This window comes from Mesorhizobium sp. 128a, assembly GCF_053848025.1.
In genome coordinates, this window is record NZ_JBSPKY010000025.1 from 1 (window position 1) to 57,168 (window position 57,168).

A 57,168-nucleotide genomic window follows, 5' to 3' on the forward strand; every position below is an offset into this window, starting at 1 on the left:
CCGTAATTACTGAAATCGCTGTCCGCGAATTAGCGGAATGGGTGTCCGCGAATTTCTGAAACACGCAGCGACGACGTGATGGCGATGCTCATCGCGACGGGACGCGACGGAAGTGGTCTCCGGCAGCGAGCGATCTCGAGTGGACCTTTGCCAATGGAAAGTGCAGAACGTGAGGGATGTTTCGGCGTCCACAAGCGTGGCCTCTAAGGGGTCGGAACCTACCTGAGGAGCCAAGAGTTCGGGCCTTGATCGACTTTCATTGCCACCTTGACCTGTTTCCGAATCCGGCACTTGCCGCGGATAGCGCTGAGCGCGCCGGAATGTACATGCTTCCCGTGACGAACACGCCGAAGGCATTCCCTAAAACGGCCCAGCTCGCCAAAGGCAGGAAGCGGATCAGGACAGCCCTTGGACTTCACCCCCCAGCTTGTTCATGAGCGGCACGGCGAGGTGCCGCTGTTTGTCAGGCTGCTGGGTGAGAGCGAATACGTTGGTGAGATAGGCCTGGACGGCGGCGATGAATTCGCGCGCCACCTTGACCTGCAGAAGGATGTCTTCGACAGGCTCTTGCGAGCGTGCTCGCAGGCGGGCGGTCGCGTGATGTCCATCCATAGCCGACATGCTCCGGATCTGTTCCGCATGCCGAGAAGGCTGCCGATATCGGTGCATGGTTTTCCGTAGGCCTTCCCATGGTCCGAAGCAGACGCGCTGCAAGCTTGCTTTCCAAAATGCCGAGGAACCGAATTCTCACCGAAACGGACGCGCCGTTCGCTTCTACATCGGGACAGCATATCCGGTGACCGCGGTTGAGGAGACGGTGTCTGCGCTTGCGGGATTCTGGAAATGCGATGTCGCTTCCGCTCAGGGGCAGTTGAATGACAATCTCCGAACGCTGGTCGGTAGAACCACCCAGTTCCGGCCTGGGTCTTTAGTGACGCAAGCCCGCGGATAGGCCCCTCTTCACTCCATGGTCAGGAGCGTGTAGCTCTTGATTGGTTCGCCCTTGACGAACGCCCTGCGGGGATTGCCGTCTGGTCCGAGCAGCGGCTTGGCCCCGATCGCGTTCTTGATATACCACCCTAGGTACATGTTGACGGGGGTCTTCCCCGGCGCGCCGTCGGCTCCGGCCTCGGCGCCGATCACGTCCTCGTAGAGCCTTCGCGTATCATTGTCCTCGACCAGGAGCCGGAACACGGTTCTGGTGAAGTGCTCATCGAACGCTCCCTCGGCGAATGCGTCCCGCGCCTTCCGCTGGGCCACCTCGTAGAGTGCCCTCTCCCTCTCGATTCTGAGGCGCAGGTCCTCTGGCAGATCCTCGATCACCGCCTTCTCGAGAATGTCCTGCATGTACGCCGAAGGGTCGAGGCCCGCATCCTCCGCCCGACGCAGGATCGCCCCATGTACGTCGTTCTTCAGCCTCAGCGAAACCCTGGTTGTGTTCTGTGAAGTCAAGGCCGTTTCCTTCTCTCAGCGCGCCACAACATGGTGCGGACAGCTGTATAGTGGAGGCGTCCAAGTCTGTCAACACAGGGTGCGGACACTCGTGAGTTGCAGCCAGCTGAGATGTCAGCCTGCAGCATGGCGCGATGTGCTCTCAGGGACTCGAAGGCTTGCGTGCGACAAGTTCACGGCCCGACCTCCGACACTGGCTATGGACAGAATCGTTCACCGCAGGTGGTACTTTGAAGGCTGCCCGAAGCGTGGTGCAAACTCATGTGGCGATGGCTGCCCAGAGCGGAACTTTATGTGGCGACCGTTTGAAAGCCGTTGGCGACCGCTTGAAATTCATCAACGATTTCAATGATGATGGTGGAACATAGCCAGGCAAAGAACAATCAGGTGATTTGATACTTGAGTCGACGTTGTACGAAGGCGGGCCGCGAACCTTCCAGCACCCTTACGATATGGCCGTTGGTATTCGGGTTCTCGATCGCGCCGCAATCATAGCTGAACCTGTAACCGCTCACCTTGTCCAACCGGACATAGACGATTTGTTCGGCGTCGGCTCCGATCGCGAGGTTTGGGTTATGCGTCACCAATATGACCTGCCGGGTTTTCTTTGCGTCGCGAATACACCTTGCGAGTACCGCGAATATGCTGTCGTTGTCGAGATTGTCCTCGGGTTGGTCGATGATGAGGGGTGAGCTGTCGGTGTCCAGGTGTAGGTAGAAGACCAGCAGCAGAAGCCCCTTCTCTCCGGGGGAAAGCTGGTTCAGATCTTTGCCTCCCAGTCTCAACTCGTACCGGGGCTCGAAGTATTCGAGGGAATAAAGAAAGTCGTAGAATTTCTTGACGTCTTTGGTCTGCCGTCTGATGCCACCCGATTTCATCGATCTGACCACATCGTCCACAAAGGCAAAGATGCTTTCGAAGGAGTTCCAGTCGACTATTGATAGCTTCTGTTGAAGCGCGCGCGCGCCTTCTGCGACTCCGCGGAAGGGACCGCTCACGTTTTGGTTCAGATGGTTGAAGAATTCTTCACCGAACTTGGGAGACGGTACAAAAGACGCGTCGATCGACACCTTGAAATCCCCGGTACTCACCACGGTGAGCCGCGACTCGACCTTGGTTTTCAAACCCTCGTAGAACGTTCTTATCTTGTGCTTGCTTTCGAAGAGGGCCAAGCACAGCGCCTTACGGTCTTCATACGCCTTGGACAACTCCCCCGGCAGATCGTTGTCGATCCGGGCAATGCGGGCCTCCAGTTCCGCGATCGTGCCTAGTTTCGGCGAGTCCTTTAGACCGACGATATTGCTGATCTGCTCGGATATCTCGCGGACGGCCTGCACATACCTTTGATAGCGCTGTTGGGGCGCCGAGAGAGCGGCGCGCGTCTCGGCGATGCAATCAGCAATATATTTCTGCGCAGCACGCAATTCGGGTACACTGGCGACTGTGGAAAGATCGGTCTTTGGATCGAAAAACATGGCGCTCTCGCGCTCAATCGCCACGATTTCTTCGTTCATAGCCTCAATCTTCTTCGTGACCTCTTCGAGATTAACGGTAAGACTAATGACTTGGTCAACATCTAAACCGAGACCGCTATACTTGGTTTTGAAAACCTCCTTGTCGCCTTGCACACGGCTTTTCAGGGCATTTACGCCGTCCTTGAATTCGCTGGCCTCTTGCAAGGTAGTCTTGTGGCGACCGAGCCGCGTGACGGCGCTCTTTTCACGCGCAGCAAGGTCGTCCAGCAACCGGGTTTGTGACGCGATTTCTTCTGTCGCCGCTTCCTGTTCCGCACTCTGCGCAGCCGGGGTAGCTTCCTCCGGAGGCTTTGACGCTTCGAGTGTGGATACCTGCTTCTGAAGGACCCCTAGTTCCGCCTGCAGTTTGGTCTTGAATTCAGGTTCGCTCTGGTCCTCGAGTTCGAGAATCCTGACGTTGAGTTCCCGCAGCTTCGTTTTGATCTGGCTAGCTTCCTGTCGACTGTTCAACGTCTTCCGTTCTTCGAGATCGTGGAAGCTCTTGGCGTCCATCTTGTCGCTGATGTCGACGTGCGAAAATACGACGTCTTCGATTTCCCTACGCAGCGCCTGGACTTCGATTTCGTTCGTCAGGCTCTCGAAGTAGTTCTGTGGCAGGTATTTGACTGCCTCCGGCGAAAGTTCATCGACATCATCGTTCAGAGTCCGTTCGACAACGCTCCCGCTCTTCCATACGAGACGACCCGAAAAATTCTCGGCGAACCCGGGCCGCTTGAATTTCCTGTTCGTTTGACTGTCCGTTAGAAACGAGAAATATTTCGCTTGGCGAGTATTTCCGAGCAGTGCGACGATATCCGCGACAGCGCTTTTGCCGCTTCCCTTGTTCCCGATTATGGCAGTCAGCTCAGGGTTGAACGGGATATCGACATTCCGAAACCAGGTGCCGTTATGACCGGCATAGGGGGCGAGGGGATTAATCTCCAGCCTGTCGATGAACTGCGTCGCCTCGCGCTCGAGCCGGACGAGAACGGTTGGACGGTCTCCGACAAAGACGCGATGTTCCGGTTCGAAGATCGTCTGACGGAGACCTCGGAAAGTCAGATTGGCCTTGATCCAGGTCGATTGATAGCTCGGTTCGTCCCCTGTCAAACGTCCGAGGTCCTCGAAGGAATGAGCGTCACTGGCGTCATAGAGGGGCTTAGGTTCCGACTTCGACGCGTCCTCGTAGCGCGAGTCGCTCAGGAAGAATGCCGTGCTATTCGACTTCCCAAAGAAGGCGCTACTGATCCTATCGAGTTCATCGGAAATGGATTTGCTACGCTGGGAATTTTTGGCGGTACCGCGCAGGCCATCGTTTCCGGCGGCGGTGACGATAATGTATTGCTCCGGCGCGAAACATCCTTTTAGCGAGTCCTTGACATCATGTATGCTGACGGTGGCCGCAGCGTAATTAGCAGACGTCAGTTCACTGCAGCGTAACCGTCTGCCACCAACGGATATGTGCGTTTCCAGGTCGTTGAGGAACTTGCTCAAGGCTTCGGGCGTCGCGACAGCCGGGTCTATCAGCACATGCGTGTTGACGTTTTTGCCGTCGATGCTGACCGTCTCGGTCAAACGCAGCTCCAGGTTCGGGATCACCAGCTTGGCCGAGTCCGGATACGATTGGCGATACCACTTGACGGTGTTCAGGTAGCCGTCGAACGAAAAATAGTCCGTTATGCCAAAGGCCTGGACCTCGGATTGTTCGAGAATAGCCACGAAGCGTTTCCACGTCGCGTCGTCCGGTTTGCCATATCCGCAAGAGAGCTTCGTACCGGGCGCGTGTAAATGCAGGTCCCACTTAAGCCATTGCGATCCTCGATGAGCCTCTCGTTTGGTAGCACGCGGCGTCGGGGACTCGCTCATCCGAAGCACTCCAGGTGACGGTTTTCCGATCCGAAGAAGCCACGCCTGTCGTCCGGCAGGATCACGAATCTGCGCCTAGATGAAAGCGCGGGTACAATCTAGCCGGGGGAAAAAAGCAATCAAGGCGTGTTCTCACCACCTTAGAGCACAAACACCGCCTGTCGCCGAAAGATGAAAAACTGCGGTCGAGCAGGCCTCGCCAATTTGGACAAGGCTCCATAAGTAGTGAAGCTTCGAAGGATCGGTGTCACAAACGGCGAGTAGACGCTCCTCCTCCACCCGACGAGCGTCTGCCCTCATCTTGTCCCATTTGGTCCACTTCCGGCCTGGTCGGCACTGGAAGGAACACGTCTGGTAACAGGCTCCGGATGGCGAAGGCCAACATCCCTTCGCCTTAGCTACCTGGCATCGGGTTCGCTGTGGCAGCTTTCAGAGCTGCCGGGCCGAAAAAATCTCCATCTCAGCCGTGACCAGATCATTTCTGTAATGACCGCATAGTGCCGACTGCAGACCTTGACGCTTACTCCATGGTGTCCTCTGTGGATGGCTCCCGTATTGCAAGAGGTAATTCGTTGTTCTGGCGCATTGGTCGGGTGCAGTCTTCTGTCCGGCCTGTTCATGCAGCCGTTTGAAGCTGCTGGCCCTGATGGGGTCGGCGAACAAGGTCCCAATCTGCTTTGCAGGCTATGATGCCTCCGACATCGCATGGGTTGTCCCTGTTCCCGGCCTGACCGGTCTCGCCATCACATCGCGTCGCTCTTACAACCTCATGGAGCCGATTGATCGGCTCGATCTGATTTCTGCTTCAGTGTCTCGTCTTCTGCGCAACTTACGCAAGGTTCGGAGCATGACGCGCTTGATAGGTTTCGCCGCGCGCCATGATAGCCCACACCACGCGGGCCATCTTGTTTGCCATCGCTACGCTCGCCACGCGCGCTGGCTTCCTGGCGAGCAACGCGAGGAGGCGCGGATCCGCAGCCTCGGGCTTATGCCTTGCCCGTCGGATCAGAGAGGTCGCGCCGATCACAAGGAGCTTTCTCAGGTACCGGTCGCCCATCTTGGTGATGTGCCCGAGACGGTCCTTTCCGCCGCTCGAGTTTTGCGAAGGTGTCAGCCCGAGCCAGGCGGCAAACTCTCGACCCGAGCGGAACTGACCCGGATCAGCAACCGAGGCCGCCAACGCTGTGGCACCGATCGGGCCAATGCCAGGTATGGTCGATAGACGCCGTGCCACTTCATTCGTTCTTTGTTGGGCAAGGATCGACCGGTCAATGGTCTGGAGCCGGGCATGGGTGTTGAGCACCTGCTCGCACAGGATACACAGAATCTGCAGTGCCATTGCCGGTACGTCCAATGTGGATTTCTTCGCGGCTATCTGGCGCGCCAGCTTAAGCGCCCGCTCCAAACCTTCGGGAATATCGATGCCGAACTCGGCCAACAGGCCGCGGATCATATTCACCAGTTGCGTACGCTGCTTGACCAGAAGATTGCGGGTGCGATGAAGCGATAGGGCCGCTTGCTGCTCGGCTGACTTCATCACGACGAAACGCATGGTCGGGCGTGTTACCGCTTCGCAAATCGCTTCCGCGTCCACCGCATCATTCTTTCCGCGCTTCACATAGGGCTTCACGTAGGACGGTGGCATCAGGCGGACTTCATGGCCGAGCTCCGTCAATTCTCGAGCCCAATGATGCGATGTGCCGCACGCCTCCATGCCGATCAGGCAGGGCGGCAACTTGGTGAAGAACGGCAGAACTTGCGATCGGCGCAGTGCCTTGCGCACAACAGCGTCTCCAGACGCGTCGACGGCGTGAACTTGAAAAATGCGCTTGGCCAGATCAAGGCCCACGGTGGTAATCTGCATGGCGGATGGCTCCTTAGCTCGGGTTGCCTGACAGCAAACCCACTGTGGCACTGTGATGCCGGGAGCGGGAGCCATCCACCTCATCTGCTTTCGGCACGCAGACCCGGTCAACTGCTGATGGGTCCTCTATAGCAGCCTTCGACATATGCGAACGGCTGCCAGCGCCGAGAGCACCGATCCCGGCGGTTATGCGACTTCGTGCGTCGTATGGATTCCCAGTGCGTTGACGGCGATCAGTGGCAAGTCGTCGGCGCTGATTCTCTCCATCATCGTGACCAATGTCATCAAGTGATCGCTCAAGAACGTGTCGAACTTTGCCAATGCGGGCTGTGCTAGTCGTGCAGCAAGTTCTTCACCGTCTGGCGCCGGCGAACCAGCTATGTCCTGCAGAGTTTCGATGACTTTCTCGGCCTCGCATTCCTGAAGTTCAATCCCATGCCCGAAATGCGATGCTTTGAACTCACGGGCCAGCAACGCCAGGGTTAGCGTCTGCAGCTTCCTGGTGCCGACCCAGGGGAATATCAGAACGCCCTCCCCGTGCGTGATGATGGAACGGCTATCCAGCTGTAGGTCCAGGAAAGAACCGCGCGCCTCGTCCAGCAGGCGGTTGGCGGCAGGATCGAGATAGGGGTAAGCGTCATTGGATGCGAGAACCGTGCGCATCGTTGCCACCACGTGATCGTGGATGGCCGCCCCCTTGCCATTGAAATGCGGCGGCTTTCCAGCCCGTGTCGGCTTGACCATGATGACACGGGCGCGATCGTCGATTTCGATGACTTGCCAGCGGCGCCCGGCAAAGATGATTGTTTCGCCACGTGCAAGCGGAGAGCTCAGCGGATAGGTCCCGAGCGTGCGTGCATCGTGAATGATCCGATATTCTCGTTCCGTGGCGAAAACAGCATAGAATTCGTACGATTCCGTGATCTTTTCCCCGGCCTCTCCGATCATGAGCAAGCCTTCCGGAGATTGCTCAAGCAACCGGTTTTCAGGCGTAGCCATGCACCGAAGCAATTCGGCAAACAGCGTCCTGTCCACGGCTCGAAAAGGGCCGCGCTCGCATAGCAGTTTCCAGGCGACCGCCGGGTTTACGCCCCCTGTCTGCACTATCAGTGCCATCACTTGATGGAGGAGGGTTGAAAGATGCAGCCCAGCTGGCAATGGCGGCTCACACCATCCAGCCCGCAGGCACTCGACCATCGCAATCGACTGAACCAGATCCAAGTGAAGCCGGTCGATTGGATGTCGTCCCTTACCGATGGAAGGCTCGATGACGAACATGCGCAGCGTTGCGGGCTTTCCGGCCCTGCGGCCGGATCGGCCGAGGCGTTGGCGAAGTGACGCGACCGAAAAACCCGGCCCGATCTGCGCGATTGTCTCCACCTCGCCAATGTCGATTCCGAGTTCCAGGGTGGTGGTCGCGACCGCCGTGGTCGGGCGCGGATCGTCTCGAAGCCTCGCTTCGACCTCCTCGCGCATGGCCCTTGCGAGATTGCCATGATGCGGGAAGAACTCATTTGGCAAGCTCGCTTCGTCGCACATCGAACGCAGCATGTCGGCATAGACCTCGACATTGGCACGAGATCCGGCAAACAGCAGATTGCTCTGGCCGCGCAGCAGGCGAAACAAGTCGGCCGCAAGCGCTGCAGGGACTGTCGATTGTTCAAAAGGTGCGACCGGCTTTCCCGGCGGATCGCTATCGTCTGTGGTAGCCGTGAGATCGCCTGGGGCGGTGCCGTCCAGCAGATAACCGCGGATCTGCAAACGGACCCCGTTCCCCTCGTCCTTGCCTTCGACGACCGTGACGCTGGCACCCTTGCCAGGCCGTAGTGCCTCAGCAGCGAGGCTCATGTCGCCAAGTGTTGCTGACAGCCCAATTCGATCGATGCGGTCTCGCGCGGTCGCCACCTCGACTCTATTGAGGATCGACTGCAGTTGCATGCCACGCTCGGTGCCGATGAAGGCATGCAACTCATCGATGACCACCGCATCGAGGCGCGAAAACATCTGCGCTACCTCACCGCCTCTGCGCACGAGCAACGCCTCAAGCGATTCTGGAGTGATCAACACGATACCCGAAGGTCGCTTTCGTGCACGGGTTTTGGCATCCGACGAGACGTCGCCATGCCATTTGTGCAGGAGGACGCCGCTGCCTTCGCACAGGCTTTCCAGCCGCCGGTGCTGATCGTTGATCAATGCCTTCAGCGGGCTGACATAGAGGATCGCGAATCCATCGGCGCTGCCTGCGTGCTCGGCATGCCGGGTCAGCAACGGCAGGAAGGCGGCTTCGGTCTTGCCGGCGGCAGTGCGTGCGGAGATCACGACATCGCCACCGGCAAGGATGGCCGGGATGGCTTTTTCCTGGACATCCCGTAGCGACGGCCATTTCCGCTGCCATATCCAGCGCCTGACCGGCTCGGAAAGCGTGTCAAATGCGGAGGGTTGCAAGCTCGTCGTCCGCTCCCCCTTCGGCATCGTTGATGGGATGGTCGTCTGCACCGTCTCGATCTTCCGCCACGTCCACTGCGCCAAGCATGTCTTTCCAATCCGTGCCGGGGTTTTGTTGGAGGATAGCGAGCAGATCGACGAAGGCTTTCACCGTGTTGCGCGGAGTCCGAAAATAAGCCTCGCCGATCCGGTTGGCGCAATGGTCCATAAAGGCATGGAGTGCCTCGTCCGGCACCAGCCATTTTTCCTGATCGCCGGCCGCGAAGACGTCGCGTAGCCGCTCCAGGAGATGGTAGAGTTCCTCCGGCGTCAGGTTCGGCAGATTGACCACCGGACCGGAATAGTCGGCCAAGCCATTGCCGGCAAAACTGTTCCCGGCAAGGCGGGATTGCAAGGCCTCGTAGGAGTAAAGGCCGCGCCGCGTGTCGAGCAGAAATTCCGGCGTCCCGCCGAGAATGAAGCCGATGCCTTGCGTCGTGCCCTGCAGGACATCGTTGAAGATGCGCAGGATCTGCTCGTAATTCTGTTTGCGGGCCTGGGCGCTCTGCAGCTTGTAGAGATTGACGAGTTCGTCGAGGCAGACCAAAAGGCCGCCAAAACCAGCGAGCGTTGTGAAACGAGCGAGCAATCTCAGACCATCATAGAAGGACGCGTCGTCGATGATGGTACGCACGCCCAGGTCGGCCCGCGCCTCTGTCTTGGTCGTGTATTCGCCGCGCAACCAACGCAGCGCGGCGTCCTGCAAATTGCTGTTTCCTTCCTCGTAGCCCCGCGCATAGGCAACGATGACGGTTGCGAAATCATAGCCACCGACCATCTCGCGAAGATCGCCAAGGCCTTCCCTGATGGCGGTTTCAATAGTCGTCTCGCTTGAGGAAGCGCGTTCGGACGCTTTCTGGATGTAGCTTTCCAGAATGTTCCTGAGTGCCCCGCCGTCTGGAGCGGTGCGGGTGGCAAGACTGGTGGCAAGCTCGGCATAAAGCGTCCGCGCCTGCCCGCCGGTGGCGTGGATACGGCGGTCTGGCGAGAGGTCAGCCTGACAGACGGCAAGCTTGCGCTGAAGTGCGATCTGTCTGATGAGAAACAGGAAGAAGGTCTTGCCGGCACCATAGGCGCCGATGACGAGACGGATACTCGACCCACCGTTGCCGATCCGCTCTATGTCCTGGATCAGCGCTTCGATCTCGCGCTGGCGCCCCACCTGAATATGTTGGAGACCGATGCGCGGTACGACGCCGGCACGCAAGGCGCTGATGATGGTGTCTCGATCTCTCGGTTTGATAGGTGGGGTTTTTGTCGTCATGCTGACATTCCTTCGACAGAGACGGTGAGCGACGGAGACTGGGCAGTAGCCGCGGAAAACAGGCTGGCGTTGACGATGACAGGGTCCTCGCCGTCCAGGACCAGTTCGTCGAATCCGTCGAGGGACCAATCGTTGAGTGCTTGCTTTGCCGCGCCGGGCATCAGATCGGCGCCGCGCACCAAACGCTCAAAATCCGAAGCCGTCCAGGTTTCCTGCTCGATCAGTTGCGACAGAAGCCATGCATAGCGTCGCTCCAGCCCGTCGAAGCGCGCATCCCCATTGGACGTCTCGATTTCCTCGATCGCGGGCTGAAGCTCGATCGGCGGCTCTACCTCGTCCATGAAGATATCGGCAAGGACGCTGGACGTGCTCCGGGTTTCACGTCGGATCGCTTCGAGACGCGAGATGTCGACGCGCGTCGCAGACGCTCTAGGAGACGCCGGCGACACCGGTATGCCCGGCGGCTGGATCCCGGCGGGGATAACCAGGGGAAGATCGTTATTTCCGTCGCGCGGCCTGTTCTGCGGCGCGACACTCCCCTGCAATCGCAAATACAGGGAGTTTTGGTCCAGCTCCATCTGTCTGAACAGCTTCTCGAGCTGCGACACTTCCCGTGCGTGAAGGGTTCCGTCTGCCGCGGCGACTGCCACCAATTCATCGGCAAGATCTTCGCGGCGGTCTCTTGGCACGTCGCTTATGCGTTTGGTCCAGTCCACAACGCGGCTGGCATCGGCGGCGCAGACCTTGATCTCGGCTTTGAGGCGTACACGTTCGTCCCTCGACAGGCCGGGCGCCTCGTCGACCTTGTCGAAGAGCCTGCGTTCTTCCAAGGGGTGGAGGAGACCGTCAGCGAAAGCAATCACCATGCCTAGCATGATTGACAGTTGCATGGGTCGGTAATGCTGGCTCGGTTCGGGATCAGCTTCGGCTTCACGTTCCAGAGCAAAGACAATCGCCGGCTCGTCTGGTTTTGCCGACTTCAGGGAAAAGGAAGGATCGGCGGTATGGCCATAGCCAAGGGCGGCCAGAATTCCGGAAAGTTCCTTCTGCTTCGCCCGTGCGGAAATCTTGTTGGGCTCCATCCCAGCCAACTCAGCCAGCTTCTGGATGGATATTGGGGCGTCACTACTCGCCAGTTCTTGGAGCCGCCTCAATGGGCTGCCAGCGAGCTTTTCACAATTTTTCGCGCGCAAACCCAAGGGCAGCTGAGCCACAGCCGCAAGGCTAGGGCTTAGTCCTTCCGAACGGCCGAGCATGCGGCTGTAGTCATCGAGCAGATCCGTGCAGTCGTCGAAGATGCGGCGTGCACCGCCTATCGGTTCGCCGCGGTTTGTGATGTCCGGCAGGTCACCGCCAAAGGGGCGGATTGCAAGATCGAACGTCCCGCTGCAGGCACGGTAGTTGACCTCCAGTTTTCGCACTCCGGCGGCCGGAACGCGCACGCCATTTGGATATTGCTTCTCCACCGCTTCCGCGAACAGCTCTCGCAAGAGAGTCTGTGCCCGTCGGGCCGGCGTTCGCACCCTCGTTTCGGGGTCGGCAAGAACGTAAGCCAACAAAAGGTCCGGCTCGATCGCCTCTCCGCTGCGCACCCGCATCCCAAGCGCGACCTTCAGCTTTATCGGGATCTCGTAGCTATTTTCCTCGACATCCAGATCAAACTTTTCCGGCAACTGAGCCGATTTTAGCTGGTGAGCCGAAAGCAACTCACCAGCATAACGCTTGAACGAACCATTCCCTCCATACACCTGCCATAGCCGGCGAACCTCGGCAACGACACCATCGGCGTCGGGTGGGCTATCCTCCAACATGAGGCGGCGTTCGAGACCGTAGAAATAGAGGAACACGTATCCGATATAGGTGTCGGGATCGGATCGCGATCCGGCAAGCCAGTCCAGATAGGATTTTCGCGCCGTGGGCGAAATGCTTGAGTAAGACGGCCAGTAGCCCATCGTTTGCCCCAGCGGATCGCCGTGAATGGCCACGGTCAATCTTGGGTCGATCAGGCAGTTTTCCGCGTCGATTGAACTGCCCTGCCTCGGCAGGTGCTCACCTACATAGATCATGCCGCCGGAAATGCTATGGCTTCCAACCATTGTTGCTGTGTTCGCAGGAATCCAATGTGCCGACTGGCGCGTGGCGGGGCTCGTTCGCACTACGGGTATCCGGTCGAACCATCGCGGCTGGTCTGACCCGGCGCTGTTGGGAACAATAATAGGGCCGCGCTGCCGAATGAGATCTGAAATCTGAGCACTATGCGATGCGAGCGATCCTTCGGTTGTCGGCGCCGCGGGGGCGACCTTGGTGTCCTCAATGCTTTGCCAACCCGCTTCTGCGGCTGAGGGATTGGGCACTGGTGTGGGCGGTGTAATGGCTCCGCGTTGTCTGATGAAGTCGTGGACAGCTCTATTATGCGCCGCGACGGAAGTCGCAATATCTGATGTTAAGGCTTGTTTCTGCTCGACCGGTTGTCTTCCAACTACCGTATTGGCTGGGACGATCGGATCGTTCCGAACCAAGAGGTGCCTGTTGCTTCTGGCCGACTGGTCGAGACCGCTATCAAGTTGGCTGCCCTTGCTTTCAGAACCCGACGGCTGCGTCTGATCCGTTGCGGCCGTAGGGGGAATGAGAACATCACCGCGTTGTCGAATGGATTCCGCTATCTGAGCATTATGAGATGCGAGCGATCCCTCGTTTGTTGTCGTTACCGGGGTGACCTTGGTGGCCTCTATGCTTTGCCAACTCGTTTTTGCGGGAGCGGCCGGCTGCCTGGCTGAAGGATTGGCCCCTGATTTGGGCCGTCGGATCGCTCCTCTTTGTCTAATGAAATCGTGGACGGCGGCGTTGTGTACCGCGAGAGAAACCGCAATATCCACCGGCAGGACCGGGTTTTGGACGACGGGCTGCCTTCCAGCAGCACTGTTGGCTGGAACCATGCGATCGGTTGGGACCTGGAGGCGATGCCTATCGGTTCTGGCCGACCGGTTGAGAGTGCGCTCAGGTTCGCTGCGCTTGCTTTCGGATGTCGTTGGAACCAACTCCGTGGCTGGATTTCGTCGGCGCCTCCGCAGGAAGAAAAACGCGGCGGCGACCCCTAGCAAGCCCAAATAGATCAAACGCGGCGTTGCGGGGGTTGGCACCTCTCTGACCTTGTTGGGCTCCGGCGCCAAACGATCAGATTTGGTTGAGGCCGCCTCGGTGTGCGCCGGCAAAGGCGGCGCCTGGTGAACATCGCCACCAGCTTGCCCAGCTTCACCGTGACTAGTTTGTGGAGTTGTCTTCGTTGGAACACCAGGCTTCTCCAAGAGCGACGGGTGCGAGTCCGTGGCTATGGGCGTCAACGGGCCACGCGTCACCTGGGGTTGCGGAAAAAGTGCGGCTGACGTCGCTTCGTCCAAAGTACCAGTCTGAGGAAGATTGTTCGCTTTCTGGAAAGCCTTGAGCGCACTGATGGACCGACGTCCCCAAATTCCGTCCGCGGTCCCGAGATCATAGCCATGGTCGGCGAGCGCTTGTTGAATCTGCCGAGCGGAATGTTGAGATTCCTGGGCAGTAGCGGGGTCTGTGACGCTCAGTCCTGTCGCCAAGGCGACCACCACAGTCCAAGGAAATTGCAACCTCATCCCTTTTGCCCCGCCGCCCCGTTTAAGCATAGCTGGGATAAGTTCTTTTGAGAACTCGCGCTGTTACATTTCCTCCGAAATGAGAGCGGACGTTCAACAGCAGAAACTGCCGATCTCTTTTGATTGCACTCTTCCCCCTCGAACTCGTCCTCGTTCAGCCCGAACAGGAGCTCCATTCACGATAGCCGATCTGCGATGACAACGGATGGCCCTAAGGCTGGGCCAAACGAGGCCGGGCTGAATTTCGACCCATGTCCGAAATATGCCCGCAAATTTCGGACAATGCGCCACCTGTCGGCCTGCTGCATATAGCCGATCGATCTATTGATCATGTACAAGCAAACGCAGGGATCGTTCCGTCGTCAGCGTCTAGCTATTCGTCGGCCTCGACTTCAACGGCCTCTTGGAGGCCGGCAAAGGGGCATGATGTCACCAGCCAGCAGCTTCTCCTTGCTCAGCAGTCCGGCATCCTCGAGCGCCTCGAAATCCGGCAGGTCGCGCAGCGTGTCGAGCCCGAACTCAAGCAGGAATTCTTTTGTCGTCACATAGGTGTAGGGCGCGCCCGGCGTTGGGCTGCGCGGACCGGAAGCGATCAGGCCGGCACCGCGCAGATGCCCAATAAAATCGCGACTGATCTCCTTGCCGAAGAAAGACGACAGTTCGGCGCGGGTGTGTAAACCGAAGTGAGATTGTTACCTGTCGACATCAAACGGCTCCGTTGGCTTTAATGTCACAGCTGGAAGAGCAAGAGCCATGCCAGAGGCGGAGCAGTCGCTTCTTATTGAATTCCCTCACGTCTCGCGGTGAGCGGGCAATCGTTAGTTTTGTCGAATTCCCTACAAAATGGACGGATCGAATACCTCCGGGGCACTGGCCTTGACGAAATGGTGTCGGATCGGGCTTGGCGGCCACGATAGTGTTGTCGCGACCCACGATGCGCTCCTCCTCGACGCATTGGATCTCAGCCAACTGGTCCGCGTCGACGGCGACGAAGGCGCTGTCGGCGATCTCGGGCGGCCTGGCGAAGCGGACATTATGGGCGGGCAGGTAGACGTCCGCGATGAAGCGATTGCCGTCCGCGATGTCGCGAATGCCGGCCAGCGCCAGCTCCCTTGGCAGTCGCTGCTGGAGTGGCGAGAACATCCGTTCCGACCGGCCCCGCGCTTCGGGCGAATAGGCGGGGATATGCTCGATGCCGAGCCTTTGCAGCGCGCGTCCAACTTGGGTTGGCCGCGTCTTGTCGATCGCCTCGCCAGCCCTCAGCGTCACGAAATAGTGGCTGCCGCGATCGGTGTAGAGGCTCGACGGCAAGCCATGGCCGCAAAACGTCTCCATCAGGTCCTTGGAACGGGAGTTGCGGATGCGGCTGCCGTTCCAGTGTCGCGCTCCAGCCATAGACATTGTCCTCGAGCTGCCTTATTTCCGCCAGCACTTCGGCGATGGGGTCCAGGTCCTCGGCGGTCAGGGCGAGGCAGGACACGGCGACGTTCGAGGCCAGATGCGAACGGTTGCGCCCGCCGATGATGACGGCCGCCACGCCCGGCCGTTCGAGCATCGCAGCGCTGGCGACCGTGGCGAAGTCGGTCCCCTGTCGATCAGGGATATGGCGCAGCGTCCTGCGCCAGATTTGGGCGAGCATTCGGTGGACGTTCTAGCCGGGATGCGAATCGTGCCACTGGCGATCAGCGCATCGATGAGGTCTTGATCGATGCCGCTCTCGAGCGCTCTTGAGCTGCCCCGCCTTCCTTCGCCTCGAGGAGACGACGGTTAGTCTGGATCGGATGTCGTAGGGCGTCACAGCTTCGGTGAGCGGGGCAAGGAAAGGTGGCGGCGGGCTGGGGCTGGGCCGCCAGCGTCGATCGCCTCGACCTGCTGCGCGAGCGGCTTCACCCTGCGGTTGCTGAAGGCCGGCGCCACGATCGTGCGTAACCGGGCATGCCCGCCCCCCTCATCCGAGACCAGCCACCCCGGCGAACCGAGAATCACCGAATGCGTGGTGAATGCCGCACTCTCTTAGCGATGGAAGGGCGGAAGGTGACCGGCAGGCGCTGCGGGCAGCGAATGACGTAAGACGGCATGTAGACGACGTCCGCCGCGGCGATGGTCAGCGCCAGATCCTCCAGCCTCCCGAACAGCGCGGGGAAGGCGCAGCGCAATTCCAGGCGCGCCAGCGCAGCGCCCATGCAGAAATGCGGCCCCTCGCCGAACGACAGGTGCGGGTTGTGCTGCCGGGTGACATCGAACCTGTCGGCGCCGGGACCGAAGGCCTTTTCGTCCCGGTTCGCCGCATGGAACGCCATCAGGACGGCGTCGCCGCGGCGGACCATGCATCCGTCGATCTCCACGTCCTGGGTGGCATAGCGGAACGGCAGATTGGCCACTGCGCTGCCCCAGCGCAGGATCTCCTCGATCGCCTGTGACCACGGAACTTTGCCGCTGCGCACCAGCTGCAGTTGCTGCGGATGCGTCAGCAATGCCAGCACGCCATTGCCGATGACGCCGGTGGTGGTCACGAAGCCCGCAGAGAGCACCATGAACAGCATGTCGATGAGCTCGGTGTCGGAAACGATCTCGCCGTTATCGCGCGCGACGATCAGGGCCGAAGCCAGATCGTCGCCGAGCTGGCCCCGCTTGAGCGCGATCAGGCGACGGAAGAACTCCGGGATGCGCTGCCGCGTCTGTCGCACCTCTGCGGCTGTGGCGGAGGTGTTGGCCAGGCTGTAGGTGAGCGCGACGATCTCCTCGCGCTGTTCGTCCGGCAAACCGAACAGTTCGGCGATCACGTTGGTGGGCAGCGGAACGGCGAACTCGCACATCAGATCGGCGCTGCCGCCGCGCTGCGTCATCTCGGCCAGGAGTCGATCGACGCATTGTTCGATCCCTGGCGCCAGCAGGGCGATACGACTGGGCGTGAAGCTCTTGGACAGCAGGCCGCGCAAGCGCCGGTGATCGGCGCCATGCGCCGTGACCATGTTGTCCACTTTGCACATCCCGATCAGCGGATGATCCTCGGGAATCTCGCCGTCCTGCAGCGCCCGCCACTGTCGCCAGTCCCTGTTGAAACGCTGGTCGGACAGGATCCGCCTGAGCGTCTGGTGACCGCCTGCCGCCCAGGTCACCACATCGCCTGGCAGCGACACTCGCGCCATCCCCCCCTGCTGCAGAATCGCAGAAGACAGATTATCAAGTTGCGTGGGAGCGACCGACACACCGATCACATCGCAATGATGGTTTTCTACGCGCATGCCAACAACTCCTTAAAGAACCATTATTATGAAGTTACAAATCATTTGCAGCTTCCCGCAAACGCGTAGCGTCTCACCTCATCCACGTTAAACGCCTGCGGATCTAACGCCCTTGACGAGGGCGAGCAGCGTGAGCTGGTTGTGGATGTCGAGATGGTTGGTGGGCTCGTCCAGGAAGAGGAGTCCGGTTGCTGGGCCAGCGCCCAAGCGATGTGGAGCCGTTGCCGTTCTCCACCAGACAGGCTGTTCCAGTGACGGCCGGCGAAATTGCTCATCTCCACGTCGTCCAGAGCTGCATCGACCCGCATATCGGTCGGCGACCAGGGCGGTGAGCATAATTTTTGTGCGTCCAGATGATCTGGCACGCCGGCAGCGTTGATCGAGCAAATCGAGCGCAGCCAGGCGAGAGTGGCCCCAGATGTGGCGTGCGGCCGAGTTCGACCGCCTGGCGGGCGGCTCTCGAACCATCAGCCGGATGAGCGATGGTCCCCTCATCAGCCTGCCCGCCGTGGCACGCTGATCATCCCGGCCCCTCGGGAGAGCGCGGCGCGCCAAGCTGTCAGCTACACCACTTAGCGTAATCGCGGGTGGCGCCTCTCGCAATCCGAGCGGCAGTTCCCCACTCTGACCATGTCGATGAATCATTCGACCCACCCGTTCCAACGCAAACATGCGGCGATCCTTGCGATCGAACCCGGAAAGAGCCCCGAGCCCGGCACGCGCGTGATCAATGACGAGGAAGGATCGCATTGACAGAGGCGATTAGAGAACTTCATGGGAGATTTGCGGTCGGCCGCGGGACCATCTGGATCCGGCTCGCACCAGGGGATACAAGGTTTCAAGCACAGCACATAGCGAGGACCGCACGACGAACGGTTCATTGTGTCTCCCGGTTGACTGTTCCAGGTGCTCGATCGCGAACTAACATTTGAAGAGGCCTGGGCTGAAGCCAAAGCCGTGAGAAGGAAAGCTGCTGCTGCAAGGGCGCGTGTCATGGATACTCTCGCCTATGGGGATGGCACTGTCGTATCACCTCAACTGAGATAGGTACCTGTGGACACCAACGCCTCTATTGGCGTGTAATGTCACAGCTGTAAACGCAAGAGCCATGCCACAGGCCCAGCAGTCGGCTCTTCTTGAATTCCCTAACTTCTCGCGGTGAGCGGGTAATCGTTAGTTTTGTCGAATTTCCTACAAAATGGACGGATCGAATACCTCCGGGGCATAGGCAGCCCGTCATCAGCGGGAACCAGGCAAGGTCCCTTTGCTTTGCTTCGAAAGCCGACAATTTGCCGTGCTCCAAGCATCGGACAATGGATGATCGACCATATTCGCCATCCATGATCGTTCCGGAACGGGCGAAATGACACCCTTAGCTAGAACCCTAAATGCGCCCGCTGGGGAAGACGCTGGCGGTCGCGGGCAGCGGAATGTTCGTCCGGACCGTGACGGCCGTGCTCATGCTCGGTCCATGGTCATGATCTAACCTGTCTCCCAATATTCTGGTCCGGCACCGTCGTGCGGCGAAGGACCGATGAGGCAGTCAGAATGTGTTGCAACGTTTTTTGTCACTCCTGAGTGGCAGGGCATCCTTCAATCATTTCGGAGGATTGCGATGTTCAAAGGCCGCCATTTCCAGCAATCTGTGAGCCTGCTTTCCGGGCGGCTGGCCTAGAATCTAGTAGGCGCAGATGCGGGACAGGCGCTCTCATCGCGATCCGATAACCGGCAGGTCGCGCAACGTGTCGAGGCCGAACTCGAGCATGAATTGTTTGGTCGCGAGATAGGTGTAGGTGTCGGACTGCGCGGCCCGGAGGCGATCATGCCGAAGGCGCATAGATTGCCGATCAGGTCGCGAGAAATCTCCTTGCCGAAAAATGACGACAGTTCGGCGCGGGTGATCGGCTGAAACTAAGCGATGCACATCAGCACCAGCACTTCCGCCTGCGTCAGGTCGCCCGCCCGCAGGGCTTCCGCCGACGGCCGTGCCAAATGCACTGCCAAATGCACGGGGGATGGCGTCGGCGTAGGCCGGGCGGGTGAGATGCTTCCAGCCGCCGGCGACGGCGACCAGGTCGGAGGGGCGGCCGCGCAGTTCCTCGCGGATATCATCGATCAAAAGATCGATACTGCAGCTTTTTCCCACGATGCGGGCCAGCGTCTCGCGGGTGACAGGTTCGCCGGTCGCAAAAATGGTCGCCTCGACGCGGTGTCGGGAACTCGATCAACTGCCGCCGGAGGCGCGCTGGCGGGAATGGATGCGGCGCGCACAAGGGGGAATGGTCAATCAGACGACGGTCTGTTTGATCGCGTTCGCCATATTTTCAAAGCCCATAAATGCGAAAGGCCGGTCGACCGGGGCAGCTCGCACCGAGCTCGACCAGTCGGTCGAACAACCGCGCAGGCCGCGATCGCTCATGCCGGTGATGGCAGGGAGGCAGCGCTCGATTCCAATCTCGCGTGCCTGCCCCCCTGAGTGGGCCGGGCGGCAGAAAGCGACTGGCTGGCCCGCTGAACGAGGCGGGCTGCACCCTAGGGCCCGAACGGAGAGGAGGATGCGAGCGAAGCGAGCATTGCGGCACGCCGCAGCGGGCCTAGAAAGGAGCCTTGCCGACCCCTTGAAACGGGGTCAGGCAACAATCAAATCGCATCGCGAAGCGATGGCCGCGCCGCGATCAAATCGCCTGACCGACATACTGCTCATGAAGAACTTGGAGAGGTCACATTCATGAATACTGAAAACGCTACTGAGAATGCAGCCGGCGCGGTCCGGACGACGCTGGGCGCCATTTTTATGTCCCTGGAGCTCTGCCACGTCCTCTCGATTCAGGCAAGCAGCTTGGTGCACCGCTTCAGGACGTGGCAACGCCACCTCGACATTGTCAATTAGCCGTGTTTGGCCAAGCCATGCAGCGACCAGCAGCCGCGCTGGCCGATCGAATCTGACGATCGAGGCAAGATCACCATCCGCGCGCAGTTCGAGATACTCAACCTTCGAGAAGCCCGCTGCGAGGATCGCCTCTCGACCGTCAGTCAGCGCACGCTCTACAGATTCTCCTGAACTCAGCTGCCTGGCAGTTTGGACAAGTATTTCAGCCAGCCGAGGCGCCCTGTTGCGCTCGGCCAAAGACAGGCGCGCGTTGCGCGACGACATTGCCAGGCCATCGGCCTCGCGGACCGTCGGGCCCGCGATGATCTCGATTGGGACATCGAGGTCACGGACAAGCTGGCGCACGACGTGAAGTTGCTGAAAGTCCTTCTCGCCGAAAAACGCCAGATCGGCCCCAGTCTGCAAAAGAAGTTTTGTGACCACCGTCGCCACGCCATCGAAGTGGCCGGGCCGAAACGTGCCGCAAAGCCCCTCGCTCACACCGCTGACCGAAACTGTGGTCGCGAAGCCTGGCGGATAGATGTCGGCTGCATCGGGAGCATAAAGAATATGGGCGCCAACTGAGGCGAGCTTGGCGGTGTCATCGTGTTCCGTGCGCGGATAGGCAGCCAGGTCATCGGGATTGTTGAATTGCCTCGGATTGATGAAGAGCGTCACGATCACCCGATCAGCGTTGGCCAGCGCGGCCCGCACGAGGCTGAGATGCCCCTCATGCAGAGCGCCCATGGTTGGCACAACGGCAATCCTTAGGCCCTCGCGGCGCCAAGCGGCAACGATGCTACGCAGTTCGGAGACGATCCGGACGATCGCGGTGCTCATGCGTCTTCTCCTCCACTGACTGTGCCCTGCTCATCACCGAAGATGTGATCGGCGGCCGGGAAGCAGCGTTCGCGCACATCTTTTGCGTATGCCGCGATCGCTGCGTTGGCGACATCCGCAAGCTCCGCATAGCGCTTGACAAATTTGGGCCGGAAGGTGCCGAACAGGCCTAGCATATCATCGACAACCAGGATCTGACCGTCGCACGCCGGCGATGCACCGATACCGATTGTGGGAATCGCAATTTCCTGTGTGATCAGCCGAGCAAGAGCTTCCGGTATCTTCTCGAGCACGACGGCGAATGCGCCAGCCTCGGCCACCGCCATTGCATCGCGCAGGATCCGTTCGGCATCCTCGCCTCGTCCCTGGATGTGATAACCGCCAAAGGCATTGACAGCCTGCGGCGTCAGTCCGACATGGCCCATTACGGGTATGCCGCGGGCGGTCACAAACCGGATTGTCTCCGCGACGCTTTCGCCGCCTTCGAGCTTGACCGCCGCCGCGCCGGTTTCGGCCATAACCAGGGCCGCATTGCGGAAGGCCTGTGCGTGGCTTTCCTCGTAAGAGCCAAAGGGCATGTCCACGACCATCAGAGCGCTATGAAGTCCGCGCCGAACCGCCTTGCCGTGCAGGATCATCATTTCGAGCGTGACGCCAACAGTAGAGGACATGCCGTGCAACACCATGCCGACGCTGTCGCCGACCAGCACAACATCGCAATGGCCGTCGACGAGCTTGGCGGCGGGCGTCGTATAGGCAGTTAAGCAGACAAGTGGCGTCTTTCCCCTTCCGCGCCGCAATGTCCGGCGAGGTCAATGCCCTCGATCCACCGTTTGAGCTCACCAGGTCTCTCCTTCCCCCGCGTCAGCGGATGGAAGCATCTGCCACATTTTTGTGCAGTTGCGAAGAGAGAATTTGCAGCGCACAACAGTTTGCCAGCGACATTCGTCGTCAGGACCAATTTGGCGGTCCCAAATTCAAATGTGCGCCACCAGTCCGGCAAGCGTCTCTCTGTGAAAGCCACTACCCCTCAGCCGCTGCATCCCTGACAGCAGACAGTCAACGACGATCGGCGGCAACGCGACCGTCGGCGTACTCCTGACTGACATCGGAACAACTCTGGTCATTTGTGGCACGGGAAAGTGGATGGTGCGTGCTGTCCACCTCGCGGGTGGCGTCCAGTGTAATCCGCCAAAATGTCTATCGGCACGTGAGCCGATCCGGTCGCAGCCTACCCGGTAAATACAAGGAAGCCTGTTGAAAACTGTCGTTATCTGCTCCGGCGGATTGGATTCCGTCACGCTCGCCTACAAGGTCGCAGCCCAAAGAGCCCTCACCCGCCTCCTGTCGTTTGACTACGGTCAGCGCCATAAAAAGGAGCTGGACTTTGCGGGCAGCTGCGCCGTGCGCCTCGGCGTGCCGCACGACGTCGTCGATATCACCGCGGTCGGCCGCCTGCTAACCGGGTCGGCGCTGACCAGCGGCGGCCCGGTCCCCGAGGGGCACTATGCCGAAGACAGCATGCGCGTCACCGTCGTACCCAATCGCAACGCCATCATGCTGGCGGTCGCCTTTTGGTGTAGCCGCGGCGGAAAAGGCCGATGCAGTGGCGGCAGCGGTCCACGGCGGAGATCATTTCATCTACCCGGACTGCCGCCCGGCTTTTGTCGAAGCCTTCGAGGCCATGCAGTGCCACGCGCTGGAGGGGCTGGCGAGGATCGCCCTCTACGCGCCGTTCTTGCAAATGAGCAAAGCTGACATTGTCCGCGAAGGCGCACGACTGGCCGTGCCTTTTGCGGAAACCTGGTCGTGTTACCGGGGCGGGGTTCATCATTGCGGTCGTTGCGGCACCTGCGTCGAGCGGCGCGAGGCCTTTCACCTCGCTGCTCAAAATGATCCAACATCTTACGAAGACCCGGATTACTGGATCGAAGCTTGCCAGGAATACGAGGCAACGCAACGGCACTAGCAGGCTGTTGAAGAAGTATCTCGTTTGGCTTTGAGGATCGCCTCGTCGCCGTTGTGGTAGGCGAATGTGATCTCGATCGAGCCGTCGTCAAGCAATTCAGCAGAGCCATCGCCAGTGACCTCGTCCATCTCGTCGAAGCCGGCCCATGTGAAGAATACCATATTGGGGCCATAGCTGAGATCGAGGCCAGCTTGCAGGGCGCCAAAGGCGATCTCACCGTGGTTGTCCGCTTCGATGGTGATAGTGGCGGGATCGACAAGGTCGAGATGATCGCGATCCCAAAGATCTGCCTCGACGATCCGCCAGCGGCCGATCAATTTACAACCCACCGGGGCGGTCATGTCGACACCGCCAACAGCTTGGGCAGCCGCACCAGATTGTAGGCGGCGGCGCTGAGGGTGAAGGCCCATCCGACGCGGTCGCGGCCACGCAACTTTGTCTTTGCCTGCCCGGCGACCATCTTGATCCATCCGAACGCCTCCTCGATGCGTTTGCGGATGCGCTGGCTGACAGCATAGCCGCCGTGCCGCGTCGTGCGCCCGTCGATCGCCGAACGACGGCCGTTGGTGTTCCGCGCCACGTGTGGCGTCACCCTCATCGCGCGCAACTCGTTGATGAAGTCCTCCGCGTCATAGGCCTTGTCGGCGCCGAGCGTGATTGCCTGCGGCCTGTCGGCATAGGGTTCGATCATGTGCAGCGCCGCCACCCGTTCGGCATGCCCGTCGGCTTGCGTCAGGCAAGCATCGACCAGCAGGCCATGGCGGTTCTCCATCAGCCCATGCCCCATGAAGCAGAGCTTCGCCTCCTTACCCCGCCCTTTGCGATAGAGCCTTGCGTCCGGATCGGTGGTCGATGCATGCGTCTGGTTAGACCGCTTCTGGCCATGGAAGTCTGCCTCGGCATTGCGCCCGCCACCCTCTGACGGCGGCTCGCCAGAGCCATCCTTCGGGTCTTCGCCCGACCCGTCCTTCGGCTTCACGCTCTTCATCGATGCCCACGCCTCGATCAGCGTGCCGTCGACCGAGAAGTGATCCGTGGACAGAAGCTTCTTCACCTTGGGTTGCGTCAAGACGGCGCTCAGGAACTTCGCCGCGATGTCGCCCTCAAGCAGCCGGTCGCGGTTCTTCGAGAACACCGAATGGTCCCAAGCCAGATCGTCGACGCCGATGCCCACGAACCAGCGGAACAGGAGGTCGTATTCCAGCCGTTCCATGAGCAGTCGCTCAGAGCGGATTGAATAGAACGCCTGCAACAGCATCGCTCTGAGCAGCTTCTCCGGCGGAATCGATGGTCGCCCGATCGGCGAATACATAGCGGCAAAATCCCGTTCCAGCGCCGCCAACGCCTCGTTCACGATCCCTCGAATACGGCGCAAAGGGTGATCCCGCCGCACCCGCGCCTCCAGGTCCACATAGCTGAACAGTTCGCCCGTCTGTCCGTCCCCGCCCCGCACGATTCACTCCCACTCTTCGTCGTCAGAGTGAATCACGAACCTGGCACTGTCGCGAGCCCTTTTTCAACAGCCTGCTAGATGTGGAGCCCTTCTGTGGTTGCCGCCCGTAATGCAAGTGGCTTCTGGCCCTTTTCGAGGTGATCGAGTGCGGTCTTCTGTCAGGCCTTCATGTGCGGCATTTATGCGAGTGAGGTGGTGGATGCCTTGCGCAACGACGTGGCCGTACTCGTAGAGGATGGCACGCAATGCATTCACCAGATCGGTGCGCTGATGGACGAGGCGCTGGCGAGCTCGGAACAACATTGCCCTGGCCTACTGTTCTTCTGATTTCGGCTCGACGAATCGCATCTCCGGCCTGGGCGGCAATCACTATCGCCTCGGCGTCGGCGGCATCGTTCTTCTGGCGTTTTACTAATCACGAGGTCTTCGTAATGCGGAGGAACGCGGCCTGATTGGCTGACTTCCGCCATTTTCGGATCAGCTTGCTGTTCATTATTTCGTGCCGAACCTCTGCCGGTCAATCGACCAACAGAGGAGTTGCCAATGTCAAATAGCCGTCACGAACTGATCGCCGCACTCAAATCCTCGCTTATCGGTCAGCGGTACAGCCCTGTCGTGGTGGGGAACTACTGCGCCTACGCGTCTGAGTTTCTCGATTATCTGGTACATCGGAGCATCCCCGTCGCGGACGTGATCGACGTGCAGGTCGAGCAATACCTGCAGCATGCGATCGTACTGTTCGAAAAGCAGCGTGGTCGACGTCCCAGCGCGCGCTGGCACCAGGTTCCGCGTTCCGGAATTCGAGCCCTGTTGCGGCTAGCTCACGGTCATTGGCCACCAGCTATCGAGCCTACCTGCGCGGCCGATGTGGCCCGATTTGCAATTTGCGACGGATACGAAATCTGGCTGCGTGAGGAACGCGGGTTGGCTTGCTCCAGCGTGGCAGCGCTAATGTGGGAAGCACGCAACTTCCTTGCTTGGCAGATCGGTGGCGGCATCGACGGGTGGACGGGCCTCAGCATTAGCGACGTTGACCGCTATATGGATTTGCGCGCGCCGAAACTGACGCGCTGCTCACTGAAGGCTGTAGCAGAGCGGCTTCGCTCGCTGCTGCGTTATCTCCACATCACAGGTCGCGTCACGACGGACCTGTCAGGGCACGTGATAGCCCCGACGCTTTATGCATACGAAGGAGTACCGTCAGTCCTGGACCGCGATCGGACAGTCGCTGTGCTGGAGAGCGCGAAGAAGGACGAGACATCGGCGGGGCTGCGGGACCATGCGATCCTGCAACTCCTTGCAACATATGGGCTACGGTCTGGAGAAATCCGCAATCTGCGGATCGCGGACATCGACTGGCGGACGGAAGCCATCCATGTTCGCCACCACAAGACGCGAGCCAGCACATCCCTGCCCCTGATGGAGCCGGTCGGCGAAGCGGTGCTCGCCTATCTGCGTTCCGGGCGGCCCATGACGGACGCCAGAGAAATCTTCCTGCGCACGCGCGCGCCCTATCGCAAGCTCGACAAGCTTTACAGCGTGGTTCGCCGGCGGCTCCGTGACGCTGGCGTCCAACCGCCTGGTAAGTGTTGACCCCATATCTTCCGTCATGCGCGCGCGGTTGAGATGCTGCGGGTCGCGGTGCCTCAAAAGGTCATCGGCGATGTGCTGGGACACCGTTCGACAGGATCGACGGCTCCCTACCTCAAGCTCGCCACCGAGGACCTCAGGGCCATTGCGCTTGACGTGCCGGGAATGGAGGTGCTGGCATGACCGCCCGCTGGCCCGATCCCGACCGCGCGACCATTGACCGCTATGTCGCGAGCCTTGATCTGCGCAGCATGAAAAGCCGAACCTGTTATCGGCAGGTCTTGCATGGCTTCCAGGATGTCGCGGTACGTTACGAGGCGCTCAATCAGGAGGTGCTGCTCGCCTGGCTACGGGAATCAGCCATTCGCCGTGCGGCATCCACGCTCTTGCACCGCACTCGCATCATTGGACCTGATCCGCGCATCACCATACCGGCCCGCGGCATGTGAATGGCCGCACCTGAGACAGGCCTGACGCAAGTCCGCACTCGATCACACGCCCAAAAGTTCAATGCTCTCCTTGCAAAAGGCTGGCATCCACACAAGTTCAAGCGGGCCAACAAGGCGCTGCGCAGGCTCAAGACCTATCTCGGCCGGACCGTTCGCGACATCTCCCGCCAGATCGCCGGCGATGCGGAACTGGACGCGCTCTTCAAATGGTCGCTCTACCAGGCCTCCACCGTTCTCGAGCAGCGTCAGCGCCAGCGCGGCCGCAAAATCCACAGCCTGCATGCGCACGAGGTGGAATGCATCGGTAAGGGCAAGGCGCATGCGCCCTACGAGTTCGGGGTGAAGGTGTCGGTGGCCACCACGCTGAAGCGCTCAAAGGGTGGCCAGTTCGCCCTGCATGCAAAAGCGCTGCCCGGCAATCCCTATGACGGCCACACGCTCGCAGCGATCATCCCCGACATGGAAAAGACCATCGGCAACGAGATCAGCCGCGTTCTCGCCGACGCCGGCTATCGCGGCCACAACGCACCGGAGAGCCACAAGTTCAGGGTCTTCACCAGCGGCCAGAAACGCCGTGTCACCCCAGCCATCAAGCGCCAGATGCGGCGGCGATCGGCCGTCGAGCCCGTGATCGGCCACGAGCACCGGATGGGCCGCAACTATCTCGCCGGCAAGCAGGGCGACGCCGTCAACGCCATCCTGGCCGCCGCCGGCTACAACTTCTCCCTCCTGCTCAGGTGGCTGAAGGCTCTTTTGTGGTCTCTCCTCGCCGCCCCTCAAAGTCAGCCGAAGGAACTCGAAGCCTGATCCCTCTCATTGTTCACGGCCGACCGTTTAACAACTCCTTCGCGTTCGAGGAACGCGTCGGATTTCAGCCGTTCAGCTCACCGTGCAAAGTGGACTCGCTAGCGCGATCGTGCACTGGAATTCGGTCTTGTCTATCTCAACCGTCGCACATCTGAAAAAATAACGCAGAAACAAAGATTTTGAAAAGCTCTTGTTCGGACCCTGGTGGATTGATCGGAACAAAGGAGTCCGTTTCAGGATTCCCTTCGCCGCTGGGGCATGCGACGTTACGGGATGCGCACTGGTATCAGCATCGACATCACGGCTTCGGACAGAGCTCGGCTTGAAGCGATCGTCTCTGCACGCACAACGGGAGGCACTTCATCGACAGCAAACCCGGGGCGGGCACTGTCATAAAGGTCCGCATTCCAATCCGTACCTGCCGATTGGCGTCTTAAGGGCGGATTCAAGCGGTCGTCGCAACACCGATTGTATTCACTCATGGCAGCAACTCGTCAAGCGCCTCTGCCGGCGTTTTCCAGTCCAGGGTCTTTCTCGGTCGGGCATTGAGAGCCGCTGCGACGGCGACGCGCAGGGACAGGAAGTTCAGGGTGATGTTTCCTTCGCACCTTGAGCTTGTCAGTGGTGTGCAGCCGGCATGAGAACGCGTTCTCCATCGACGCTACGGGCATCAACTCTTCTGACCGCACTGTCCAACCGATCTGTCTTTCCCAGTCAAAGCCCTTCCGGTCGCGACGCCACCATGCACAGCACGTGAAATCCCGAGGGGTATGCCCGTACGTCCCTCATCAAGATAGTGCCGTTATCCTTGATGCGCGCGACTTGCCCGCGGCAACGCCGCAGGCCTTTTTGAGATCGCAGGCTTGATCAGAACGAGCGCTGGAAGCGGACGATGCCGCCGACGCTGTTCTCCTTGTCGGCCTTGGTGAAGTTTCCGAACGGGGTGCCGTCATCGAAGTGACCGAAATGGTCGTAGTCAATTTCGGTCGTGATCGTGTAGCCCGGAACGATGGTGTAGGCGATGTTGGCGGCCAGGGCGTAGTTCTTGTCCTGGTCAGCCGATGCCTGGAGGTTGAACGCGGTCTTGGCGTTGAACTTGTAGGTGCCGCCGCCCCAGACCGCCCAGGTGCCGCCCCACGGCTTGTAGAAGCCACGGCCGCCGGCGGGCAGGGCATTGGACGGGTCGAGAAGGTGCTTGTCGGTCCCATAACCACCCATGACGAACAGCGACAGCTCTTTGGTGACGTTGACGTCCAAACGAACCTTGCCAGCCACTTCCTCGTAATTGCTGTCGTAGGCGACGACGCCGGTGATCGCGCCCCAGTCCTGCTTGTACTTCACGCCGCCGACGAGATGCGGAACGTAGCTGTCGATTGTACCGGTTGCGCCAGAGCCCTCTTCAAGCGAGGCAACGCCCGAGAAGCCGTTGCCGGCGTCGAAGTAGTAGCTGATCAGGTTGGTATTCTTGATGCCGTACGGGATGATCGTGTCCTGGAGGACGCTGCCGGCGTAGCCGATGAACGAGTCATACACGGAATCATCCATACCGACGCGCAGACCGCCGAGCTGAATCCAGGCAAAGTTTAACGTCACCGTCGACGGGCCGCCGTTCGGGAAGTTGAAGCGCGTCTCGGTATAGGTCTTCAATGTGCCGAGCTCGGTCTCCTGGCCAGTCCAGGTCTTCAGACTGAAGCGGGCATTCTTCTTCCAGGTGTTCTGGACGTCACCGTCCCGAACGTCGGTGGTCTTGCGGCCATCGAGCGAGCCGACGTCACCGAGGCCGGCATCGTAACGGACATAGCCGCCGATGCGCAGGCAGGTTTCGGTGCCGGGGATGTAGAAGTAGCCAGCGCCGTAGACGTCGCAGATCTTGACGTATTCGGCGGGTTCCGGCTCGGCGACAACGACCGCATCGGCGGCGCGCGCGCCGGAAACTGCAATCAGGGCCGCAGCGGAGCCGAGAAGAAGGCTCTTGATGTTCATCCTCTTGAAAGTTTCAACACAGACCCGTGCACGCCTGCCACTGGGTGCAACCCCCATCACCGTGCTCGGAAATGCGACCCGCGTTTCACTTGGATGCGGCCCCGACATCACCCCATTTTTCTGTTTGTGGGCAATATTAATTGTACCCTCCTCAGAAATTAAATCAGGCTTTAGCCCATCAAGACTTGCGATCAGAAACTTCATACTGGCTCCGTGTAAAACTGGTTGCTTTCCGCACGAGGCCGATAAGGCTGCAACGCAACAGAAATGTAACAGACATCGCAAAATACGATGTATTACGTCGACTTTAGCGATGTCGCGCGCGCTAGACTTTGGACCGGAAATCGCCGCAGGGAGCCGGGCAGTCTCTTCTTCCTGTTACCGCGTTGGCTGCTAACAACCCGGCTTTTGTCGTTAAGGGCGTGTCGCCTCGGCCCTTGCCTCGGCTATCGCGGCGGCGATGCGGTTCTTCGTTCGCTCGCAGATCAGACGCCGCTCGAAATGAGCGATGGCGCCGAAGACATGGAAACGAGTTAGCCGGCGGCCGAGGAAGTGTCGATTCTTCCCCTACAGACCGAGAAGCGATATCTGTCCCTCCGTAGCCTGTTCACCATTGCCGGCAGCGCCGCCAGGATCGGACGAGGTGGTCGAGACAGACGATAGGCAATCGTGTCCCCAGCACGCACGGGCGTGGGCGAGGAGATCAGCGAGGCCCGGCCGGTTCATGCTCTTTCCGGATTTTGACGTTGGTGAACACTTGATAGCGCCGGCCTGCTTGAGGCGTTGCGTCTGGCCTGCGACATCTGATCGTCGGGCGCAACCGAGGCTACTGCCTTGTCAATGAACCCCAAAACTCATTCACAGCTGAACGCCATCATTGCGCCGGACTTGAACTATCTCTGGCCCCAAAAGCGTTTTAGAATTCAGTCCCAAGGCTAAGCCAGAAATCTCTTCTCTTCCGCCTTCACTTGATCCATCTTCTGCAGACGGAAGATTTCTTCGACGGGGACGATGTCGTCGTTGACATTGTGAATGCCGCGATCCTTGAGGACACGCGCGAACACATCCTGCATCGCCGTCACCGCGGCGCGGATCGCATGGTTCCCGTAAATAACGATGGCGATCTTGTTGAGCGCCTTGATCCGCGCTTCGTTCATCTCGGGATAGGCAGTGGGCACGATCACGACGGGTGCCTTGCCCTCCCAGGCCCGCACGAAGCTTTCCACTTCCTCCGGTGTCTTCTGCTTGGAGTGGATAAGGATCATATCCGCCCCGGCAGCCTCGTAGGATGCAGCCCGCTTCAGCGCCTCCGCCTCACCCAGACCGGCGATCAGTGCCTCGGTGCGCGCAATCACGAGGAAATCCGGATCGGATCTGGCTGCGATCGCAGCACGAATCTTACCTTGGAATTCTTCGATCCGAAGCAGTTCCTGCCGCCCGCCGGCGACAAGGCTGGTGACTTTTGGATAGGTTTTGTCCTCGATGACGACGGCGGCCGCGCCGGCGCGCTCATACTGCTTTACGGCATGGATGACGTTGATGGCGTTACCAAAGCCAGTGTCGATATCGGCGATGATCGGAAGGGACGATCGCTCACCCATGGCGCGCACCATATCGAGATGCTGGGTCATCGAGATCAGGCTGACATCGGGCAGCCCATAGAGAGCGGAAAGTTCGAAACCAGACGCCCAAAGGCCATCGAAGCCAGCTTCTTCGGCGAGAATTGCCGAGAGCGGGCTATGCGCCGCCATGATGTGGACGAGGCTCCGCTCGGCCACTCGGTCACGCAGTTGCTTTGCTTTGCTCATAGGTCTTCTAACTTTCGCAAACGGCTTCGCAGGCGGTAAGGATGCGGCCGCAGGCACGCTGCAGCTCTTCAATCGAGGCGGCGTAGGAGATGCGGACATAGGGCGAGGCCATGAAGCCGCTGCCGGGCACGACGGCGACGCCGAACTGCTCGAGAAGAAACATGGCGAAATCCATGTCCGTTTCGATCACCTTGCCTTGGGGGGTGACTTTGCCGATTACGCCAGCGCAGTTGACAAAAACATAGAAGGCGCCGTCCGGTGTGCGGCATCTGAGGCCCTGCGCCTCGTTGATCTTCTCAACCACAAGATCGCGGCGCTTCTCGAAGTCGGCCACGAAATCGCCGATATAGTCCTGATTGCCGCCGATCGCTTCGATCGCCGCATATTGCGAGATCGAACTGGTATGGGACGAGGTCTGCCCCTGGATCGTGTTCATCGCCTTGATCAGATCCTTGGGTCCCGCCCCATAGCCGAGCCGCCATCCGGTCATGGCGCTGGATTTGGAAACACCGTTGATGGTCAGGGTCCGGTCGATGAGATCGGGCGCGGCCTCTGCCATCGTCGCGAACCGTACGCCGTAAACGAGCTTCTCGTAGATGTCGTCGGCAAGCACATGCACATGATCATGGCGGCGAAGCACCGCGGCGAGTGCGGCGAGCTCGACCTTGGAATAGACCGCGCCGGTCGGGTTGTTGGGCGAGTTCAGCATCAGCCACTTGGTACGTGAGGTGATTGCCGCCTCTAGATCTTCCGGCTTCAGCTTGAGCCCGAAATGCTCATGGCACTCGACAAGAACCGGTTCACCGCCGGCAAGTCGCACCATGTCGGGATAAGACACCCAGCATGGGGTCGGAACGACCACCTCGTCACCTGGATCGAGACTGGCGAACAAAGCATTGAACACCACCTGCTTGGCGCCGCAGCCGACGGTGATCTGGTCGATGTCATAGTCGAGACTGTTGTCGCGGATTAGCTTCTGGCGAATCGCTTCGCGCAGCGGCTTGACGCCGGCGACCGGGGTGTAGCGCGTCTTGCCTTCACGAATTGCGGCGATGCCGGCGGTTTGGACCGCCTCTGGCGTATCGAAATCCGGCTCGCCCTGACTGAGCGCGATGACATCGATGCCCGTCTCTTTCAGGGCGGCAGCCGCTGCGGTCATGGCCTTGGTCTGAGAGGGACGAACGGCGTGTAGCCTCTTGGCGATGAGTGGCAATGCACCTCTCCTTAAAGAACTGGATCTGACCCAGACCTAATCAGGGAGTGTTGCGCTGGCCAGTTCAGCCATCGCGTAAACAGAGCCGAATGATCGTATTTTGCGATTGGACTCAGGGCTGCTACTCGGCGGGCACGTCTTCCTCGGTCATCTTCCGGCAAAGTCGAATGAGCCACCGGCAGAAGGCGTGGGCAACATCCGGGTTGCCGCTGCGGTCGATCGCGTAGGCGCGATATTGCATGCCGCTCGGTGCGCGCGATCCGGCAAGCACGTCCAGAAGACCTTGCCGGATCAGGTCCGCGACCACGATATGCGGCGTCACCAGGAGGGTGTTGCCGGTCGTCACGGCCGGCAGGGCGAGATAGTGGTGATCGTAGCGTGCGCCGGACGTGATATCGGATGTCTTCAGATCCAACCCGCGCAGCCAGGTCGGCAGGATGTCCGGCCGCGAGGTAACGGCAATCACCGGCGTGTTCCGCAGTGCTGTGAGCCCCCTTCCCGCGATACAGTCCGGCGCGCCGACGCAGACGAGTTGCTCATCGTAGACGTCCCAGCGATCCGCTGGTTCGATCAACATCAGATCGCGGGTGAGCAGCACGTCGAAGCTGTCGGTCGAGGCGGGAGCCGACAAGGAACTGATTACATCGACCGTAACGCCGCCCATCTCCTTCGAGAACTCGCGCAAATTCGGGATGAGCACCGTATAGGCAAAGGTAGCGAGCGACGTCCGCACAACAAGTCGATTTGCGTCCTTTCGGCCGTTGCGGCGCATCCGCTTTGCGGTGAACAGGACCGTATCAAGCGGCTCGGCGACGGCGTCGGCGAATAGCCTCCCGAAGTCCGTCAGTTGGCTCTGGCGACCGCGGCGCTCGGTCAGCTTGGCTCCGAGATAATCTTCAAGCACGGCGATGTGCCGGCTGACTGAACTCTGGGTAATGCCGAGCGTCTTCGAGGCCCGGGTGACGCTGCTGTCGCGCGCGACCTGCACGAAAGCCCGCACAGCATTGAGTGAAAGAGCCTGTTCCTCGCTCACAAAACGCCCTCCAACGATATGCCATGCGCCCATCCAGAATCGAGCCGATCACATCGGTTTATTCGATATATGTCATCGCTCTGTAACATAACCTCTCCAATGGTCTCGCCGATCCAAACATCGCGTGATGCAGGCTTTTGGCAGGCTCACCTGAAAGCGAGGTACCGCAAAATGGCGGCCATAACCATCGAAAAAATAGAAAAGACCTTCGGTGCTACAACCGTCCTGCGTGATGTCTCGCTCGAGATCGCAGACGGCGAATTCCTGACGCTGCTTGGACCGTCGGGCTGCGGAAAGTCGACGCTGTTACGGATTTTGGCGGGTCTTGAGGTGCAGTCGGGCGGATCCGTTTCGATCGGCGATCGGGTGGTCGACGGCGTGCGTCCGAAGCGGCGCGACGTGGCGATGGTGTTCCAATCCTATGCGCTTTATCCGCATATGACAGTGCAGGAAAACATGAGTGTACCGCTCCGTATGCGCCGGCTGAACGGCTGGCAGCGGCTGCCGCTACTGGGGCGTTTGCTGCCGGGTACGAAAGCGGTTCTGGCCGACGTCGAGATCGACGTGATGCGCACCGCCAAGGCACTTGGCATCGGCCACCTTCTGGCACGCAAGCCCGGTCAACTATCCGGCGGTCAGCGTCAGCGAATCGCCGTCGGGCGCGCCATGGTGCGCCAGCCGGCCGTTTTCCTGATGGACGAACCGCTCTCCAACCTCGATGCCAAGCTGCGCGTCCAGATGCGCTCCGAGATCAAGGAACTGCACAATCGCCTCGGTGTCACATTCGTCTATGTGACGCACGATCAATCCGAAGCCATGACCATGTCCGACCGGGTAGCGGTCATGCTCGACGGCGAACTGCTGCAGATGGCGCCGCCGCAAGAGATTTATGCCAATCCCGACGATCGCCGCGTGGCCGAGTTCATCGGCTCCCCAAAGATCAACATGCTCGAGGCACGCTTGCGCGATTGCGGCCTGGCCGAAACCGCCGGCACGAGCTTCTCAGTTTCCCCGGAGGTTTCCTTGGGAACCGGCCTTGCTCTCGGGATCCGTCCCGAGGCCTTCCATCTTGTCGAAGCCGGCGGCCACAACGTCCTGACTGGCGCTGTGCGCCTGGTCGAGCACATGGGCTCCGACCTGTTCGTTCATCTCGATGTCCCGGGAACAGATCATCCCGTCGTTGCCCGTCTGCTTGCCGAGCGTGCGCCGCAGATCGCCTCTGGCCAGACGCTCCACCTCGGCGTCAAGCCCGAGCGTTTGCTGCTGTTTACGGCGGACGGCAAGCGCCTGCGGCCGAAAGACCATGCAGGTGCGACGGTCGTGCAGATGAAGGAGCGGCTGCAATGAGCATGAGCGCCCCTACAGTCCGCGAACAGCTTAAATCCTCCCAATCCCCCTTGGTTTCATCAAGCGCGTTGCGCCGGCATCGTCTTGCAGAGATCTTCGCTGCATGGTCGCTTGCCGGCCCCGCACTTCTGTTGCTCGTCATCCTGTTCTTCCTGCCAGTCTTCGCCGTCTTTGCGATCGCGCTCACCGATTGGCAGTTCGGGGCAAGTTCGTTTACCTTCGTTGGCCTCGCCAATTTCCGCGAAGTCTTCGCCGACGAGGGGTTCCGCACCTCTTTCGTCAACACTATTCTTTATGTCGCGATCGTGGTGCCCGGGACCGTTATCCTCGGCCTTGCGATCGCGCTGCTGATCGAAAGCGGCAAGTCTTGCCGCGCATTCTATCGCGCCGTCCATTTCCTGCCCTTCATGGCGACGCTCACGGCCATGGCGATCGCCTGGGAAGCCCTACTTCATCCCACCATCGGCCTCATCAACCAGGCGCTTGCCGGCCTCGGCCTGCCGACTGCCAATTGGCTGCGCGACGAGAACACGGCGCTGCCGGTGCTCGCCATCATCGGCATCTGGCAGAATCTCGGCTATGCGATGGTGCTGTTCCTGGCAGGCCTCAAGTCGATCCCGCAGGACCTCTATGACGCCGCGGACATCGACGGCGCCGACGCCTGGCTCGACCGGCTGCGCACGGTGACGCTGCCGATGCTCGGGCCCGTCACCATGTTCATCTTCATCGTCGTGGCGCTAAGGGCCTTCGAGACATTCGACACAGTACAAGTCCTGACCCAGGGCGGGCCCGGCCATGCCTCGGAGATGCTGCTCTACACACTCTACCGCGAGAGCTTCCAGTACCTGCGCACCGGTTACGGCGCCTCCGTCGCCGTCGTCTTTCTCTTCATCGTCGTGACGCTCACGCTGATCCAGGCGCGTGTGATGGATAAGAAGGTTCACTACCAATGAGCACGCAACGCCTTTCCCCTCCGTCGGCAATCGTTCGCCATGCCGTCCTTTTGATCACCGGCGCGCTGATCCTCATTCCGTTTGTGTGGATGGTGTCGCTGTCGATCAAGCCGCCTGGCGAGATCTTTCGCGCCTCGTTCAGCTTCTGGCCGGAACAGTTCTATGGCGTCGAGAACTACACCAAGGCGCTAACGAGCTCACCCCTGCCGCGCTACATGCTAAACGGCGTCATTGTCTGCGGTGCGATCCTGGCGCTCCAGATCGCCGTCTGCGCGCCGGCGGCCTATGCGCTCGCCAAGCTGAACTTCCCCGGCCGTAACCTGCTCTTCGCGATGGTGCTGATCGCTCTTCTTCTGCCGCACGAGGTCCTTGCGCTGCCGCTGTTCATCCTCGGCGCGAAGCTTGGCATCCTCAATACCTATGCGGCACTGGTCTTGCCTTACGTGGTTTCGCCCTTTGGCATCTTCCTGTTCCGCCAGTTCTTCAAGACGATTCCCGACGACGTGGTCCATGCAGCACGGCTCGACGGCTTCTCCGAACTCGCCATTGTCTGGCGCATCATGGTGCCGATGGCGCTGCCCGCCATCATTGCGTTCGGCATTTTTTCCGTCGTTACTCACTGGAATAGCCTGTTCTGGCCGCTGATCGCGGTTCGCGACCAGAACCTGATGCCGCCGCCGCTCGGAATTATGGCTTTTAAGAACGAGGAGGCAGGCAACGACTACGGCCCGCTCATGGCGGCATCCACCATCGTGGTCGCACCCCTCATCATCGCCTTCCTGTCCGCCCAAAGATGGTTTGTGGAAGGCCTGACGGGCGGGGCCGTGAAGTGAACCTGAACTCAATTGTATAAACCTGGATCAATGGAGAGTGAACCATGTCTATTCTCAGTCGGCGGAGTTTCATTGGCGTTGCAGCGGCTGCCCTATGCAGTTTCGCACTCACCGAGGCCAATGCAGCCGAAAAACTGACCCTACGCGTCACGGCGGCGCCTTCAATTGTCGCGGATATGTACCAGGCCATGGCGAGGGCATTCGAGGCTAAATATCCAAATATTGAAATCGCCATCGACACGAGCCAGCGCGATTACAATGCCCAAGTGGATTCCACTCTTCGCGATTCACTTACTGGTCAGTTGGCGGATGTATCAATCCAGGGAAACAACAAAATCCGGCTCTACGTTGACCGCGGGCTGGCAATACCGCTCGATAACTATCTTGCTGTCGAAATGAAATCGCCCGAAACCACGCTCTCGCTGTCGGTCGCCTCGATCGGTGAAGTTGGAGGCAAGGTTTACGGTCTCGGCCTCTCTGTTTCTGCGCCCGTTATCTTTTTCAATCTGGACCTTGTGAAGCAGGCGGGAATTGATCCGTCAGAACTGCCAACAACTTGGGACGGAATCCTCGAACTCGCTCGCAAGGCCAATGATCCCGCAAGCAACACGCTTGGAGCCTATTTCACCTACGATCAGGCGGATTGGTTTTGGATCGCGCTGATTGAAAGCCAGGGCGGTCATATGATGACCCCTGACGAGAAAAAGGTCGCCTTCGACGGGCCGCTGGGTCTCAAGGCGATGCAGTTGCTGAAAGCCTTCGGCGAGGCGGGCCAAGCACAGGTCGACATGCCGCGCGACCAAGTGCGCCAGCTCTTCGCTGCGGGGAAGATCGCCATCCTGGCCGATTCAAGCGGGAGCCTCGGAGGATTCGAGAAACAGTCCGTGGGAAAGTTCGCCATCGCGACCAGAAAATTCCCCGCACTCTCTGAACGCGCACGGCTTCCGGCGGGTGGTTCCCTTGGCGTAGTTTTTGCAAAGGACCCTGAACGTCAGAAGGCAGCCTGGGAATTCCTCAAGTTCGCGGCGGGAGCCGACGGTCAGAAAATCATCGCGGAGAACTCCAGCTACATGGTTGCCAATAGCCGAGTGGCGACCGATCCGGCCATGCTTGGCGGCTTCTATCGCAGTAAACCGAACATGACGGCGGCCATCGATGAACTTCCTATGCTCAACGGCTGGTATTCTTTCCCAGGGCAGAACAGTGGAAAAATTACCAACGCCCTGATCGATCGCATGCGGTCAGTCATTACGCTCAAGGCAGAACCCGAAGCGGCGTTGGCTGGGGTTGTCCAAGACATCCAAGCGTTGCTGCCGAAGTGATCGATTGGCGGTAGGCTGAACCGAAAGACATACAAACATGATCAAGATCATCGAAATGAGCCGCACCCACCCGCCACTAGTGCCGGAGGTCTTCGACCCAGAGTACCGAGAAGCAATGGAAGGCGTCCTGTCGCGTTATACGCCAAGCGAAATGGTAGGTGCGCATCGTTGGATGGGAACCGAGGAAGACCGCGAGGCAGGCGCGGTCTTTACCGGGCGAAGGCTGGGAACCAATCCTGATCCCGGCCGCGTCGTCGTCACGAACGGAACGCAGAGTGCATTCAACATGCTCCTCGGCGGGCTCCTGGGGGCTGGCAATGTTCTAGCTGTGGAAAGCTTGACCTATCCACCGATCCTCGTCCTGGCTAAGCGCCTCGGGTTCATTCCCAAAGGCGTGCGGATGGACGACGAAGGTATCGTTCCGGAAGCGCTAGAGGAACTGTGCCGTAGCGATCGCCCCAGAGCTCTCTATCTGCTTCCAACGCTGCAAAATCCCACGACGGCCACTATGTCGCTCGCGCGGCGTCAAGCAGTCGCGGAAGTCGCCCGTAAATACGATCTGCAGATCATCGAAGACGACATTTACAGCTTGCTGCCGGAGGACCTGCCGCCGCCGCTTGCTGCACTGGCACCAGAACGGTCCTGGTACATGTTGGGCGTTGCCAAGACGCTCGCCGCCGGCATGAAGATCGCCTATGTCGTTGCGCCAACTGCGGCGCGTGCCGAAGAGCAATTCTGGCCGGGCGTCAGAGCAACCTTCTGGATGGCGGCGCCGATCAGTGCGGCGGTATCGACGCAGTTGATCGAAACCGGCGGCGCCGAGCGCATAATTGATGCGGTGAGGGACGAGATGGTCGCTCGCCACAAGATCGTATTGCCTTTGCTGGCGGGAACCGATTTCGAAACGAAGAATGGCGCGTTGCATGTCTGGATCCGGTTGCCGGAAACGGCTCCGGCGGCGGGTCTCGCGTCCTGTATCCGTGAGCGCGGTGTCAACATCGGAACAGGGGATCCTTACGCCTTACCTGGTGAAGCTGCACCACAGGCAATCCGGATCGGTATCGGCCATGCTAACTCCCATGCTGAGCTCGAAGAAGCCGTTCGCATCATCTCAGCCAGCCACGACGACTTCGTTCACAAATTGGGTAAGGAGGGCTTGGCGGGGATGCGGAACGCTGAGCCGAATTGGTGAAATGCGCCGTCTTCTAATGGTCGAAAATGGTTCCAGGGGATCAGCATGGCCCGGCAACTATCGAAGAACAGCAAGGGACCTTAGTCTCGCCTCGACGAGCACCTCAATCTGATCGTCGACATATCGACACGGAGACGACTATGAAACAATTGACAGTAGCAATCTTGGGCCTAGGCGCCATGGGAAGCGCAGCTGCTGCCACGCTCGCGCGGCGGGGTTGCGAGGTGATCGGGTTCGAGCAGTTCTGGCGCGCCCATAACCAAGGCTCGAGCCATGGAGACACCCGGGCGATCCGCAAGGCCTATGTTCGCGAAGAGCAATATGCTCCGCTTGTGCTTGAGGCGTACCACCTCTGGCAAAAGCTCGAACGGGATACGGGAGCGGAGCTTCTGCGCGAAATCGGCGGCTTGGTTGTTGCGCCCGCCAGCGGGCGGACACTGACGCGTTCGATCGCGGCCGCAACGAAATACGGGATTCCGCATGAGATACTGGAGCCATCTGACATAACCCGGCGCTGGCCAACGATGCATCCGCCAGCCGGCACGGCAACATTTTATGAGCGCAGCCAGTCAATTATGCCTCCGGAAAAAACCGTTGCCATTCACGTCGAGATGGCCATCCGCAATGGCGCAGAACTCCACTTCAACACGCCTGTTAGCGGATGGACGCAGACGGAATACGGCGTGGAGATTACCGCTGGGGATAAGGTTTTCATGGCCGACAAGCTCATCATCGCGGGAGGAGCGTGGTCAGAGATTGTTCTCATGGAGTTATTTCCAGTCAAAGCAGAGCGGTTGTTGCAGGTTTGGGTCAAGCCAAAGATCGACACTGCCACCTTCTCGGTAGCGCATCATCCTCGTTGGGTGCTGGAAAATCAGGAAGGGCGGGCAGCTTACGGCTTTCCGATCCTGGAAGGTCAAGACGCTATCAAACTGGCGTTTACCGCAGGCACTCCCGCAGATACCGCGGATCTTCAGCGAGAAGCGTTTGCGGGCGAGGTGGAAGCTCTGGTCGAATTCATGTCCCAATTGGTGCCGAGCATTCGAGGCCGGGGCGCCGCACAGGTGGCGGCATGCTTCTCAGCCAAAGCGCAAGACGACAACTTCGTTATTGGTCCACATCCGCACTCCAACAGCGTTATCGTTGCAGCCGGGTTCGGGAGCCACGGGTTCAAGTTTGTCCCGGTCATCGGTGAAATTCTCGCTGATCTCGCCATCGATGAAGCGACGAAACGAGACATCAGCTTGTTTGATCCGCAACGCTTCGTCCGCCAATCGTTGGTGGAAGAAGTCAATTGATGAATGTGATGAAATACAAATTCCTTATCGTCAGCTTCGACGGCCTTCGCCCAGATCTCATCTCTCCAGAATTGACGCCGAACCTATTCCGCTTGCAGTCGTTGGGTATCGCGCTGTCGAAGCATCGCACGGTCTATCCGAGCGAGACCCGCTCGGCCTTTCCGAGCCTCGTCACCGGCGCGACGACCAACCGGCACGGAATGGTCGGCAACAAATATGTCGACCGATCAGTCTTGCCGCCGCGTTATATCGATACGTCGGACGCCGTGCTGCTGCGAAAGCTCGATCTGGAAAGCGATGGAAAGCTGATGTCTGCCGCGTCGATTGGCGAGATTCTCGCTTCCGAAGGACGAAGCCTGGCCGTGCTGGCGACGAACACTCCCGGCACAACACGCTTCTTCCACCACAAGGCCGAGGATTTCGGGCATGTCCGGTTGTCGGGCCATTTCCGCGAGGCCGGCACGGCCGATGCCTTGGCGGAGGCAGAGGCTGGTGTTGGTCCACTGACGCCTGAGCCGCCGAAGATCGAACCCGACAAGGCCGGACAAGATTGGATCACCTCCGCATTTCTCGAAGTGATTTGGCCCAAGTATCGGCCGGACGTAACGATCCTCTCCTATGGCGAGCCCGATGTGACGTCGCATTTCCACGGCACGGGAGCAGAGGCGACGCGGGGGATCATCGCCTACTGCGACCGGCAGTTCGGCAGGGTGCTTGACTGGTGGGAGTCAGAGGGTCGCGCCGAGGATGTGCAGATCATCGCAGTCTCAGATCACGGACACCTCACCGGCCATACACGTGTCTCGGTGATCGACGGCCTGCGGGAGGCCGGCTTCCGGCCAGGCGTCGCCCCTGCGCTGGATGTCGACGTGGTGGTGGTGCCCGGACAGGTGGGCGCGCTCTATCTCGCCGAACCCGCTGACGAACAGATCGCCCGGCTGGTCGCGGCGATCACCAGTCAGCCGTGGTGTGGACCGGTGTTCACCCGTGCTCGAAACGAGGTCGACGGAATAGCGCCCGGCAGTCTTGGCAAACATCTGGTCTTTGCCGATCACGCGCGCGCGCCAGATGTCTCGTTTTCGTTCCGCGCAGACGACGACATCGACCCCTTCGGCCTCATCGGCCGCACCTTCTATGACCACAACCGGCGCACCGGTCTCGGGGCCCATGGGGGCCTGCATCCAAAGGAACTCGCAGCTATCGGCATTGTTGCAGGTTCGGCTTTTCCGGCGGCGGGTTCCGTCTCGACGGTCCCATCAGGTATTTGCGATTTCGCGCCCACCATTTTACATCTTCTTGAGATCGGCAGACCGAACACGATGAGCGGCCGCGTACTCCATGAGCTGCTTTGGGATCCGGAAAAAGCGAACCCAGCGATCCGGCATGAAAGCTTCGAGGCCAAGGTCAGCAGCTACCGTCAGGTTCTTCGACGCGTTCAGGTCGGCGACGTTACCTACGTCGATGACGGAATGGCAGAGGGTTAGTTCAAATGGAAATCAAGCGTCTCCCTGGTAAGGCCCTCGGCCGATCAGTCGGTTCGGCTTTTGGATCTCTCGTCTTTGTTGCAACTGTTGCGATGGCGGTCAGTCGCGCGCTTCGCCGCTTTGCTTAAAAGCAAAAGTACCATAGCCAATATAATTGAGTTGCACGGTGCCGTCGGAACCACTGTGCCGTGCCGCGGTCTCTTCGAGAGCGTGCAAAAATGTTTCTCGGCCTATTTTTGCCTCGGCTTTAAGTGATGGCGTAAGCGCCATGGCCGCACAGACGACTTCGTCCGCTCGACGCTGCACTGTCCAATTGAAAGTACGCTGATGCACATTGGTGAAGAGCCTTGCTGACGAAATGGCGTCCGCTGCATCAAACAGTTCGTATTCGCCAGCGCCATTTGAATGCGCCCTACGGTCGTATCCATCGACTAGTTGCTCGAGAAGCGAATAGATATCGTCCCCGACACTGTTTTGTGTATCTCCCCAGCGATATTCGACGATCGCTAGGCAGCCGTGCGGTACCAGTACTCTATGACTTTCGGCAAGGAACGTATGCTTGTCAAAGCGGTGGGCTGCGCAGGCCGCGGCCACGAGCGCGACCGACCTGGATGCATAACCAACCTCTTCTGCAAACCCGGCTATGTATCTGACGTTTTCGAGCTCTTCTGGATGATCTTCTGCCGCCCGCCTCATCTCTGCGCTTGGTTCTATTCCGATTACGGCGCGGCTTGGCTCGAGGAAGCGAGCAAGTGGTCGAGTAAAAAGACCCGTCCCGGCTCCAATGTCGACTGCCGGATATCGCACCGGAACTAGCGACATCAAGGAATTGATATGGTCTACCATTTGTTTGGGATACTCTGGCCGGTCGCTGTAACGGCTGGCCAATCTTGCAAACTCGGCCATAGGCCCTGGAGGCTCGTTGCTCTTGGTGCTCGTTTGCATGGCTGCAGCTTTCATCTTTCTTGCGCTGAAGGAAAAGGAGTCCGAGGCGCTTCCAACTCTGGTCATTTGGAAAGCGGAAGATGCCGGCGAAGCGTGGCAAGCCCCCTGTTCAGCACGCCATTCGTCTCGGGATTGCCGATGCCGACTCGGATCGCCTCAGGAGGCATAAAGGCTTCAGACGCGTAAGAACTGCTGTCGGCAACCTGCACGCCATCGCTCTTGATCGCGGCCGCCAATTCTTTGCTGGATGTGCCTTCGGGTAGTGGCAACCACACATGCAGACAGCCGGGATCCGTGACATAGCGGCAATTACAAAGAATCTGGTCGAGAAGTTCATGTCGGTTGCGTAGCTCGGCTTTTACCGCCGTCAAGATCGCCTGATCGTCGCCCCGGCGAATGAAACCGGACGTCAAGGCAGCGCTCATCGGCGTTGCCATCCAATAGGTCGCACGAACTCCCGGCCAAAACACCCGAGCAGCGTCGTCCGCAGTTGGAGCGACGAGATATGCCAGTTTCAATCCGGCCGCGAAACTTTTCGCTGTCCCCAAGAGATACCAAGATATTTCCGGCGCCATTGCCGAAATCGGCGTCAAGGACGACGGGCTTAGAAGGCTGTAGACATCATCTTCAATGATTTTGACGCCATAGCGCCTGGCGATCTCCGCGATATACGCGCGGCGCCTCAAAGACATCGTAATGGTTGTGGGATTCTGGTAGGTGCTCAAAAGATAGATTGCTGCGGGTTTTGTTTCTTTGCAAACATCCTCGAACGCGTTTGGCTCAACACCGTCGGCATCTATGGGCGCGTCAATCACCGGAATTCCGTAGCGCTCGGCAAACGTTCGTACCGGCGGATAGGTCATTTGTTCTACGACAAGCGCTCGACCTTTAGGGATGATCCCGGGGAGGATCATGTGCATGGCGGCTTGTGTACTGTGGGTCAAAACAACCCGGCCTGCGTCCGGTTGTGTTCCTAGCCGACGGCCCGTGAATTCCGCTCCTCTCGACCGATCCTCGTCGGAGCCTGTCCAACGATGTGTTTTGACAAGGCTGGAGGGCGACATTGTCAGAAACAGTTCTTCAAGCACATCCTTGAAGATTTGATCGAAAGTCTGGGGAACGGGAGGTGGATGATTGAGATTAAGTCGGATCAATCCATTCTCGTCGATACACCGGTCGACCAGCGACTCAGATTGGACGTACACCCTATTCATTTCCTCGACCTCCTATTGTCTCTAATGCTCGCCAGCTATCATCACTAGCCGCACCAGGTGAGACCCCGTCGTGCCAGAACAAGAGAAATCACGACCGCCAGAATTGTCGCGATTGGAATTGCTCGGCCTCGTATTGCTGGCACCTTAACCGCGGTGGTCACGTGCAGCATGGCGAGGGCGACAAAGGCCAGCGCGAAGACTGTCGGAAACGCCGCAACCGGGAGATCTGGCCGCGCGATCAACAGGATCGCGACTAATGGGGTGTCATAAGAGACGGGAATGCCCGTAAACTTGGCATCCGAGGTCAGGCCGAAGCTCTCGAAATAGCTGAGGCGGATGGCGCCAGCCATGATGAGCGCGAGAATGGCCACGAGCGATAGGATGCTCCCTTCTCCGACAAATACGACAACAACCGACGGAAATATTACGCCATGCATGAAGTCGCCAAAGCCGTCGAGACATTTTCCGAAGTCCGCCGCTCCTGGACGGCGGCTGTCACTGGTCTTGCGGGCGACATGACCGTCCCAGTGGTCAAGGAACACATCCAGAGCATTGATGCGGTGCCGAGCTCGATGTGACCGTTCAGCGCCAGGAAAAGTCCAAGGATCGCGAACACGAAGCCCGTTGCCGTAATGGCATTGGCGTAATCTCGAAGGTATATCAGCATCGGGTGCTCCTCGACGAAGCTCTTAGTGTCGGGCGCCTGGGCGCTGTCGGCGCCGCATGGGCAGGCGATCCGGCACGTCATTCCAGTGGGTGAACGCCTCCGTCACGTGTCCTTTGCCAATCCCTGCCGCAGTTGCCGTCAATCATGCTGCCGCCTAACGGCTTTTCAGGCCATTGAGCGTAGCGACAACTTTCTCCAGGGCCGGTTCTAATTCTTCCGGTGGCGCTCCGAACGAAAGCCGCAATCCCGTCTCGTCACCGAACGTCGTTCCGGCAACCGAAGCGACGCCTGCTTCCTTAAGAAGGATGCCGGCGACATCATCCACGGTGCGGGTTGAGCTCGTCCTCGGCAGCCTGGCGAAGAGCTGTGTGAGATCGAGGTAGAAGAAGAACGAGCCATCGGCACGCGGTGGCGCGACGTCCTCCAGCTTGGAGAGAATTCTTAGCCCTGCCTTCCGCGCAGCCGCGAGGCGCTGATGCATCTCCCGCTCGTAGCTGCCGTCGCCGACATCGAGGTGATGCAGTATGGCGTGTTGAGCAATCACGTTCGCATTTGAAGTCGTAAGGCTTTGAAGCTTTTTGGCCGCTGCGACGATTTCCGGTGGTGCCGCGAAATAGCCGAGGCGCCACCCTGTAATGGCCAACTCTTTGGAAAACGCATTGACCAGTATGGTTCGTGAACGAATACCCGGATGAGCCATCGTAATCGACTGATGACGATCACCATTGAAAACAAAACCGGAGTAGCACTCGTCGGAAATGATCCAAAGGTCGTAGCTTATTGCAAGATCACCAATGGCTTGGAGGGTCGCCCGGTCGTACACCGCTCCCGTCGGATTATTCGGCGAGTTGATAATAATTGCCGTAGTCTTGGGCGTTACGGCGCTACGGATGGCGCGGATTTCAGGAACATAAGAAGGCGGCTTGGCGTCCACGAAAACAGGCTTTGCCCCCGCCAAAAGAACCTGCGATGGAAATGTCGGCCAGCAGGGACGAACAATGATGACTTCGTCGCCTGGATTGAGGAGTGCCAAGGTGGCATCGAGCAAGCCCTGTTTCGCACCTGCAGTGATGACGATGTTGTCGGTATCCCACGCAAACCCGGTTTCAGTCGACAGTTTCTTGGCAACGGCCTTGCGCAGAGACGGCAGGCCAATTGATTCGGTATAGCGGTTTACACCGGCATTTATGGTGGCGATCGCGCCTTCGCGAACCGAGACCGGGGGAGCGGTGATAACCTCGCCAGCCGCCAGGTCAATGATTTGGCGCCCCTGGGCTGCTGCTGCTTTTGCTGCTTCCCGAGCTGCGGCGGTCCCCGATCCGGAGAGGAGAGCAATTCGCTGCGCCAACATGTCTGTCTCCTGTCTGTTGTCCGCCTCTGCTACGGCTCAGCCTGCAGAGCCCGCTATCAGGGGCTGTGCGGCCGTCACGCCCTCTGTTGCAAAGACCCTTTCAGCGATCAGAAGATCCTCCTCGCTGTCGATCTCGTACCATTTGAGATCATCGCACCTGACTGCCGCGATCTGCAGTTCCTTCTGCTGAACCAGCTGAGACAGCAGCTCCTCGCAGTAGGACTTGACGGCACCAGAACCCATGAGATCGTCGAGATGGGGGACAATTGTGGTGCGCAGGTCCTCGCCGGAAAAGCGGATCAGGTTCATGGTCTTGAACAGCTGCGGTGAACCGTCCGTCAGGTTTTCAGCGGTCTGTCCCATCCTCAATTCCGCGATATGGCCGTGATCATTCAAAATGACGGCCGAGCCTTCCATCGACGCTTCGAAGGGAGCGACGGCGGCGGCGTTTTGAGACTGGCTTGTCGCGAGGCGGCGAAGCGCATCCGGCTCGAAATAGACATCGCCTTCGAGAACGTAGGTATTGCCCGTCAAAAGGACGTGACGCGCCAGCCAAAGCGAATAGGCGCTACCGGTCCTGTCGAAAACGTCCGATTCGACATAACTGATTTCGAGGCTTCGGAACCGGCGGCCGCAGGAATATTCAATCGCGTCCTTGCGATAGCCAACGACGATAGTGACCTCTTCCACGCCAACGGCCTCGAGGTTTCGTAGAGCGTTGTGGAGAATTGGCGTGCCATTGACTTCAACCAGCGGCTTTGGCCGTAAATCAGTCAGCGGCCGAAGACGCGAGCCGAAACCGGCGGCAAGAATAACAGCTTGCTTGGCAGAGTTATCGACCATTGGTTATTTCCTCGGTGTGACGCTTTGGCGGAACGCCTGATTCCAAAACGCTGAAGCAATCAGCAAGCCATCGCAGGCCGGGTTCGAGCTTTTCGGCGGAAACCCGTACAGCTGCGCGCGCCTCGGTAGATGCAGCCCGAAACGGGTTGGTACAGCTATCAATGCTTTTCTGATGGCGTGATCGCCCCATACCGATCGTTGCGACCGGATTGCTCCACTTTCCCTGGCCATCAGATATCGACCTCGTGGCCGCCGTCGCTGGCCGCCTGGAGGCAGAGCCCGCCGGCCGAAGATTTGAACCGGCGTGTTCCTTGCGCCAGCACGAGCGCCTTCTGCGTTTGCAAATTGCACTTTCAAGTCGGCCGTTCATCTCAGGGCACCGTCTGCGGTCTTCGGCCAAAATAATGCGTCTCTGCGGCAGCGAGCTCGTCATAAGCCATCAACTCGAAAAGCTCTTCCAGCGAGGCGACATCGGGCTCGATGCCAGCTATGCCTTCTTCGCGAATGATGCGATTGCAGACGTTTCGCATGGCGGCGATCGCAGCGCGCATATTGTGATTTGCCCAGATCACGGCGGAGATATGTGCGGCGCGATATTCGGCGACCGGGGTGCGATAGTATTTCGTCGGCACGATCACGACAGGGAGGTGATTCTGCCATGAATGGGCAAATGCCAGGATTTCCGTCGGATCGGATTTGCGCGAATGGATGAGGATCGCGTCGGCACCGGCGCCGGCATAGGCATGCGCACGGGCAAGCGCCTCGTCCTGGCTGTAGCCGGCTATGAGGGCCTCTATCCGAGCCACTAGCACGAAGCGGGGGTCAGGCACGGCGTCTTTTACGGCCTTCAAACGGCCGCAGAACTCCTCGATGTCGGCGAGCGGGTGGCGATCGCCAATGAAAGAGTTCATCTTAGGGAAGAGTTTGTCCTCGATGCATACGCCACTCGCACCGCGTCTGTGCAGATGGGCGGCGACAAGGCGAGCGTTGTTGAAATTACCGAAGCCGCTGTCAGCGTCGACGAGAATAGGAATGTTGGCAGCACGAGCAATACGTTCCACGACATCGGCCACTTCGCTCCAAGAGGCTTCGTTCGCATCGCGGTAGCCGAGGCTGGAGGAAATCGAAAGGCTGGACGCCCAAAGCGCCTTGAAACCTGCCCGCTGGGCGATCGCCGCGGAGAGCGCATCATGGGCTTCCATTAGGAATGACGGTTCGTCAGGTATGCAAATGAGGTCACGGAGCGTAGGTATACCTTCGCTTGCATTGCCGCCCGAATCCGCAGGTGATGCTTCTTTTCCGATATGTGGATCCGACGCAGACCTGACATGTCCTTTCATCCCTTCAATCAATCCCCATATTGTCCGCGACATGAATGTCGCTCGGCAGCTTCTGTCGCCGCGCTACAAGGGCGTTTCAAAAGTTGTGCCAACTGCGCACAAAAGCCTAAGAATTTTCTGCGTAGTTTTCAGTGACTTAGATGAATGCGCGTCAGGGAGCCGCGCCAACGGTTCGTGTCACTCACGTGACAAACCCGGCAGTAGTGTCGATTTCCAGGCATTCTCCAAGGAATGGGGGACGGAATTCCTCCGTCCCGGGGGGGGGAATTCGCGCGCCCCATTCAACCGGCCCGCGCTGTCCGATGTCCGACGATGTCGTGGCTTCTTCCAAATTGCTGCGAACAGCCCGGTTGCAGGAGATTTCGCCTGTGATCGGAAAGGTCCGGCGTTGCGCCAATGTACTAAAATGTTCAAACTACCAGATGAGAATCCGACGCTCAGGATTCTTATGATTAAATGATCAGCGGCAACGAAACAGCCGCCGCACCAAGATTCGCTCTTTCGCCGAGCACGTCTTCGCGCAGCAGAAATCCCGCACGGCCTGACCGCACGATCGGCCTCGCAGGCTAGGACGAAGATTGGCATTGACCAACTTCGCCTACGATCTTGCCCGCCATTTCCTGGCATCAGGGGCCAACTATGCTCGCATAACGGCCAGGTGGCGCAAAATGCTGCCGCCACGCCGATTTCCAACATCGGGAATCAAGCTCAACGACCATAACCGAGGTGATCACCACGCGTCAGGTCACGTCCAACCTCATCTGCGTCCTATCGCGCTCCGAATTCCGGTAGTTCGACTGGCCAGCTCATCATATCCTTCGCAGGGTTGCGTAAAGCATGCAACGATCATGGCGCTGATCATCAAGGTGAGGCACCAGAGCCTCACCGACGATGTGGATCGTTCATCCAGCTTGGCTTGCCGGTGATAACCTTCGGTGCGTCGATTGTGGATGCCGGGTTGTAGTGGGAGTCCATCGGGAAGGTATAATCCGCACGATTGCCACCGGTGATAAAGTCGGCGGCATAGAGTGTCTCCAGATAAGGATTGTCGGACACCAGCACGTCGGCATAGGGCAGCAGCGCGCCGAAAGTGGCGCGAAAATCCATGTCCAGACGGCCCGTTAGGGTGATCGGCACGCCCTCAGCGCTATAGTAAAACTTCTGGCCGTTAACGGAGAACGCTTCGGAGATATAGGACATCGTGAGAGGCGTGCTGACGAACTTCTCGCCTGCTGCCTGGAAAGTCGCGGCCACCCGGTTCATCTCATCGAAGGTGTCGGTTCCCTTGTAGCGGCAGATTTCGACCATGGTGAGGTCGCCCAGCCTATCGAAGGAGATCAGCCAATCGACGGCCTGGGTCACCAAATCATTGTCGATATGAGAAGACTGGACGTCTTCCGCCTTGATGAGGACCGGGATCAGGTTGAGTCCGTTGTCCGGCTGGACCGTGACATTAGCCTGCTCCAACGCGTCAAGTACACGGGTTTTCTTTCTGTCCAGATGTGCAACAACGCGGTCGGTAGTCGGCACATAGGTCGAATAGATCTTTATGCCGAGATGGCTGCGCACGTCAGAAGTCTCGGGCGCCGAGAGCGACTTGACTGCCGCGATCGTCGATACCTCGTCCTTGGGGTCGATGATCACGTTGAATTCATCGCCGTTGCTATTTTTCTCGCGAACGTAGTCTATGATACCCTGCAGGTCTTCCATCTTTTGCGGATTGCCGTTGCGATCGAGCGCCGGCATGCGCCCATTAGTGATAGGATTCCATATCGAGAGGTTCATGCTCTTTATCTCCTCAGTGGAGACATCAGAAATCAGGCAATTTTTCTCATCTCCGGTGGTTCGCCCCAGTGTAGTGTCATGCGTCATCCAGGCATGGCCGTTTTTATCGGCGCGAAGATCGAGTTCAACGGCATGGAAACCATGCTTGAGCGCGTTGTCAGCGGCTGAAATGGTGTTTTCGAGAATGCCCTTGGAATTGTCGAAGAAGCCGCGGTGCGGCAGTATCTGCTTCCTATGCGGATTGATTCCGCGGGCCTTGGTCTCGCCTCCGGTCAGGAAAAGATCCTTCCCGTAACTGGAGGTGCCGACTTCCTCCTCAGCGTCTCCGAGAGCAGGCCTGTCCAGACCAAAGTTGGGTTTCCAATCGGCCTTGTTGCCGGCGGCTAACCACTCGGTGATGGTCTTGTTGACGGTGCCGTCGACTGGATCGTGCGGGTCATTGGAGCCAAATTTTCGGGTCGTCTCGCCGCATGCAGGAACCGATGGAGTGAGAGGCTTGCCGCCCCGCTGCACCCGGGTTTGCATGCTAGCCTTCGCCTTGTCCCCTGCGAGAGCATTGGTGGCACCGTCGACAAGCATCGAACGGTCGGTCGCCCCGCCAGCCACGGTTGAGGCGACAACCATGGTCCCAATGAAACCTAAGCGGACCAGATGCTTGCACCAGCGGCGCGCAGCCAGGGGGAAAATGTTGCGGGAGTTGAGATGAATTGTCGATCGCGCTAACATGAGCTCTCGCCGTCGGTTCAGAATGTCGCTTCCAGCTCTCGTCGCTGACTGGACATTGACGGCGGCAACGGCATTGTCCGTGAGCCTGATCATGGGCGATTCTCCTCGGGCCGGGCGTCTGCGGAGAGCCAAGCACGTGCCGTGCCAAACCAGAGAGTCCCCTTAGAACAACAACATAACGACGCCAATGCTGATACGCCATGTCGCATATCCGACATCGTTTGATGCCAGACGACGGAACGTGGTCGAATTCCGCTTTCTCGGGGCTCCGGGCTCCGGGTTGGAGGTCAATGGTCAAGCAATCGGCCGACAACCCTGCGGTCCCTTCAAGGACCGATCTGAGCTCAGGTGGTAGCGCTCGTAGTCGCCGCTGCGAGCGCCGGCGTCCGCCAGTACCCCGGTCGGATGGCGATCAGCGGTTCGAACAAGGTCGTCTGCGCTGCAAGGCAGCCGCAAGCGTGAAAGTGTCAGGACGGCCCCAGCCCGTTCCGATCAAGGCACCGTTCCAGCCATTATCCTCCAGCGCCTTTGCGTGGCTCGCGAATGTCTGCAGGCTATTGTGATTTTCGGCGACGCAATCGCCGCGATGGCCTGATCTGACCTCGTTGGGGATGTACCAAAGAAATTCGGATTTGCTGCTCATGCGATTTGATCTGCGATTTCGATTGTTGGAACGTTGGAATCTGGAATCCGCGGAAAGCGGGAACGACTATCTCAGAACGTTAGCCTCTCAGGAGCATCTGAAGGCGGTCAGACGCATTTCCCGGATGCGACAATGGTGACGGCCCGCGCTCTCACGTTGATTGCCGCGCCGCACGCAGGATCTCCAGGAGCTTGGGCGACAGCATCACGTAGCGGTCCTTCTGGCCTTTTCCCTGCTCGACGCGGACGACCATTCTCTGGCTGTCGATGTCCGTGGGCTTCAGCTGAATCGCCTCCGAGATGCGCAAGCCGGCAGCATAGCACGTGGTCAGGATGGCGTGGTGTTTGACGTCGAGCACGCAGCCGAGGAACCTTAGAACTTCCTCGGGACCGAGGACGATCGGCAGCTTTTGCGGTTTCTTCGGAAGCGGAAGAACCTCTTCGGGCGCCCAGTCCCTTTCGAGCGTCACCCTGTAGAGAAAGCGCCGCGCCGCGATGGCGGTGTGGATCGAGCCGGGCGACAGCTTCTTCTCGTTGGTCAGATAGACCTGATAGGTCCGGATGTCCTCGCGCCCGAGCAGGTCTGGCGACTTGCCGAAATAGCGGGCGAACAGCGAGACCTGTTGCAGATATGAGAGTTGGGTGTTGAGCGCGAGGTTGCGCACCTGCATGTCCTCGCTCATGCGCTGGCGAAGTTGGGGCATGACGAGCTCCTTTGTCCGATGGAATGGGCTGCAAGCAGCCACCCCATGCTCGCGCAGTTGGAGCTCCTTTTGCATGCATGACCGACGCTACCGACGACGCCATCAAGACCGCGCCGGCGATGCACAGCCTTCTTGCCGCTCCGCGGTCGCGGAGCGGGTTAGTCCAAGTGAAGTTATGGGCAGGTGAGCATCACTTCACGAAAGGCTTCACATATTGCGGCGCGATCAGCTTCACTTCATTGCCGAGCGAGGCCCTATGCTGAGATCGGACGGCGGATAGACAACCGCACCTCGCCAACAGAGACGTCCGTCACGTTGAGGAGGACCAGTAATGCCGCACTGCCGTCTTCGATCCGTCACCTGAAATCCCAGGAGCTGTTCAGCGCCATCGACCGCTTGCCGTACTTCGGCGCCGCGCCCTGCCTGGAGAGGTTGTCGGTGATGACGGCGCATACTTTTGCGGGACCGCTCAGCTTGGCTTGCAAGCGGGCCGGCCTGTGCTGATGACAAAGAAGGCGCCGCCCTGCTTCATGACGTCCTGGGGGGCGGGCGTTTGGTGATGGCGTCGAATGTTACGATGGCCAGTCTGCCCGGGATTGCTCGGAAAGGCGCCTCAGGAAATCCTGTGCCGTCAGTTGCCGCAACGATCGTCATGACGCGACGGCCTTTAGATCGCTGGCTTGTCCAGTTTCTGACAGCGGTGCAACGCTTGTCGGATTCAAAACACCAGCCATGTCTGCGACTTTTGAAGTGATCAAGCGCAATCGGAAGCCTTATGGGCTTGAGCGGGTTTGGCATGGCCGTTGCTGTTGAAGGGCAGCAACATTGACTGAGGGGCAACTCCATTCAAACGCAGGGACTGCCCAGGACGCGCGTTGGCCGATAAAGCAGATGAATGCTCTTCCGTTGCGCAATAAGACGATCTCGGATCGATTGATCCAGGCGGAGAACCGGCCATCCGGCTTTGATTATCTTCGGCTATTTCTGTCAATTAGCGTTTTGTTGAGCCATAGCATAGGCATATGCTACGGATGGTCTGCACCTATTGTCATTTGGCTGTGGCACGGTCCGCCGCACCCCATGTTGTATTTTATCGTTCCAAGCTTCTTTGCCCTGAGTGGATTCCTTGTCGCCGGAAGCCTGGAACGTAACACCGTTCCAGCGTTTCTGACTCTCAGGTTTATCCGAATTTTTCCTGCCCTTTGCGTTGAAGTGCTCATTTCCGCCCTGTTCTTGGGCACGCTCTTAACCTCGCTCTCTCTAAGGGATTATTTTTCCCATCCAGAATTCTGGCGCTACCTCGGCAATATAGTGGGCTGGGTGCACTTTGACCTCCCGGGCGTCTTCGAGAACCGACCTCCCCCGAACCGTGTGAACGGATCACTTTGGACTGTTCCCTTTGAACTGAATTGCTATATTGCAATTGCAGCTTTGGGAATGGCTGGTCTCGTCAAGAGACCAATGCTTTTCACAAGCGCAGCCGCCTTTGGCATGCTCGCGCTTTCCGCAAAGGCAGCCTTCACTGGTTTCTTTATCGTTGGTGGCAACGCTCCTGGCGGGGTGCTAATCCTATCGTTTCTATTCGGAGCTGCAATCTATCTCGTCCGGAACACATTGCCGTTCTCGTTTCCGCTGTTCGTTCTGAGCTTCACGCTGTCCTTAGTGTGTTTCTACTTCGGGGCGATGTTCTACTTCGCTACACCATTCGTCGCCTACTCAACGGCATACATCGGGCTACTCAATCCAAGGCGAACGCTCCTGGTACGCGGCGCCGACTATTCGTACGGCATCTACCTCTATGGCTACCCTTTCCAACAGGCAGCCTTTCAACTGCTTCCGGGCGGCACATTCTGGCTTTTGAACATCGTGTATACCGTCCTCTCTTCAGGCGCAGCTGCGTGTCTCTCCTGGACTTTTGTCGAGAGAAGAGTTTTGGATCGGCGCGCGGCCGCGCTGCTGCGCGTCGCAAAAGCCATGGAGTGGCTTCAGTGGTTTTTCGCGGCCTGTGCCAACGCCCTTGGCAGGTGCATCCGGTAGGGCGAGACGTCGGCGAGCCAAGCCCCGAGGATCTATGTCGTTGAGCTTACCATTTTATGTCGCCGGACTGTCCCTCCAGGCTCGTTTTCCCCAGGATGCGTCATGACCGGCATGTAATCGGCTCGCCATGGTTTGTCCTGCCTTCTTCCTCAACAGCGAACGACAGGATGATTGGCGCAGAAGAGCACTTGGGCAGGTGCCGACGTCGTACGCAGGCCAAGGCCGACTGGACTGGTTTGATTAGCGTTGCGTGTTGACACGAAGGAAGTGTCCACGGAGGCACTAATGGACACGATCACTGATATCCAGTTTTGGATCTTGAAGAAGTGGGGGCGGACCAGGGGGCTCGTCGGGGTCCCGGCGCTGGTCAGCGGACTTCAAACGTCGGATTGTGGCGGAGACATCCGAGAACGGTGCTTCGGTATCGTTGGTGGCCCGCCGTCACGATCTGAATACCAATATGTTGTTCATATCGGTTGTCCTTCCTTCAGACCTTGCCGCGCCAGGCCGCGCTGCTGGCCGAGAGTGATCCGCGGGTCCCGGCTGGCCATAGCCGCTGCTCCGTCGGCTTCTCGAGCACTCGCAATGCCCAGTGATGGGCATGCTCCTCCTCGACAAAACTGCCGTTGTTCAGACATTGCTGCGGCGTGAGGACACCGGCCTCCTGCAGACGCAGCACCTCGTCTTCAAAGGACGCCGCCTCCACATAGCTCTTGTCAGCGCTCACCACCACAAATCCGTTCGGGCGCGTGACGCGGGCCAACTCACGCAGCCTATGCGGTTGCACATGTCCGAGCGTGAAGACGCCGCAGCACACGGTCATATCATAGCTCGCGCTGGAATAGCCCTTAAGCGGTCTGTTAAGGTCAACATCGCCTTCGACTTTGCGGTAAATGCCGGTTTGCCTCGCCATTTCGGCCATCGTCTCGCAGAGATCAAAGCCGTCGATCAAGCGAAAGCCAAGATAATCCAACCAACTAGGCCTGTACCGCAGCCAGCGTCCAAAATTGTGACGGCAGCTCGCTCATGGCCGATATAGGCACCTTGCATGGCCCCCGCCAGTTCCGCCACGACCGAGGGGCCGCGGTAGTGTTCGCGCTCGACGTCCTGCTCGTAGGAACTGGCCCATTTACGGTACTGGGCCAAACGATTAGCGTCGCCGTGGAGCGCCTGAGAAGCCTTGAACCGCTTTTGCGAGGGTTTTTGGTTTGCGTTCTGTTTGTTGCCCGTGTTCATGCATTCCTCGGGGTAGGGCCAGATGCAATCTGACCGCCTTCAGCAGTGACTTCGAGAGCCAAGAACCTGCTACCCATTCAACAAAGATGCTTCGTCCCACACATGCATCAGCTCGCGAGAGCTCTTCCTAGCGACGTAGAACCGATCCTCGGGCTTATGGCTCATCTGGGCCGCCTTGTTCAGCGCCGCCGAGGCGTACCTGGTCGACGGCCGGCGCTTCTCATCCGTGGTGTTGTCCGGTATGAATTGGCGCTCGCCGTGGACGAGTCCGACCGTAAACGAAGGGGTGCCCCGGCGAGCCAGAAATGCACTTCACGGACATCGATCGTGAGCCGGCGTAGCGATCGTTGATTGTCAGCGCCCTCTCGGAATCGGCCGGCGCCAGTGGCGGATTTGGAACGCCGGAGCCCTCCAGCAGCGCTGACTATCGCGCGCTGGTTATCAAAGCGTACGCATCCTAAATGCCGTAGTGGGCCGCGCTCTCTCATAGCTAAGAAGGTGGCGGTCCCTCAGAGCGATGATGTTGAATCGATTGTGTAGCCCCAGGGGACAACCATTGAGTATCATCTAGGAATTGATGGTCGCTTGAATGGAGCAGCATTTGCGTGGTCTATTCATCGGGCAAGATCATTGAACCTGATGGGCTGTTGCAGCATTTTGCCGATCTTGGGCTGCCGATAGTCAGGTTCGGCCTAGAACAAGTCATTGCGGCTGGGTGATCCAGCCGCTCGGAACCCGCGACGCAGGTTGAACTTCGCCGACAGCCCCGGTACGCAGCAAGAGTGGCTAAGAATCGAAAAGCTGCTTGAATTTGCGTTCCCGCCATAGTGGAGGCTGTCGCGCCCGAACCTTGATCCCGAAATTTCGTCAGGCGAAATCAAGGCGGTCCTAGGCTATGGTGGATGAGAAGTTTGGCCTCTGTGACACTCTCGCAGCGGATGAGGAAAAGAACACTGGGCAACCGGACGAATGTCTCGTCTCGAGCCGTACCAGATCACTCGGGCTGCGATGGTCGAGCATCATCACCATGGTTACCGCGGACAAGCAGTGCGCCACTATTCTCACCGAGAACATGGTCGGCTCCGGCGTCCACATCAACTCGGTCGGCGGTGATTGTGCCTCGGCAAGACGGAACTGCATAAGGACATCCTGCTCCGCTCCGACATTTCGTAGAGTTCCCACCACCGGCGGCGCTCGGAACCTGGCTATCTGCCCTGCCGGCTGAGGAACTTGCGGCGGACGATCGCAGCGTGCAAGCGAGAACCGCGCCTTGGAAAGCCAGGCAAGCATTCAATCGAGATGAGTCCGGCATGGCCGGACTGAACGTTATGAGCGAAGGAGCGCGCCACCAAATTGCCCCCACAATCGATCACAGTCTTTTGCCCTGAGACTTGGCGTTCCCGGTTCGCCATAGAAGACCATCGCCGAGCGGACATCGTATCCGAGCACCGAGGCGTTGGCCACGAACTGGATGGCCGTTCCCAAGTTCATCGCGCCGATCTTCGCCTCTGCTTTGGTGGTGAGGTCGACAACGCCGATAATTTCCGCCTTTCCACTCCTGCCAGCCAGGATAGTCGACGAAATCGCGTTCTCGAGGGCAAGTAACATTCGTGCTGAGCTCCCGGCATCTGCCGCCCCTGAACGCCGTCGCGCCGGCTTTGTTCCCTAAGCCGCACCTTCGATGCTCGCCTGAGACGGCAGCGCTGGGCTGATGACATCTCTCGCGCGGCTTCCGCTTCCGCTTCCTCGGGTGCCTGCCTCGTCGAGGCAGCCCGCCCTCATCTAGTCGCTTCTCGCCAGCGATTGCATATGCTTGCTCGGCTCCGGGCGACCCAAGGTGGCGTGAAATGGTGGAGTGCGTGTTTCAGAAATTCGCGGACACCCATTCCGCTAATTCGCGGACAGCGATTTCAGTAATTACGG

Annotated in this window: 39 protein-coding genes and 14 pseudogenes; 19 read left to right on the top strand and 34 right to left on the bottom strand. The window is 59.2% G+C overall.

What is annotated here, in order from left to right; genetic code table 11:
* The first annotated feature begins 176 nt into the window (after positions 1 to 176).
* Genes ACWTU9_RS29185 through ACWTU9_RS29195 form a run of 3 tightly spaced genes read left to right on the top strand, consistent with a single transcriptional unit; the run spans position 177 to position 800 of the window.
* Entirely contained in the window at positions 177 to 437 is a 261-nt protein-coding gene (locus ACWTU9_RS29185; protein ID WP_455861343.1) for a TatD family hydrolase, read from the top strand.
* Positions 409 to 681, top strand: a complete 273-nt coding sequence (locus tag ACWTU9_RS29190; protein WP_455861344.1) for a hypothetical protein — start codon at positions 409 to 411, stop codon at positions 679 to 681. Before ACWTU9_RS29185 ends, ACWTU9_RS29190 begins: the two co-directional genes overlap by 29 nt.
* Positions 660 to 800: a hypothetical protein gene (locus ACWTU9_RS29195; RefSeq protein WP_455861378.1), complete on the top strand. Its 141-nt coding sequence runs from the start codon at positions 660 to 662 to the stop codon at positions 798 to 800. The genes ACWTU9_RS29190 and ACWTU9_RS29195 overlap by 22 nt, the downstream gene beginning before the upstream one ends.
* A gap of 160 nt (positions 801 to 960) precedes the next feature.
* Here the strand turns inward: ACWTU9_RS29195 and ACWTU9_RS29200 are convergent, their stop codons facing one another.
* From ACWTU9_RS29200 to panB, 15 genes and pseudogenes are all read right to left on the bottom strand, one after another.
* The gene (locus tag ACWTU9_RS29200) at positions 961 to 1,452 is read right to left on the bottom strand and encodes a hypothetical protein (RefSeq protein WP_455861345.1); all 492 of its coding nucleotides are present in this window, start codon (positions 1,450 to 1,452) and stop codon (positions 961 to 963) included.
* 383 nt (positions 1,453 to 1,835) lie between these two features.
* Positions 1,836 to 4,832, bottom strand: coding sequence for a TrlF family AAA-like ATPase (locus ACWTU9_RS29205; RefSeq protein ID WP_455861346.1), 2,997 nt, complete (start codon positions 4,830 to 4,832; stop codon positions 1,836 to 1,838).
* Between the two features lie 829 nt (positions 4,833 to 5,661).
* The gene (locus tag ACWTU9_RS29210; RefSeq protein ID WP_455861347.1) at positions 5,662 to 6,696 is read right to left on the bottom strand and encodes an IS110 family RNA-guided transposase; all 1,035 of its coding nucleotides are present in this window, start codon (positions 6,694 to 6,696) and stop codon (positions 5,662 to 5,664) included.
* A 186-nt stretch (positions 6,697 to 6,882) separates the two neighbouring features.
* Positions 6,883 to 9,225: a DEAD/DEAH box helicase gene (locus tag ACWTU9_RS29215; RefSeq protein WP_455861348.1), complete on the bottom strand. Its 2,343-nt coding sequence runs from the start codon at positions 9,223 to 9,225 to the stop codon at positions 6,883 to 6,885.
* Complete coding sequence (locus ACWTU9_RS29220; protein ID WP_455861349.1) at positions 9,122 to 10,444, bottom strand: ATP-binding protein; 1,323 nt, start codon at positions 10,442 to 10,444, stop codon at positions 9,122 to 9,124. Before ACWTU9_RS29220 ends, ACWTU9_RS29215 begins: the two co-directional genes overlap by 104 nt.
* Complete coding sequence (locus ACWTU9_RS29225; protein ID WP_455861350.1) at positions 10,441 to 14,067, bottom strand: TerB N-terminal domain-containing protein; 3,627 nt, start codon at positions 14,065 to 14,067, stop codon at positions 10,441 to 10,443. Before ACWTU9_RS29225 ends, ACWTU9_RS29220 begins: the two co-directional genes overlap by 4 nt.
* Before the next feature lie 373 nt (positions 14,068 to 14,440).
* Positions 14,441 to 14,744: pseudogene (locus tag ACWTU9_RS29230) on the bottom strand (SMC-Scp complex subunit ScpB); the annotation flags it as partial.
* A gap of 28 nt (positions 14,745 to 14,772) precedes the next feature.
* Positions 14,773 to 15,402: a hypothetical protein gene (locus ACWTU9_RS29235; protein WP_455861381.1), complete on the bottom strand. Its 630-nt coding sequence runs from the start codon at positions 15,400 to 15,402 to the stop codon at positions 14,773 to 14,775.
* Between the two features lie 154 nt (positions 15,403 to 15,556).
* Positions 15,557 to 15,706 (bottom strand): annotated as a pseudogene (locus ACWTU9_RS29240) (aldo/keto reductase); the annotation flags it as partial.
* Positions 15,707 to 15,879: 173 nt separating this feature from the next.
* A pseudogene (locus ACWTU9_RS29245) lies at positions 15,880 to 16,074 on the bottom strand (cytochrome P450); the annotation flags it as partial.
* The gene (locus ACWTU9_RS29250) at positions 16,050 to 17,312 is read right to left on the bottom strand and encodes a cytochrome P450 family protein (protein WP_455861351.1); all 1,263 of its coding nucleotides are present in this window, start codon (positions 17,310 to 17,312) and stop codon (positions 16,050 to 16,052) included. The gene ACWTU9_RS29250 and the pseudogene ACWTU9_RS29245, both read right to left, overlap by 25 nt.
* A 114-nt stretch (positions 17,313 to 17,426) precedes the next feature.
* Positions 17,427 to 17,766 (bottom strand): annotated as a pseudogene (locus ACWTU9_RS29255) (ATP-binding cassette domain-containing protein); the annotation flags it as partial.
* Between the two features lie 1,272 nt (positions 17,767 to 19,038).
* A pseudogene (gene scpB, locus ACWTU9_RS29260) lies at positions 19,039 to 19,524 on the bottom strand (SMC-Scp complex subunit ScpB); the annotation flags it as partial.
* Between the two features lie 654 nt (positions 19,525 to 20,178).
* Positions 20,179 to 21,021, bottom strand: a pseudogene (panC, locus tag ACWTU9_RS29265) (pantoate--beta-alanine ligase); the annotation flags it as partial.
* A pseudogene (gene panB, locus ACWTU9_RS29270) lies at positions 21,018 to 21,864 on the bottom strand (3-methyl-2-oxobutanoate hydroxymethyltransferase). The pseudogenes panB and panC, both read right to left, overlap by 4 nt.
* Positions 21,865 to 22,278: 414 nt before the next feature.
* On the opposite strand from panB, the pseudogene queC reads away from it, so the two are divergent.
* Positions 22,279 to 22,990 (top strand): annotated as a pseudogene (gene queC / locus ACWTU9_RS29275) (7-cyano-7-deazaguanine synthase QueC).
* On the opposite strand, the gene ACWTU9_RS29280 reads toward queC, so the two are convergent.
* From ACWTU9_RS29280 to ACWTU9_RS29290, 3 genes and pseudogenes are all read right to left on the bottom strand, one after another.
* Positions 22,987 to 23,331, bottom strand: a complete 345-nt coding sequence (locus ACWTU9_RS29280) for a hypothetical protein (RefSeq protein WP_455861352.1) — start codon at positions 23,329 to 23,331, stop codon at positions 22,987 to 22,989. The pseudogene queC and the gene ACWTU9_RS29280 overlap by 4 nt on opposite strands.
* Entirely contained in the window at positions 23,328 to 24,443 is a 1,116-nt protein-coding gene (locus ACWTU9_RS29285) for an IS5 family transposase (RefSeq protein WP_455861353.1), read from the bottom strand. The genes ACWTU9_RS29280 and ACWTU9_RS29285 overlap by 4 nt, the downstream gene beginning before the upstream one ends.
* A gap of 174 nt (positions 24,444 to 24,617) precedes the next feature.
* A pseudogene (locus ACWTU9_RS29290) lies at positions 24,618 to 24,855 on the bottom strand (IS110 family transposase); the annotation flags it as partial.
* 131 nt (positions 24,856 to 24,986) lie between these two features.
* Here ACWTU9_RS29290 and ACWTU9_RS29295 point away from each other — a divergent pair.
* From ACWTU9_RS29295 to ACWTU9_RS29310, 4 genes and pseudogenes are all read left to right on the top strand, one after another.
* A complete protein-coding gene (locus ACWTU9_RS29295; protein WP_455861354.1) occupies positions 24,987 to 26,036 on the top strand; it encodes a tyrosine-type recombinase/integrase in 1,050 nt (349 codons plus the stop codon).
* A gap of 33 nt (positions 26,037 to 26,069) precedes the next feature.
* Positions 26,070 to 26,216 carry a hypothetical protein gene (locus ACWTU9_RS29300; protein ID WP_455861355.1) on the top strand — a complete coding sequence of 49 codons (147 nt, stop codon included), beginning with the start codon at positions 26,070 to 26,072 and terminating at the stop codon, positions 26,214 to 26,216.
* The gene (locus ACWTU9_RS29305) at positions 26,213 to 26,482 is read left to right on the top strand and encodes a hypothetical protein (protein WP_455861356.1); all 270 of its coding nucleotides are present in this window, start codon (positions 26,213 to 26,215) and stop codon (positions 26,480 to 26,482) included. The genes ACWTU9_RS29300 and ACWTU9_RS29305 overlap by 4 nt, the downstream gene beginning before the upstream one ends.
* A gap of 84 nt (positions 26,483 to 26,566) precedes the next feature.
* Positions 26,567 to 27,289, top strand: a pseudogene (locus ACWTU9_RS29310) (IS5/IS1182 family transposase); the annotation flags it as partial.
* Between the two features lie 867 nt (positions 27,290 to 28,156).
* Here the strand turns inward: ACWTU9_RS29310 and ACWTU9_RS29315 are convergent.
* From ACWTU9_RS29315 to ACWTU9_RS29330, 4 genes are all read right to left on the bottom strand, one after another.
* Positions 28,157 to 29,272, bottom strand: coding sequence for a porin (locus ACWTU9_RS29315; protein ID WP_455861379.1), 1,116 nt, complete (start codon positions 29,270 to 29,272; stop codon positions 28,157 to 28,159).
* 935 nt (positions 29,273 to 30,207) lie between these two features.
* Positions 30,208 to 31,137 carry a phosphonopyruvate hydrolase gene (locus ACWTU9_RS29320; RefSeq protein ID WP_455861357.1) on the bottom strand — a complete coding sequence of 310 codons (930 nt, stop codon included), beginning with the start codon at positions 31,135 to 31,137 and terminating at the stop codon, positions 30,208 to 30,210.
* Positions 31,088 to 32,239: a pyridoxal phosphate-dependent aminotransferase gene (locus ACWTU9_RS29325; protein WP_455861358.1), complete on the bottom strand. Its 1,152-nt coding sequence runs from the start codon at positions 32,237 to 32,239 to the stop codon at positions 31,088 to 31,090. Before ACWTU9_RS29325 ends, ACWTU9_RS29320 begins: the two co-directional genes overlap by 50 nt.
* 175 nt (positions 32,240 to 32,414) lie before the next feature.
* A complete protein-coding gene (locus ACWTU9_RS29330; protein WP_455861359.1) occupies positions 32,415 to 33,326 on the bottom strand; it encodes a LysR family transcriptional regulator in 912 nt (303 codons plus the stop codon).
* Between the two features lie 171 nt (positions 33,327 to 33,497).
* On the opposite strand from ACWTU9_RS29330, the gene ACWTU9_RS29335 reads away from it, so the two are divergent.
* The 7 genes from ACWTU9_RS29335 to ACWTU9_RS29365 all read left to right on the top strand — a co-directional run bounded on the left by ACWTU9_RS29335 (position 33,498) and on the right by ACWTU9_RS29365 (position 41,755).
* A complete protein-coding gene (locus ACWTU9_RS29335) occupies positions 33,498 to 34,673 on the top strand; it encodes an ABC transporter ATP-binding protein (RefSeq protein WP_455861380.1) in 1,176 nt (391 codons plus the stop codon).
* Entirely contained in the window at positions 34,670 to 35,626 is a 957-nt protein-coding gene (locus ACWTU9_RS29340) for a carbohydrate ABC transporter permease (RefSeq protein WP_455861360.1), read from the top strand. Before ACWTU9_RS29335 ends, ACWTU9_RS29340 begins: the two co-directional genes overlap by 4 nt.
* Complete coding sequence (locus ACWTU9_RS29345; RefSeq protein WP_455861361.1) at positions 35,623 to 36,459, top strand: carbohydrate ABC transporter permease; 837 nt, start codon at positions 35,623 to 35,625, stop codon at positions 36,457 to 36,459. Before ACWTU9_RS29340 ends, ACWTU9_RS29345 begins: the two co-directional genes overlap by 4 nt.
* Positions 36,460 to 36,503: 44 nt before the next feature.
* Entirely contained in the window at positions 36,504 to 37,781 is a 1,278-nt protein-coding gene (locus ACWTU9_RS29350; protein WP_455861362.1) for an extracellular solute-binding protein, read from the top strand.
* A gap of 37 nt (positions 37,782 to 37,818) precedes the next feature.
* Positions 37,819 to 38,973: an aminotransferase-like domain-containing protein gene (locus ACWTU9_RS29355; RefSeq protein ID WP_455861363.1), complete on the top strand. Its 1,155-nt coding sequence runs from the start codon at positions 37,819 to 37,821 to the stop codon at positions 38,971 to 38,973.
* 140 nt (positions 38,974 to 39,113) lie between these two features.
* Positions 39,114 to 40,271 (top strand): N-methyl-L-tryptophan oxidase, encoded by a 1,158-nt coding sequence (gene solA, locus ACWTU9_RS29360; protein ID WP_455861364.1) that lies wholly within the window; start codon positions 39,114 to 39,116, stop codon positions 40,269 to 40,271.
* Entirely contained in the window at positions 40,271 to 41,755 is a 1,485-nt protein-coding gene (locus ACWTU9_RS29365; protein ID WP_455861365.1) for an alkaline phosphatase family protein, read from the top strand. The genes solA and ACWTU9_RS29365 overlap by 1 nt, the downstream gene beginning before the upstream one ends.
* Before the next feature lie 99 nt (positions 41,756 to 41,854).
* On the opposite strand, the gene ACWTU9_RS29370 is transcribed toward ACWTU9_RS29365, so the two are convergent.
* The 3 genes from ACWTU9_RS29370 to ACWTU9_RS29380 form a co-directional block, all read right to left on the bottom strand.
* Positions 41,855 to 42,661 (bottom strand): class I SAM-dependent methyltransferase, encoded by an 807-nt coding sequence (locus tag ACWTU9_RS29370; protein ID WP_455861366.1) that lies wholly within the window; start codon positions 42,659 to 42,661, stop codon positions 41,855 to 41,857.
* Positions 42,662 to 42,762: 101 nt separating this feature from the next.
* Positions 42,763 to 43,914, bottom strand: a complete 1,152-nt coding sequence (locus tag ACWTU9_RS29375; RefSeq protein WP_455861367.1) for an aminotransferase-like domain-containing protein — start codon at positions 43,912 to 43,914, stop codon at positions 42,763 to 42,765.
* Positions 43,915 to 43,958: 44 nt separating this feature from the next.
* A complete protein-coding gene (locus tag ACWTU9_RS29380) occupies positions 43,959 to 44,351 on the bottom strand; it encodes a hypothetical protein (protein WP_455861368.1) in 393 nt (130 codons plus the stop codon).
* Here ACWTU9_RS29380 and ACWTU9_RS29385 point away from each other — a divergent pair.
* Complete coding sequence (locus tag ACWTU9_RS29385) at positions 44,346 to 44,492, top strand: hypothetical protein (RefSeq protein ID WP_455861369.1); 147 nt, start codon at positions 44,346 to 44,348, stop codon at positions 44,490 to 44,492. The genes ACWTU9_RS29380 and ACWTU9_RS29385 overlap by 6 nt on opposite strands.
* Before the next feature lie 243 nt (positions 44,493 to 44,735).
* On the opposite strand, the gene ACWTU9_RS29390 is transcribed toward ACWTU9_RS29385, so the two are convergent.
* The 6 genes and pseudogenes from ACWTU9_RS29390 to ACWTU9_RS29415 form a co-directional block, all read right to left on the bottom strand.
* Positions 44,736 to 45,932 carry a pyridoxal phosphate-dependent aminotransferase gene (locus ACWTU9_RS29390; protein WP_455861370.1) on the bottom strand — a complete coding sequence of 399 codons (1,197 nt, stop codon included), beginning with the start codon at positions 45,930 to 45,932 and terminating at the stop codon, positions 44,736 to 44,738.
* A gap of 36 nt (positions 45,933 to 45,968) precedes the next feature.
* The gene (locus tag ACWTU9_RS29395) at positions 45,969 to 46,775 is read right to left on the bottom strand and encodes a phosphocholine cytidylyltransferase family protein (protein WP_455861371.1); all 807 of its coding nucleotides are present in this window, start codon (positions 46,773 to 46,775) and stop codon (positions 45,969 to 45,971) included.
* 371 nt (positions 46,776 to 47,146) lie between these two features.
* Positions 47,147 to 48,115: a phosphoenolpyruvate mutase gene (gene aepX / locus ACWTU9_RS29400; protein ID WP_455861372.1), complete on the bottom strand. Its 969-nt coding sequence runs from the start codon at positions 48,113 to 48,115 to the stop codon at positions 47,147 to 47,149.
* Positions 48,116 to 48,997: 882 nt separating this feature from the next.
* The gene (locus ACWTU9_RS29405; protein WP_455861373.1) at positions 48,998 to 50,719 is read right to left on the bottom strand and encodes a glycerophosphodiester phosphodiesterase family protein; all 1,722 of its coding nucleotides are present in this window, start codon (positions 50,717 to 50,719) and stop codon (positions 48,998 to 49,000) included.
* Positions 50,720 to 50,982: 263 nt separating this feature from the next.
* A pseudogene (locus ACWTU9_RS29410) lies at positions 50,983 to 51,269 on the bottom strand (LLM class flavin-dependent oxidoreductase); the annotation flags it as partial.
* A 172-nt stretch (positions 51,270 to 51,441) separates the two neighbouring features.
* Positions 51,442 to 51,972, bottom strand: a pseudogene (locus ACWTU9_RS29415) (tyrosine-type recombinase/integrase); the annotation flags it as partial.
* An 891-nt stretch (positions 51,973 to 52,863) separates the two neighbouring features.
* Between ACWTU9_RS29415 and ACWTU9_RS29420 the strand changes: the two are divergent.
* Together ACWTU9_RS29420 and ACWTU9_RS29425 are read left to right on the top strand one after the other, a co-directional pair.
* A complete protein-coding gene (locus ACWTU9_RS29420; protein WP_455861374.1) occupies positions 52,864 to 54,009 on the top strand; it encodes an acyltransferase family protein in 1,146 nt (381 codons plus the stop codon).
* 370 nt (positions 54,010 to 54,379) lie between these two features.
* Positions 54,380 to 54,538: pseudogene (locus ACWTU9_RS29425) on the top strand (transposase); the annotation flags it as partial.
* Here the strand turns inward: ACWTU9_RS29425 and ACWTU9_RS29430 are convergent.
* Together ACWTU9_RS29430 and ACWTU9_RS29435 are read right to left on the bottom strand one after the other, a co-directional pair.
* Entirely contained in the window at positions 54,497 to 54,982 is a 486-nt protein-coding gene (locus ACWTU9_RS29430) for a methyltransferase domain-containing protein (RefSeq protein WP_455861375.1), read from the bottom strand. The pseudogene ACWTU9_RS29425 and the gene ACWTU9_RS29430 overlap by 42 nt on opposite strands.
* A complete protein-coding gene (locus ACWTU9_RS29435) occupies positions 54,958 to 55,245 on the bottom strand; it encodes a hypothetical protein (protein ID WP_455861376.1) in 288 nt (95 codons plus the stop codon). Before ACWTU9_RS29435 ends, ACWTU9_RS29430 begins: the two co-directional genes overlap by 25 nt.
* Positions 55,246 to 56,257: 1,012 nt before the next feature.
* Here ACWTU9_RS29435 and ACWTU9_RS29440 point away from each other — a divergent pair.
* Positions 56,258 to 56,429: pseudogene (locus tag ACWTU9_RS29440) on the top strand (ornithine cyclodeaminase); the annotation flags it as partial.
* A 142-nt stretch (positions 56,430 to 56,571) separates the two neighbouring features.
* On the opposite strand, the gene ACWTU9_RS29445 reads toward ACWTU9_RS29440, so the two are convergent.
* Positions 56,572 to 56,853, bottom strand: a complete 282-nt coding sequence (locus ACWTU9_RS29445) for a hypothetical protein (RefSeq protein WP_455861377.1) — start codon at positions 56,851 to 56,853, stop codon at positions 56,572 to 56,574.
* Between the last annotated feature and the right edge of the window lie 315 nt (positions 56,854 to 57,168).

What these genes read in the sequence shown, in the direction of transcription:
- ACWTU9_RS29315 (WP_455861379.1), bottom strand. Translation starts at nt 29,272, where the DNA reads ATGAACATCAAGAGCCTTCTTCTCGGCTCCGCTGCGGCCCTGATTGCA.
- ACWTU9_RS29375 (WP_455861367.1), bottom strand. Translation starts at nt 43,914, where the DNA reads ATGAATAGGGTGTACGTCCAATCTGAGTCGCTGGTCGACCGGTGTATC.
- ACWTU9_RS29445 (WP_455861377.1), bottom strand. Translation starts at nt 56,853, where the DNA reads ATGTTACTTGCCCTCGAGAACGCGATTTCGTCGACTATCCTGGCTGGC.
- ACWTU9_RS29395 (WP_455861371.1), bottom strand. Translation starts at nt 46,775, where the DNA reads ATGGTCGATAACTCTGCCAAGCAAGCTGTTATTCTTGCCGCCGGTTTC.
- ACWTU9_RS29340 (WP_455861360.1), top strand. Translation starts at nt 34,670, where the DNA reads ATGAGCATGAGCGCCCCTACAGTCCGCGAACAGCTTAAATCCTCCCAA.
- ACWTU9_RS29365 (WP_455861365.1), top strand. Translation starts at nt 40,271, where the DNA reads ATGAATGTGATGAAATACAAATTCCTTATCGTCAGCTTCGACGGCCTT.
- ACWTU9_RS29295 (WP_455861354.1), top strand. Translation starts at nt 24,987, where the DNA reads ATGTCAAATAGCCGTCACGAACTGATCGCCGCACTCAAATCCTCGCTT.
- ACWTU9_RS29345 (WP_455861361.1), top strand. Translation starts at nt 35,623, where the DNA reads ATGAGCACGCAACGCCTTTCCCCTCCGTCGGCAATCGTTCGCCATGCC.
- ACWTU9_RS29305 (WP_455861356.1), top strand. Translation starts at nt 26,213, where the DNA reads ATGACCGCCCGCTGGCCCGATCCCGACCGCGCGACCATTGACCGCTAT.
- ACWTU9_RS29185 (WP_455861343.1), top strand. Translation starts at nt 177, where the DNA reads ATGTTTCGGCGTCCACAAGCGTGGCCTCTAAGGGGTCGGAACCTACCT.
- ACWTU9_RS29370 (WP_455861366.1), bottom strand. Translation starts at nt 42,661, where the DNA reads ATGGCCGAGTTTGCAAGATTGGCCAGCCGTTACAGCGACCGGCCAGAG.
- ACWTU9_RS29355 (WP_455861363.1), top strand. Translation starts at nt 37,819, where the DNA reads ATGATCAAGATCATCGAAATGAGCCGCACCCACCCGCCACTAGTGCCG.
- ACWTU9_RS29300 (WP_455861355.1), top strand. Translation starts at nt 26,070, where the DNA reads ATGCTGCGGGTCGCGGTGCCTCAAAAGGTCATCGGCGATGTGCTGGGA.
- ACWTU9_RS29235 (WP_455861381.1), bottom strand. Translation starts at nt 15,402, where the DNA reads ATGGAGACGTTTTGCGGCCATGGCTTGCCGTCGAGCCTCTACACCGAT.
- ACWTU9_RS29325 (WP_455861358.1), bottom strand. Translation starts at nt 32,239, where the DNA reads ATGACCGCAGCGGCTGCCGCCCTGAAAGAGACGGGCATCGATGTCATC.
- ACWTU9_RS29420 (WP_455861374.1), top strand. Translation starts at nt 52,864, where the DNA reads ATGAATGCTCTTCCGTTGCGCAATAAGACGATCTCGGATCGATTGATC.
- ACWTU9_RS29250 (WP_455861351.1), bottom strand. Translation starts at nt 17,312, where the DNA reads ATGCGCGTAGAAAACCATCATTGCGATGTGATCGGTGTGTCGGTCGCT.
- ACWTU9_RS29210 (WP_455861347.1), bottom strand. Translation starts at nt 6,696, where the DNA reads ATGCAGATTACCACCGTGGGCCTTGATCTGGCCAAGCGCATTTTTCAA.
- ACWTU9_RS29385 (WP_455861369.1), top strand. Translation starts at nt 44,346, where the DNA reads ATGCATGAAGTCGCCAAAGCCGTCGAGACATTTTCCGAAGTCCGCCGC.
- aepX (WP_455861372.1), bottom strand. Translation starts at nt 48,115, where the DNA reads ATGAAAGGACATGTCAGGTCTGCGTCGGATCCACATATCGGAAAAGAA.
- ACWTU9_RS29205 (WP_455861346.1), bottom strand. Translation starts at nt 4,832, where the DNA reads ATGAGCGAGTCCCCGACGCCGCGTGCTACCAAACGAGAGGCTCATCGA.
- ACWTU9_RS29390 (WP_455861370.1), bottom strand. Translation starts at nt 45,932, where the DNA reads ATGTTGGCGCAGCGAATTGCTCTCCTCTCCGGATCGGGGACCGCCGCA.
- ACWTU9_RS29350 (WP_455861362.1), top strand. Translation starts at nt 36,504, where the DNA reads ATGTCTATTCTCAGTCGGCGGAGTTTCATTGGCGTTGCAGCGGCTGCC.
- ACWTU9_RS29225 (WP_455861350.1), bottom strand. Translation starts at nt 14,067, where the DNA reads ATGAGGTTGCAATTTCCTTGGACTGTGGTGGTCGCCTTGGCGACAGGA.
- solA (WP_455861364.1), top strand. Translation starts at nt 39,114, where the DNA reads ATGAAACAATTGACAGTAGCAATCTTGGGCCTAGGCGCCATGGGAAGC.
- ACWTU9_RS29220 (WP_455861349.1), bottom strand. Translation starts at nt 10,444, where the DNA reads ATGACGACAAAAACCCCACCTATCAAACCGAGAGATCGAGACACCATC.
- ACWTU9_RS29335 (WP_455861380.1), top strand. Translation starts at nt 33,498, where the DNA reads ATGGCGGCCATAACCATCGAAAAAATAGAAAAGACCTTCGGTGCTACA.
- ACWTU9_RS29435 (WP_455861376.1), bottom strand. Translation starts at nt 55,245, where the DNA reads ATGAACACGGGCAACAAACAGAACGCAAACCAAAAACCCTCGCAAAAG.
- ACWTU9_RS29280 (WP_455861352.1), bottom strand. Translation starts at nt 23,331, where the DNA reads ATGACCGCCCCGGTGGGTTGTAAATTGATCGGCCGCTGGCGGATCGTC.
- ACWTU9_RS29405 (WP_455861373.1), bottom strand. Translation starts at nt 50,719, where the DNA reads ATGATCAGGCTCACGGACAATGCCGTTGCCGCCGTCAATGTCCAGTCA.
- ACWTU9_RS29380 (WP_455861368.1), bottom strand. Translation starts at nt 44,351, where the DNA reads ATGCATGGCGTAATATTTCCGTCGGTTGTTGTCGTATTTGTCGGAGAA.